Here is a 57,671-nt window from a genome sequence, read left to right as displayed (position 1 = left end):
TTTTAGAGAAGCATCAATGCTATCAACCGCTTCTTGGTAGGTCTTTAACTCAGCAGGTACTTTCGTGGTAACAAAAATTTCATCGCGGGCAACGCCTGAATCGCGCACAGCTTTCCCAACCGCTTCTTCGTTTTTGTAAGCTGCCGCTGTATCGACATGTCGATAACCATTTTGAATGGCAAATTTTGTTGCGTTGTAAGCATCTTCTGGAGAAGATTGCCAGGTTCCAAGGCCAATCTTAGGAATTGCCAGTTTGTTCTGCAAGGTAAATGTTTCTTGTAATATCACGTATCTCAACCTACTTTCATCGCTTTTTTTTGTTACATCTTCCATTATAAAACGTTTTCTTGTTTGAAACAAATCAGACGCTGAAACTTTTGAGGGAAATTGACTTTCAAAAGGATCTTTGATACATTATCAGCAACCTAAACACAGAAAGATGTGGAAAAAATGGATTTTGTTAAAGAAGATTTTGCCTATTATCGGCGCTCTTTTGAATTGATGTATCGCAGTTATTTCCGTAGAAGAATGATTGCCCTTGGTGTGGCGATTTTGATTATCTTAGGTTATTTACTTTTGTTACAAGAAAGTTTGCTTTTAAATATCATTTTGCTAGTTATATTGCTAGGCATAATGGCGTGGTTGGTTTCACTTTATCAGCGAGCGAGTGAGGTCGTACTTGCTTTCGAAGAAGAAAATCAGGTGCCGCAAATTCATCAACTGACAGAATTTGAGGATCATTATGCGTTCCAAATGAATGATGGAACAACGATGCGCGTGAAGAAAAACGGCAATCGCAACTTTCCTTCCAATAATAAGCAGTACACGTTGATGGCAGGCTATAAAAAAGTTTTCTTTGTGCAACAACCCTTGATGATTTTTTATTATGACCTCTTGGAGATGAAGTATGATGAAGCGTATCGTTTGAAACGAAACCGCCAAAACGGGTTCAATCGTTGGTCGCGTTATTTCAGTTTTCGCTCCTTTAAGGGATCGATTGGCAATGTCTTTCAATTCTTGCTGGGAAATATTTTCTTCTTATTTATTGCGTATCGGTTGATCCGCTATCTGATCGATATTTTGCTGCACATTTTATAACTGTTACCAAGGTGAAGATTCTCATCGTTTTCATAGACTGGTGAAAAAGATGATAGGACTTAATTTTTTTAAAAAGGTATACTTAAGTCAGATAAGACAAGCAATTGTCTTTCGTGAATAAGAGTCCTGCTCTTGTTAAGTAAGCCGTCAACAACAGCTTATCTATTGTGGCGCTAACAGTTTGGGGGAAGTGTTAGTTCTTGTAACAAACAGATTTTTTTCTGGGCGGGATAAGAACAAAAGCGGTATTTTACCGTACTTAATAAGAGTAGTGCTCTTTATTTTTTCTATGAATATTTAAAGACATCACTTCTTGGAAGTGGTGTTTTTTCTTGCTTAAAAATAGTCCAAGTGATAGGAGAATTCTAAGAACTATGCTACAATGAGTGCCGGTGCTCTCAGCGGTGGGAGCAAAAAAGAAGGTAGAGGAGAATTACTTAGGAATGCCTGAAGGTCAAACAATAAACGATCCATCTACAAAAAGCGCGCAAAATATTTCTGCGTATATACATATACCTTTCTGTGAACATATCTGCTACTACTGTGACTTCAACAAAGTGTTTTTAGAAGGGCAGCCAGTGGATGAGTACATCGAAGCGTTACTAAAAGAAATTGAGCTGACCCTCTTGCGTCAGCCTCTCAATGAGGCGAAAACGATTTATATCGGCGGCGGGACGCCAACGTCGCTTTCGGCGAACCAACTGGATCGATTGCTGTCAGGTGTGCATGAATTGCTGCCAACACACACAACCAAAGAGTTTACTGTGGAAGCAAATCCTGGTGATTTGAGTGAAGAAAAAATGCTGGTTTTGAAAAATCATCAAGTCAATCGCTTGTCGATGGGGGTCCAGACCTTTGATAATCGCTTGCTTAAAAAAATTGGCCGCAAGCATACCGCTGAAGATGTTTATTCAACTATTCAGCTGCTGGAAAAACATGATTTTCAGAATGTGACGATCGATTTGATTTATGCACTTCCGGGACAAAGCATAGAAAGCTTCCGTGATACACTGACGCGAGCGATTGATCTCGGGTTGCCTCACTATGCAATGTATTCTTTGATTTTAGAAAACAAAACCATGTTTATGAACTGGGTTCGCCAAGGGAGAATGGCACTGCCTTCTCAAGAAGCTGAAACGCAGATGTTTGATGAGGCGATCGCCGCGATGACAAAAGCTGGATTGAACCAATATGAAATCAGTAATTTTGCACGACCAGGGTATGAGTCCTTACATAATCTAGTGTATTGGAACAATGAACATTATTTTGGCTTTGGGGCAGGCGCCAGCGGGTATCTTGGACAGACTCGCTACAAGAACAAAGGTCCAATCCAGCATTATTTGAAACCATTACAGGAAAATCAGTTGCCAATCCACGAAATCGAAGAATTGACAACCAGCAATCAAATGGAAGAGGAACTGTTTTTAGGCCTTCGTAAAAAGGTCGGCATTTCAAAAATACAGTTTGCAGAAAAATTCGGGAAGTCTTTTCAGGAAATCTATGGTTCAACGAGCGAACAGTTGATTCAAAAAGGCTGGTTGGCTAGTCAAGGTGACCGTGTCTTTTTAACGAAAGCTGGGATGTTTATTGGCAACGAAGTGTTTGAAGCATTTCTCTTGGATGCAGAAAAATAAGAAAGAACGAGTAAGAGAAGTAGCCATTTCGTGCTGCTTCTTTTTTTGATTTCTTTTTTAGCACTCTCTTAGAAAGAGTGCTAAAAAAGTGATGCAAATACTTGACATTCCTAGCAAATATGGTATATTTATAATCGTGTTAGCACTTAATAGGAATGAGTGCTAACGGAGGAGTGGATAAAATGTTGACACCTAGACAACAAATGATTTTACACCTCATCATCCAAAATTATACGAATACTGGTCAGCCCACGGGCTCGAAGCGATTGATGGAAGATGGGGTTGAAGCTAGCTCTGCCACCATTCGTAATGAGATGAAGGCGCTGGAAGAAGCTGGACTTCTGTTAAAGACACATTCATCTTCAGGGCGTGTGCCGTCAATAAAAGGGTATCGCTATTACGTTGATCACTTATTGAAGCCATCGGAAGTTGACCAAAACGAAATTCAAACCATTCGTCATTCTTTTGGAAAAGATTTTCATGAAATCAATGAAATCATCCAGCAGTCTGCCACGATCTTGTCCAACTTGACTAGCTATACAGCGTTGTCTCTCGGGCCAGATATGAAGGAAAGGAAATTGACCGGTTTTCGAATCGTCCCATTGAATGCACGACAGATCATCGCGATCATCGTGACGGATAAAGGGAATGTCGAAAATCAAGTCTTTACTCTTCCTGAATCGATGAGCAGCGAAGATTTGGAAAAAATGGTAAGGATCATCAACGACAAATTGATCGGTGAGCCTCTAATGACGGTCTACCATCGTTTAAGAACAGAGATTCCTATGATTCTGCATAAGTATTTTCAAACGACTGACGGAATCGTTGATCTCTTTGATACGATGCTGAGCCACATTTTTGAAGAAAAAATCTTCGTCGGCGGGCGAATGAATCTTCTGGATTTTGAACCGACGCAAGATGTTAGTCAGTTCAAATCGATGTATTCATTTATGAAAAATGCAGATCAGCTGACACAGCTGCTGGCGCCAAGAGATTCTGCGATTCAAATCAGAATCGGCTCTGAGCTTGGCAATGACTTGTTACAAAATATGAGTCTGATCCAAGCTAGCTATGAAATCGAAGGTCATGGACAAGGAACGATCGCTTTATTAGGTCCATCAAGTATGCCGTATTCACGGATGTTTGGTTTGATGGAAGTTTTTCGAGGCGAGTTAGCAAAAAAATTGGCCGATTATTATCGCGCATTAGACGCTGCCAATGAATAAGCGGCAATGAAACAAATCGTAGAAGGGATGGTTGAAACGTGACGGAAAAAGAAGAGCGTTTAGATGAAGAATTAGATAAAACTGCTGAAGAAACCGCAGAAACAACTGAATCTTCAAATGAATCAACTGAAACTGAAGCACAGACTCCTCAACCAGAGGAAGAAACAGTGGAAAAAAGCGAATTGGAACTTTTGCAAGAAAAGAATAATGAATTGGAAGATCAATTCCTGCGTGCTCGTGCAGAGATCGCAAATATCACTTCACGTAACCGCAACGAGCGGGAACTTTTACAAAAATACCGCTCGCAAGATCTTGGCAAAAAACTGTTGCCAGCAATCGACAATTTGGAACGAGCGATGGCAGCAGATGTCGATCAAGACCAAGCGGCGAATTTGAAAAAAGGCGTTGAAATGGTTCTTGAAAGTCTGCGTCAAGCCTTAAAAGAAGAGGGAATCGAAGAGATTCCTGCTGAAGGTGCAATGTTCGATCCGAACTTGCATCAAGCGGTGCAGACTGTACCTGCCTCTGATGAAACACCGGCAGACACAATCGTTACTGTCTTGCAAAAAGGGTATAAATTGCATGATCGTGTCTTGCGTGCAAGCATGGTCATCGTTGCACAATAGTTCTTTCTATCTATAAGTAGATGTTTAAATTAAAAAAGGGAGTGTATTACTTATGAGTAAAATTATCGGTATCGACTTAGGAACAACAAACTCAGCTGTTGCTGTCCTTGAAGGCGGCGAAGCAAAAATCATTACGAATCCAGAAGGAAACCGTACCACACCTTCTGTTGTCTCATTCAAAAATGGTGAGATCCAAGTAGGGGAAGTTGCAAAACGCCAAGCAGTGACAAATCCTAATACGATTTCTTCTATTAAACGCCATATGGGTGAAGCTGGATACAAAGTAGAAGTTGAAGGAAAATCGTATACACCACAAGAAGTTTCCGCAATGGTTCTTCAATACATCAAAGGATTTGCTGAAGACTATTTAGGGGAAAAAGTTGAAAAAGCAGTCATCACTGTTCCTGCATACTTCAACGATGCACAACGTCAAGCAACCAAAGATGCTGGTAAAATTGCCGGTCTTGAAGTAGAACGGATCGTCAATGAACCAACTGCCGCAGCTTTAGCTTATGGGTTAGATAAAACAGATAAAGATGAAAAAATCTTGGTCTTTGACTTAGGTGGCGGTACTTTCGACGTATCGATCCTTGAATTAGGTGATGGCGTCTTTGACGTATTATCAACTGCTGGGGACAACAACCTAGGTGGGGATGACTTTGATAACAAAATCATCGATCACATGGTAGCAGAATTCAAAAAAGAAAACGGCATTGATCTTGGAAAAGACAAAATGGCTTTGCAACGTTTGAAAGATGCTGCTGAAAAAGCGAAAAAAGACTTGTCAGGTGTAACAAGTACACAAATCAGCTTACCGTTTATCACAGCTGGCGATGCTGGTCCATTGCACTTGGAAATGACCTTGACTCGTGCGAAATTTGATGAATTAACAGCAGACTTAGTAGAACGTACAAAAATTCCAGTACGTCAAGCTTTGAAAGATGCTGGTCTATCACAATCAGAAATCGACGAAGTGATCTTAGTTGGTGGTTCAACTCGTATTCCGGCAGTAGTTGATGCTGTACGTAAAGAAACCAATAAAGAACCAAACAAATCAGTAAACCCAGATGAAGTGGTAGCGATGGGGGCTGCGATCCAAGGTGGCGTGATCACTGGGGATGTGAAAGATGTTGTCTTACTAGACGTTACACCATTATCATTAGGTATCGAAACGATGGGTGCTGTCTTCACAAAACTGATCGATCGTAACACAACGATCCCTACAAGTAAATCACAAGTCTTCTCAACTGCAGCAGACAATCAACCAGCCGTTGATATCCATGTCTTGCAAGGGGAACGTCCAATGGCTGCTGATAACAAAACATTAGGAAGATTCCAATTGACGGATATTCCACCAGCACCTCGTGGCATCCCTCAAATCGAAGTAACATTTGATATCGATAAAAATGGGATCGTTAATGTTTCTGCAAAAGATTTAGGTACACAAAAAGAACAAAAAATCACGATCAAATCATCTTCAGGTTTATCAGATGAAGAAATCGAACGCATGGTAAAAGATGCTGAAGCAAATGCTGAAGCCGACAAACAGCGCAAAGAAGAAGTTGATCTACGCAATGACGTCGATGCATTGTTGTTCACTGTTGATAAAACATTGAAAGAGCTTGAAGGCAAAGTGGATGCAGACGAAGTCAAAAAAGCGGAAGAAGCTCGTGATGAGTTGAAAGCTGCGGTTGAAGCAAACAACTTAGAAGAAATGAAAACGAAACGTGATGCTTTGAATGAAATCGTACAAAACTTAACCGTTAAATTATACGAACAAGCAGCACAACAACAAGCACAAGAAAATCCAGAAGCTGCACAAGGCGGCGCAGACGATGTGGTTGACGCCGACTTTGAAGAAGTAGACGGTGACGATAAATAATCGCTGTTTGTGAAAAAGCCAAAGTCACCGCTTTGGCTTTTTCTTATGAATTTGCGAAACGTATTTTTCTAGAGCGAATTATATGCTAAAATACGAGAGACGCAAGAATAGAGTGGAGGGAAGCCAATGGCAGACAAAAGAGATTATTATGAGGTCTTAGGTCTACAAAAAGGGGCTTCGGATGACGAAATCAAAAAAGCTTATCGTAAGCTTTCAAAACAATATCATCCAGACATCAATAAAGAACCTGATGCAGAAGCAAAGTTTAAAGAGATTTCTGAGGCCTATGAAATATTAAGTGATTCCCAAAAAAGAGCTGCTTATGACCAGTATGGTCATGCTGGTACCGATCCGAACTACGGAGGCGGTTATGGCGGTGGATTCGGCGGCTTTAACAGTGGCGGATTCTCCGGTGGCGGTTTTGGTGGATTTGAAGACATTTTCGAATCGTTTTTTGGTGGTGGAGGCGGCAGAGCAGCCAATCCTAATGCACCTCGACAAGGAGCAGACTTGCAATATGCGGTTGATCTTTCCTTTGAAGAAGCGATTTTCGGAGTGGAAAAAACTGTTCAATACAATCGTGAAGAAACCTGTCATACCTGCGGCGGGAACGGGGCAAAACCAGGTACTTCACCAGAAACCTGTCATAAATGTCATGGTGCAGGTACTATCAATGTTGAACGTCAAACACCGCTTGGTCGTGTAATGAGCCGTCAAACCTGTGATGTTTGTCATGGAACTGGGAAAGAAATCAAAGAACCATGTACAACCTGTCATGGTACTGGCCATGAAAAGAAAAAACATAATGTAAAAGTCAACGTGCCTGCAGGTGTCGAAGATGGACAACAAATGCGTTTATCTGGCCAAGGGGAAGCTGGAACCAATGGTGGTCCTTATGGGGACCTATACGTTGTTTTTCGTGTGGAAGAAAGTGATATTTTTGATCGTGACGGTTCAGAGATTTATTACGAGTTGCCGTTGAACTTTGTCCAAGCAGCTTTAGGAGATGAGGTCAATGTGCCAACCGTTCACGGGAATGTGAAGTTAAAAATCCCAGCTGGGACCCAAACAGGTACGAACTTCCGCTTACGCGGTAAAGGAGCACCTCGCTTACGGGGAGGCGGCAATGGCGATCAACAAGTCAAAGTGAAGCTGATCACACCTAAGAACTTAAATGAGGAACAAAAAGAAGCATTGCGGGCTTATGCAAAAGCTAGTGGTCATGAAACCACCGAACAACAACCAGAAGGGTTTTTTGATAAAATGAAAGATGCTTTTGGTGGGAAAAAGAAATAACAAGTAAATAATCCAATTCATGCCCTTATAAAACCATCAGTTTTATAAGGGCATGAGTGTTTGTATGGCTATAAATGTGCAGTATGTGCGAGAATCGAATCTTCTTGGCCATCTTTTTTTCTTTTCCTTTGAAATCGCTTGCTTAGTGTGTCACAATAAAAGTAGACCAATTGAAGGAGGAGATACAATGGAAAGAATATTTGCGAGTCCGTCACGATACGTTCAAGGAAAAGGAGTATTGAAGGATGGTTTATCTCACATTAAAGATCTAGGAAAGAAAGTGCTGCTTTTAACCGATGAAACAGTTTGGAAAATTGCCGGGGAAGATTTATTTGAAAATCTCAAAGCGGCTGATTTAGGTCCGGTAAAGGAAATTTTTGGTGGAGAAGCTTCTGCAAATGAAATCGATCGTATCGTCTCTAAAGCCAAAAGCGAATCCATTGAAGTAATTGCTGCATTAGGTGGCGGGAAAGCCATCGATACTGGGAAAGCTGTTGCGGATGAATTAAACATACCGATTGCTGTTTTGCCAACGATCGCTTCTACTGATGCACCAACTTCGGCACTTTCTGTTATTTATACAGATGAAGGTCGCTTTGAAAAATATCGTTTTTACAACAAAAACCCTGAACTTGTCTTAGTGGATACAGCCGTTATTGCGAAAGCGCCTGCCAAATTACTTGCAGCGGGTATTGCGGATGCACTAGCAACCTATGTCGAAGCACGCGCCGTTGCCCGAAGCCATAGTAAGAATATGGTGGGTGGTATTCAACCAATTGCCGGCATGGCAATCGCTGAAAAATGCGAAGAGATTCTTTTTGAGAATGCACTGAAAGCCTATCAAGCAAATAAAAAACAAGTCGTTACCGAAGCTTTTGAACAAATCGTGGAAGCCAACACTCTGTTAAGTGGTTTAGGCTTTGAAAGTGCTGGTTTGGCAGCAGCTCATGCGATCCATAATGGCTTGACAGCCCTTGAAGGAGACGTCCATGATTTGACTCATGGGGAGAAAGTTGCTTACGGGACACTTACACAATTGATGCTGGAAAACGCGGATCCTGATGAAATTGACCAATATATTGAGTTGTATCAGGCGTTGGAATTACCAACGACATTAGCTGAAATGCATCTTTCTGATGTTAGCGATGCAGAGCTTATGAAAGTCGGTAAACAAGCAACCATCGAAGGGGAGACGATTCACAATATGCCGTTCACGGTATCCGCAGAAGATGTTGTAGCCGCGATCAAAGCCGTGGATGCCTATGTGACTGCTTATTATCCTCTTTAATGTTATTTTATAAACGTTCATTGATCGATACTTGTTGATTAAAAAAAATATTTGACAAAAAAAAAGAGTCGTGCTATTTTGATAACAAGCAAATTAAAGGAGGGAACAAGACATGACGAACTTCAACACACAAACTACCTGTTGTTGTTGTATGGTGCAAAAAGCAGCATACCCATTTGTCATGCCTATTATTAGTTCCTTTGTCGCAGCAGATCGCTGATTTTTTTAGTGATTCGCTTCTATCCGGATAAGACGACATTTTTTTGGGGTACTGATGTAATAGTCAGTACCCCTTTTTGTTTGCTTTTTTTTACCGCTTTCAATGGCGACGGCTGATGATTGCAAGCCAAAATATGTATATGAAGCTTACAAGTTTTGCCTAAAAATCTGAATAAGGAGTCAAACGATGATCGTTAAAAATGTAAAAGAATTGATAGGGCATACCCCGCTCTTTGAATTTGATGCCGCAGCTTTAGGCGGAAAAAAGGGAAGTAAAATCTATGCGAAACTTGAATATTTAAATCCTGGTGGCAGCATTAAGGACCGCTTAGGAAAGTACTTGATCGATGAGGCATTTCGAGAGCGTACAATCAATCATGAGACAACAGTAATTGAACCGACAGCCGGAAATACCGGGATTGGCTTAGCTATTGCCGGGATCGAGCATGGACTAAAAATGATTTTTGTTATTCCGGAGAAATTCAGCATTGAAAAGCAGCAATTGATTGAGGCATTAGGCGCAACTATCGTTCATACACCAACGGAAGCTGGCATTCAAGGGGCAATCGAAAAAGCAAAGGAATTAGCAAAAGGACAGCCGAATAGTTTTATGCCATTGCAGTTTCATAATCAGAACAATCCTGCAGCCTATCAAGCAACATTGGGGCCTGAGATCTATCAGGAATTACATGGAAAAATTGACAGCTTTGTTGCAGGCGCTGGCAGTGGTGGTACTTTTGCGGGTGTCGCGACGTACTTAAAGAAGCAAAAATCAAGCACTCGTCTTGCTGTTGTTGAACCGGAAGGATCAATCTTGAACGGCGGTCCTGCCCATGGCCATGAGATTGAAGGGATCGGTGTTGAGTTCATTCCACAATTTTTTGACGATTTGCTTATTGATCAAATTTATACGATCAGTGATGCGGAAGGCTTTGCTTTTACTCGTTACTTGGCAAGAAACTATGGTTTGCTTGTTGGAAGTTCAAGTGGAGCGGCGATGGCAGCAGCAGTAAAAGAAAGCCTCGAATTACCAACTGGAAGCTCGATCGTTACCGTCTTTCCAGATGGAGGCGATCGCTATCTATCAAAACAGATTTATGCGGGTGAATCAGCAATCACCCCATTCATAGGAGGAGTAAACCATGCATTTTAATACAAAAGTAATTCACGGCGGTATCAGCGAAGACGAACTCACCGGTGCAGTCAGTGTGCCAATCTACCAAACATCTACCTATCGGCAAAATGCTCTTGGTCAGCCAAAGCAATATGAATACAGTCGTTCAGGCAACCCAACTCGTTTTGCCTTAGAAGAATTGATTGCGGATCTTGAAGAAGGCGCTCAAGGGTTTGCTTTTGCCTCTGGATTAGCAGCCACCCATGCGATCTTCACGCTTTTTCAGACAGGAGATCATGTCATTTTAGGAGATGACGTTTATGGTGGGACATTTCGTTTGCTTCATCAAGTATTAGAAAAAAGCGGGTTGACTTATTCACTTGTCAAAACCGATGATTTAGTTGCTATTGAAACAGCAATTCTTCCGGAGACCAAAGCGATTTTTCTGGAAACACCGACGAATCCGCTGTTAAAAATCACGGATATCAAATCGGTTGCGAGACTAGCTGCCCAGCACGATCTCTTGACGATCGTGGATAATACCTTTGCGACGCCATATTTTCAAAAGCCGCTACAATTAGGCGCAGATATTGTGATTCACAGTGCTACCAAGTATCTCGGTGGACACAGTGATGTAGTAGCTGGATTAGCGGTTGCCAAAGAGCCGCTAATCGCCGAAAGAATTGCCTTTTTACAAAACGCTATTGGCGGTGTATTGGGGCCTCATGATAGCTGGTTGATCCAGCGAAGCATCAAAACACTTGCTTTGCGGATGAAAGCACATCAAAACAATGCGATGAAAATTGCCCACTACTTACAAGCACATCAAGCTGTCGCAAAGGTTTATTATCCAGGATTGATTGACCATGAAGGTTATGATATCGCCAAATCACAGATGTCTGGGTATAGCGGTATGATATCTTTTGAACTAAACGATGAAACGAAAACAGCCGGCTTTGTTGAATCATTAAAGATTTTTACTTTAGCAGAAAGTTTAGGTGGGGTGGAAAGTTTGGTTGAAGTGCCAGCCGTGATGACTCATGCCTCAATCCCTAAAGAAATCCGCCAGCAATCAGGGATCAAAGATGGCCTGATTCGGTTGTCGGTTGGCATTGAAGACAGTGAGGATCTTCTGGCGGATTTAGAACAAGCGTTTGAAAAGGCAGGTAGCTAGTGATGGGCAGAGAGTTTATTCCAATTTTTTCTGACTGGGCAGCTGAGTACGATGAAACAGTTGCAGGTAAGGATGAAGAATATCGAGCGGTTTTTTTCAAATATGAACAGTTACTAGCTGAAATTGCTGAAAAGGCAGGTCGGTCTGTGGTAGAATTTGGTAGTGGAACTGGAAATCTAACACAAGCTCTACTTGATCAAGGGAAAAACGTGCTGGCAATCGAGCCATCGCCAGAGATGCGGCGGATCGCCAAGTCAAAACCCAGTCTTTCTAAAGTGACTTTTGTAGATGGTGATATGGAGATTTTTCCTGAAATCACGGATGTAATCGATACGATCGTTTCTACCTATGTTTTTCATCATCTTACGGAGGACGAAAAACAACGGGCAATCGGCAAATATGCGGCGATGCTGCCAAAAGGCGGGAAAGTGCTTTTCGGGGATACGATGTTTCTTTCCCTAGCCCGAAAAATGGAGCTAATCGATGAAGCGCGGCAAGCTGGACACCAGCGACTAGCCGCTGATCTGCAACGGGAGTACTATCCAGTTACTGCGGATATCGAACGATATTTTCGCCAACATGGGTTTACCAGTCGTTTTAAGCAAATCAATGAGTATGTTTGGCTTGTGGAATCACAAAAAGAGTAGGAGAGAAGTACAATGAAAATGAATGTTGAAAGCTTTAATTTGGATCATACGAAAGTCAAAGCACCTTATGTACGGGTTGCCGATAAAAAACAAGGAACAAATGATACCATCATCAAATATGATGTTCGTTTGAAGCAGCCGAACCAAGCACATATGGATATGGCAAGTCTGCATTCTTTAGAACATTTGACGGCAGAGTTGATTCGTAATCATGCAGATTATATCGTGGATTGGTCACCCATGGGATGCCAAACCGGCTTCTATCTGACTGTCTTGAATCATGACGATTATGAAGAGATTTTGACAGTCCTAGAAAAAACCATGAAGGATGTTTTGCAAGCAACTGAAGTACCTGCCAGCAATGAAGTGCAATGCGGTTGGGCGGCGAACCATACCTTAGAAGGTGCGCAAAAATTAGCGCAAGAATTTCTTGATGAACGTGACAATTGGTCGACCGTTTTTGCCTAAACAAAATAGAAGTAGAAAAAAGGTGCCTGCGTTTGTATTCGCGGACGCTTTTTTTGTTAATCCCGCAAAGAGAGGGGGATTCACTATTTTTCGTTTATGGTTCTACCGCTTGGACGGTGATGCCGACTCCATTCGGATTGTAGGTATGACTAATGTAAAACTCAAATCCTTCATGAACAAAGAAAAGTCTCCGAATGGCGCTAACGTCCCTGATGTGAGCATCTAAACCATACTGTACGATCAATGTCTCTTTGATCTCCTCAACATCAGCCTCTTTCTCGAATTGTGAGAAATCAATACCGAAAAATTCTGGGACATCAACCAATGTGATTTTCGCTAATCTTTCATTACCAGAATCATCAAAGTCAAAATCAAAGCTGATTTTGGACAGTTTGTCCCGTGAACCTAAAGGCACTCTTTTTGTCTCGAGAGCGCTGCTATCAACCATCATTGATAACAAATCAATGGCTGAATCAGGTAAGCGAGTGGTTACTTTTCTTACTTCATCAACCATTGCTCCTTGATCGGGAGAAAAAACTTTTCTAGTCTCTTCTGTGACGATCACATTTTCGCGGCGCCGCTTTCGGTTGATGGCACTGCGCTCTTGGTTTACCCGATCACTACGTTTGATGAGATCGAGGCCAAGATCGCTGATGGACTCAGGGGAAGCTCTTTCTTCCAGTAAAGCAGTTAAGTAATCGATCTCTAAAAACTGCTCGTAGGCAGCTGCCGGCTGGTTTTCGCTGTAGAAGAGGGCAGCGCCAAGCAAAAAACAACTGATACCCAAAGAAAGCAAAAGGCTTCTTCTGCTATGCTCCCGGATTTTTTTTCTAAGTCGACTCAGTTTCATTTGATCCTTCAACTCCCAAATTTTTTAGATGACTTCTGATAAAAGTGGTGATTGAATTTCATCATGCGTTTTACCAATATCAGTCACGTGAGATCGCTTAATGGATTACTCAATTTCTGATTCAGAAAACTGATCATGCCAGGCCACATCAGAAACGGTTCGGTTAATAAGAGTGACAATGATTGCTTCACCATCGGAATTGATCCAGGCATTGGATTCCACACCTACGACTGCTAGTCGCCAAGAGGGAAGGCCACCCATGGTTTCAAGAACTTGTTCGCAAGACATTCCTATTTGCAGTTGATGGAGCAAGTCTTTGTTGACTGTTCGATTCCACCGTCGCGGCAGCCCGATCTGCAATTGTTCACAATACGAAAATTGAGGGGCAGCTGTTTCGGTACTGCTCTGAGCTTGTGCAACGTCATCAGGAGAATGAGTTGTTTCTGATGCGGGTTCTGATGCATGGTTCTTAGTTCTGGAAGAAGAAGCTCTGGTTTCTGAATCAGTTGACAAAGGTTGAGAAGACGACGTTGCTTCTGGTGAAAAACTGCTATTGGTGTTGTCATCCATGATTTCGTCAATCAAGGTACAGCCAGTGAGAAAGAGGGAGAGTATCACTAGTGGGAAAAATAAAATGATGGTTTTCATAAGATAGGTTCCTCCAAAATGATTTTCTTGGCCTTCCTTTGTTATTTTAATGTTGGTTTTTTATTAGGAAAACCCCGTCATTTGCTATAAAATAAAAAAGAAAAACGTTTGTATACCTATTTTGGTTTGGAGGGAGTGTTGTTTAATAAGTGTAACATGTTGCTTCTGATCTGGCTACTTGATTTCAAATGTCCTTTCATGGTTTTAGTAAAATTAGTATCTGCAGCTTACGATGGTGAAAAGGAAATGTTATAATAGATTTAACTACTCAATAAAAATTTGCTATTTTAAAGGTGAACCCTGTTTACTCTTACCAGGTCAACAGGAACCAGCATACCGTTTGCTAAGAATTTATGTAAGGATTCATAACAAGGAGAGGAGGGAATGAAGATGAGCATCTTAAAGCAGTGGCAAGCAAAACGTCAAGCGAAAAAAGAAGCAAAAAAACAAGCGTTACGTTTAAAAAATGCGCAACTTCGTGCAGCAGGGAAAGAGCCATTGAAGGGTTGGGGAAAGATGGTTGATACTGGCGTCGGAGGGGCGAACAAAGCCAACCCTATCGATACAAAAGTATTTTTAGGTGAAAATCAAAAGCGGATTTCAGAAGAAACCAAACGAAAAAATCAATAAAAAAAAGACCTCTGCAAAAGTCCGAGAAAAGAGCTGTTGCAGAGGATTTTTTTAGATATTCAATACTTTGTCTAAGAAATCTTTCGTACGATCGTGCTTAGGGTTGGAAAAGATTTGCTCAGGTGTACCGTCTTCCAAGAAATTACCGCCATCAATAAACATCACACGGTTTGCTACTTCTTTGGCAAAGCCCATCTCATGAGTAACGATTACCATGGTCATTCCTTGTTTTGCCAAATCCTTCATAACATTGAGTACATCCCCAACCATTTCGGGATCGAGTGCGGAGGTTGGTTCATCGAACAGCATCACATCGGGATTCATGGCTAAGGCTCTAGCAATCGCCACCCGTTGTTTTTGTCCTCCAGATAGATTGTCAGGGTACATGTCTTTTTTATCAGCCAGACCTACCGTCTCTAATAAACGAATCGCGTTTTGTTCCGCTTCTTGCCGAGAAGCATTTTTTAGATCCATCGGGGCTAGAATGATGTTTTCTAAAACTGACAAGTGAGGGAAGAGATTGAAATGCTGAAACACCATGCCGATATGTTGACGAACAGCATTGATATTGGTGTTTTTATCCATCAGATGTGCGCCGTCAACGATAATATCGCCGCTGGTTGGTTCTTCTAAGCGGTTCAAACAGCGTAAGAACGTCGATTTCCCAGATCCTGAAGGACCGATCACACAAACGACTTCTCCTTCAGCGATTGAAACATTGATATTGTTCAATACGGTATTGTCGCCGTATTTTTTTACAAGACTTTCAACTAAGATTTTTTCTTTCATGCTATTTCACCTTCTTTTCTAAAACTTTTGCAAGTTTCGTTAAAGCTGTGATCACGACTAAGTAAATAATCGCGATGATCAAGTAGACATAGGTACTTTGTGTGGTTCGTGCAACGATGATTTTCCCGGTTTGCAATAATTCCACGACTCCGATAACCGAGATGATCGTTGTATCTTTCAACGAGATAACGAATTGGTTAACGAAAGATGGAATCATGATTTTGATCGCTTGCGGTAAAATGATTTTCTGCATTGTCCGAGTGTAGGTCATCCCCAAACTACGAGAGGCTTCCATCTGACCTTTTGGCACCGCGTTGATCCCACCACGGACGATCTCAGCGATGTAGGCACTGGCATTTAAGGTCAATGTAATGACCCCAGCAGCAAAGTCCGGAATCGTGATACCAATCGCATCGGAGAGGCCGAAGAAGATGAAGAAAGCCAATACCATCATAGGAATACCACGAATGATGTCAACATAGATCCCTGCTAAAACCCGCAATGCTTTGATTGGAGCAACACTAAATAGTCCAAAAATGATTCCGATCACTAATGCTAAGGCAAAAGAAATCAATGCTAGTAAAAGGGTATTCCACAATCCTTTTAACAAGACGTTATAGTTGTTGCTGATCAAACCAGTGATCGTTGATTCATCCACTCGTTTTTCTGTGGCAGATCCATCTTCAATGTATTTATTGATGATTTGATCGTACTCCCCAGTCCGTTTCATTTCTTTCAATGCTTCATTGAACATTTGGATCAGTTCAGGATTTTGGTCTTTTTTCACCGCAAAACCGTACTGACCACCAGATTCTTTTTCAATCGGTGTCACTAGTTTTTGTCCTTGGCTGATGGCATAACCAATCACTGGATAATCATCCATCATGGCATCAATTTGTCCGCCGTTAACAGCCGCATATAATTGATCGGCAGCATCATAATATTTGATCGAATAGCCATATTTCTCTTCGTTGGCGATCAAGAAGTCTGCACTTTCTGTCCCAACTTTTGCACCGACGGTTTTTCCATCTAAATCTTCATAGGATTTGATGGAATCATTGCCTTCTTTTACAGCAATCTGAATACCACTTTCAAAGTAAGAATCAGAAAAGTCATAGGATTGACGACGCTCATCAGTGATTGTCATCCCAGCGATCATCCCATCTGCTTGGTTACCATCCAACGCTTGCAAAGCTCCGGAAAAACCGATGAAATTGAATTCGATGTTGAACCCTTGCAATTCTGCCGCCCGGTTCATTAAATCAACATCGATCCCTACATACTCATTGTCTTCATTTTGAAATTCAAATGGAGCGAAGGCTGAGTCACTGGCAATTCGGTAAACATCTTTCTTTGGTTCGACTTTCACCATTTCACTAGTGCCTGCATCTGTATCAGACGTTGTGATGTAAGTATTGACGATTTCGTCGTATTTGCCGGAAGCTTTCATATTGGCTAAACCAGCGTTGAATTTTTCAAGGAGTTCTTGATTTTGGCCTTTTCTGACGGCAAATCCGTAAGAAGCGCCTTTTTCAGGTTCGCCGACAAGTTTCATTGGTTCGCCATTGTTGATAGCATAGCCAAGCACTGGATAATCATCAAAAGCGGCTGCCACAGTACCATTGCGTACAGCGCCATATAGTCCAGTAGCGTCATCATATAATTTGATGTCGTAGCCATATTGGTCTTTATTGCTTTCTAGAAAGCGGGCACTTTCGGTACCAACCTTTGCACCGACCGTTTCGCCTTCAAGATCCTCGTAGCTAGTAATACTGTCATTGTCAGCAGCTACTGCCATTTGAATCCCACTATCGAAATAAGGATCAGAGAAATCAAAGGTTTCTTTACGTTCATCTGTGATACTCATCCCAGCGATCATGCCATCTAACTGATTTGATTGCACGCCTTGAATGGAGGCGTCAAAACCTAAAGGACGTAAATCAACTGCAAAACCTTGATCTTCTGCGATCGCATTTAATAAATCTATATCGATCCCAACGTATTCATTATTTTCATTTTGGAATTCGAAAGGAGCAAATGTTAAATCTGTTCCTATCTTATACGTAGTTTCCTCCGCACTTGCTGACTTTACTGATAGCGTAAAAATGCTGATAATCAGCGCGATTAAAGCGAAGGACATGTGTTTTCTTTTCAAGAAAATTCCCCCTTTAGATATAACGTATTTATAGATTATATGGATTTTTTCTTCAACACACAAGTCTTTCTCTTTAAAAATATGACAAAATCGTTTAAACCTCACATCAGATGTTAGAAAATCAAACATGTTAAGTTATGCTTAATCGCATGAAACTTTCATAGCAAATGATGGCGAAAGTATGTTCGCTATGATATACTTATTTATGGAAAAGCGGCAGCGAGTTTTTCTTTTTTTGTTGTCGTTTAGAATAATCGAGGGGGAATTAAGATGATCGAAAGAACAACTTCCCATGAATTTGACTTAGTATCAAAATATCAACCAGCTGGGGATCAACCAGAAGCGATCCATCAATTGGTTGACGGGGTGGTCGGTGGAAAAAAAGCACAGATTTTGTTGGGAGCCACTGGGACCGGTAAGACTTATACGATTTCTAATCTAATCAAAGAAGTCAATAAACCGACATTGATCATTGCCCATAATAAAACATTGGCTGGACAATTATATGGCGAGTTTAAGGATTTCTTTCCAAATAATGCAGTCGAGTATTTTGTCAGTTACTATGATTACTATCAACCAGAAGCGTATGTTCCTTCCAGTGATACATACATCGAAAAAGACTCCAGTGTCAACGATGAAATCGATAAGCTCCGTCACTCGGCGACAAGTTCTTTATTAGAGAGAAACGATGTGATTGTTGTAGCTTCTGTCTCTTGTATTTTCGGTTTAGGTTCGCCGATCGAGTATGCAAGACAAGTTGTTTCTTTACGAGTAGGGATGGAAAAGTCTCGGGATCAACTATTAAAAGAATTGATCGAGATCCAATTTGAACGAAACGACATCGATTTTCAACGGGGGCGTTTTCGCGTGCGCGGCGATGTTGTGGAGATTTTCCCAGCTTCTCGTGATGAGCGAGCGTTGCGCATTGAGTTTTTTGGCGATGAAATCGATCGGATTCGTGAAGTTGATGCCTTGACGGGCGAGATCATGAGTGACACCGAACATGTGTCGATCTTTCCGGCAACCCACTTTGTGACCAATGAAGACCATATGGAACATGCGATCGCTTCAATCCAAAGTGAACTCGATGAACGACTGAAAGTTTTGCGAGCAGAAAATAAGCTGCTGGAAGCACAGCGTTTAGAGCAGCGAACCAACTATGATATTGAAATGATGCGAGAAATGGGGTATACCTCAGGGATCGAAAACTACTCTCGCCACATGGATGGACGAAAAGAAGGGGAACCGCCTTATACGTTATTGGATTTCTTCCCAGATGATTTTCTATTAGTAATCGATGAATCACACGTAACGATGCCCCAAGTTCGTGGGATGTATAATGGTGACCGTGCTAGAAAACAAATGTTAGTGGATTATGGCTTCCGTTTGCCTTCTGCACTGGACAACCGTCCGTTACGCTTGGAAGAATTTGAGAAACATGTCAATCAAATCGTCTATGTGTCAGCAACACCTGGACCCTATGAATACGATCAAACCGATACCGTCGTTCAACAAATCATTCGACCAACTGGTCTGTTAGATCCGGTGATCGAAGTACGACCGATCATGGGTCAAATTGACGACCTCGTGGGAGAAATCAATGAGCGAGTCGAGCGAAATGAACGGGTCTTTGTGACGACCTTGACGAAAAAAATGTCTGAAGATTTGACGGATTACTTCAAAGAATTAGGGATCAAAGTCAAATACTTGCACAGTGACATCAAAACATTGGAACGAACAGAGATCATTCGAGACCTGCGCCTCGGTGAATTTGATGTACTGGTCGGAATCAACTTACTGCGAGAAGGGTTAGACGTGCCGGAAGTTTCTCTGGTTGCGATTCTTGATGCCGATAAGGAAGGCTTCCTGCGCAGCGAACGCTCATTAGTCCAAACCATTGGACGGGCAGCCCGAAACTCTGAAGGAAAAGTAATCATGTACGCTGATAAAATGACTGATTCGATGCAGCGAGCGATCGATGAAACGGCGCGACGCCGAAGTATCCAAGAAGCCTACAACGAAGAACATGGGATCGTACCGAAAACCATTATTAAAGAAATTCGCGATCTGATCGCGATCACAAAAGTGGCAGAAGAGACCGGTGAATACACCACGACTTCTTATGAAGAACTGAGTCGTGAGGAAAAAGCAACCTTGTTGTTGAAGCTAGAAAAAGAGATGAAAGATGCTGCGAAAGCATTGGATTTTGAAACGGCTGCTACCTTAAGAGATACTATTCTTGAGCTAAAAGCTGCTGATTAGAAGGAGAAACACTATGGCAAATGATAAAATCGTGATCCATGGGGCACGGGCCCATAATTTAAAAAATATCGATGTGACGATTCCCAGAGACCAACTCGTTGTTGTTACTGGTCTTTCGGGTTCAGGGAAAAGTTCCTTAGCTTTTGATACGTTGTATGCCGAAGGACAACGCCGATATGTAGAAAGTCTATCGGCGTATGCCCGTCAGTTTTTAGGTCAAATGGATAAACCAGACGTAGATAGCATTGATGGACTTAGTCCAGCGATTTCTATCGATCAAAAAACCACCAGCAAGAACCCGCGATCAACAGTAGGGACGGTTACTGAAATCAATGATTATCTGCGGCTTCTTTACGCTAGAATCGGTCACCCGATTTGTCCAAATGATCACATCGAGATCACTAGTCAGTCGGTTGAGCAAATGGTGGATGAAGTTTTGGTATTACCAGAACGTACCAAGATCCAATTGTTGGCACCGATCGTTTATCAAAAGAAAGGGCAGCACAAAAAAGTCTTCGAACGTATCCAAAGAGAAGGCTATGTAAGGATGCGCGTAGACGGTGAAGTCTATGATGTTTCTGAAGCGCCTGAATTAGAAAAAAATAAAAAGCACGATATTGCCATCATCATCGACCGGATTGTTGTGAAGGAAGGCATACGTTCACGCCTGTTTGATTCTTTTGAAGCGGCATTACGGTTAGCGGACGGCTATGCGGTAGTCGATGTGATCGGCCAAAAAGAAATGCTCTTCAGTGAACATTATTCTTGTCCTTATTGCGGTTTTACGGTTGGAGAATTAGAACCACGCCTCTTTTCATTCAACGCGCCTTTTGGTGCTTGTCCAGACTGTGATGGTCTTGGCGTGAAGCTAGAAGTCGATGTCGACTTAGTGATTCCCGATCAAAGCAAAACGTTGCGTGAAGGCGCACTATTGCCATGGAATCCAATCAGTTCACAATATTATCCGCAAATGCTGGAACAAGCCTGTCAAGAATTCAATATCGATATGGACACACCATTTGAAGAATTGCCAGAAGAACACAGAGATATTATCTTGAATGGTTCGAATGGGGAGATGTTCCATTTCCATTATGAGAATGATTTTGGTGGGGTGCGTGATGTTGAGGTCGCTTTTGAAGGGATCTTACCAAATATCAAACGCCGTTATCATGAAACCAACTCTGATTTTACCCGTGATCAAATGCGTTTGTATATGACAGAGTTGACTTGTAAAACCTGTCATGGCTATCGCTTGAACCCTCAAGCGCTGTGCGTGCAAGTCAATGGGAAGCATATTGGTGAAATGAGTGAGATGGCGATCAACAATGCCTTGAACTTTGTCGAAGAATTGAAACTAACGGAACAAGAGCAAATGATTGCACGTCCGATCGTGAAAGAAGTCGATGATCGTTTAAGCTTCTTAAAAAATGTCGGATTGGACTATTTGACCTTGAGTCGTGCGTCAGGCACACTCTCTGGTGGGGAAGCGCAACGAATTCGCTTGGCAACACAAATCGGCTCCAATTTGTCTGGGGTGCTTTACATTCTTGATGAGCCATCGATCGGTCTTCACCAACGAGACAATGATCGCTTGCTAGATTCATTGCGGAAAATGCGTGATCTCGGGAATACCCTGATTGTCGTTGAGCATGACGAAGACACGATGCGGGCAGCAGACTACTTGATCGATGTTGGTCCGGGTGCAGGACATGCAGGTGGCGAGATCGTCGCTGCAGGCACTCCCGATGAAGTCGCTGCCAATGAGTCTTCTTTAACAGGTCAATACTTATCTGGAAAACGAGAAATCCCAACACCGACGGAACGCCGCAAAGGCAATGGTGAAAAGATTCGTGTGACCGGTGCCTCTGAGAATAACTTGAAAAACATTTCGGTCGATTTTCCATTAGGAAAGTTCGTCGCAGTTACAGGGGTCTCTGGCTCTGGTAAATCAACATTAGTCAATGAAATTTTGAAAAAAGCCTTGGCGCAAAAAATCAATCGGAATTCGAACAAACCTGGCCGCTTTAAAACCATTACTGGTTATGAAGCTATTGAGAAATTGATCGATATCGATCAGAGCCCGATTGGTCGGACACCTCGAAGCAATCCGGCAACGTATACCAGTGTCTTTGATGACATTCGTGATTTATTTGCTAAAACCAATGAGGCGAAAGTCCGTGGTTATAAAAAAGGCCGCTTTAGTTTTAATGTAAAAGGTGGACGCTGTGAAGCATGTAAAGGGGACGGAATCATCAAGATCGAGATGCACTTCTTACCTGATGTCTACGTACCTTGTGAGGTTTGTCATGGCAAACGTTATAACTCAGAAACGTTAGAAGTTCATTACAAAGGAAAAAATATTTCGGAAATCTTAGATATGACCGTGGAAGATGCAGTGGAATTTTTCCAACATATTCCCAAAATCCATCGAAAATTGCAAACGATCGTCGATGTCGGTTTAGGTTATGTCACTATGGGACAACCAGCGACTACTTTGTCTGGTGGGGAAGCGCAACGGATGAAGCTTGCCAGTGAACTGCACAAAAATTCCAATGGCAAGAGTTTTTATATCTTAGATGAACCGACGACTGGTCTGCATACGGATGATATTGCCCGTTTGTTGAAAGTTTTGGAACGATTTGTCGACGCTGGCAACACCGTTTTAGTGATCGAACACAACTTGGATGTCATCAAATCAGCGGACCATGTGATTGACCTAGGTCCAGAAGGTGGCGAAGGCGGTGGCACGATCATTGCAACTGGTACACCAGAAGAAATTGCTGCGGTTTCAGACAGCTACACCGGTCATTATTTGAAAAAAGTCCTTTAAGCAGATGAAAAAGCACTCACTTTTTCACTTGTCTGTCAATAGGTTTCGCTAAAGTTTAAGGAAGCGTGAAATATCTGCAAATTTCATGATAAGGGCTTGAAATCAAAATTTTATTTGATAGAATAGCAATAGGTATACGTATATTCGCATTGAATAAACTGCCTATAAGTTCTATCCGTTCAAAGTGGGAGAAAGCAATCAAAGATAGATACTTTGATTGCTTTTTTCTTTGTGGTATTATAATGCTATTGTAATCAAACGAAACGAGAGCGGTCGTTTTTCGTATTCAAAAGAGAGAGTGATTTTTGATGAGTCAGGAAAATTTTCTTCCCATATTATTAGGAAGCGATATGAATGTTTATGGTATGGCCAGAGCGTTCCACGAAGCATATGGTATTCAATCAGTTGCCTATGCAGGCGCCGAACTTGCACCAACCCGCTTTAGTAAAATTGTAAAAATCAATCAAGTGGAAGGTTTTGACCATGATCCCGGATTCACTGAGACGTTGATCAAGTTAGGAAAAAATACTTACAATGATCCTGCAATGAAATATTTGTTGATTCCTTGCGGCGATGGTTATGCGGAACTGTTGGCGAAGCATAAAGAAGAATTGGCGCCCTATTATACCTTTATCGCTAACGATTATTCTTTACTAAAACGGTTGATCAACAAAGTCAGCTTTTACGAAGTCTGCGAGGAATATGGCTTGCCTTATCCTAAGACCTTCATTTTAACGCCTGAACTGTTGACGGAAGGAACGTTCAAAGGAGAGCTGCCTTTTGATTTTCCTGTGGCATTGAAACCGGCAAATAGTGTAGCATGGCTGTCAGTTGATTTTGAAGGACGCAAAAAAGCCTTTATTATTGATAATCGAATAGAATTTGAAGAAATCGTTTCTCGCATTTATCAAGCGGGTTATCAATATGAAATGATCGTCCAAGATTTTATTCCCGGTGATGACAGCAACATGCGGGTTTTAAATGCCTATGTTGATGAGAATCACGAAGTTCGCGTGATGGGCTTAGGTCATCCTTTACTGGAAGACCCAACCCCTGGCGCTGTTGGGAATTACGTAGTGATCATTCCAGACGAAAATGATCAAATTTATCAAATGATCCGTAAGTTTTTAAAAGAGATCGAGTATGTTGGATTTGCCAATTTTGACTTGAAATATGATGCGCGAGACGGGCAATATAAACTATTTGAAATCAACTTGCGTCAAGGAAGAAGCAGTTTCTTTATTACCTTAAGCGGATTGAATTTGGCAAAGTTTATCACTGAAGATTTAGTCTTCGAAAAACCTTACACAGAAACGGTTTATGGCAAAGCTGACGCGCCGGAGGCGAAATTATGGCTAGGTGTACCAAAAAACATCTTCTTGACTTACGCAAAAGAAAATCCTGCGAAAGAACGAGCAAAAAAATTATTAGCAGACAATCGCTGGGGAACGACCGTCTTTTATAAAGAAGACTTATCGCTGAAGCGTTGGATTCTATTAAAGAGAATGTTCCATCTATACAACAAACGATTCAAAACGTATTTCCATACGAAAGAAGGCTAGAAGATGGAGAATTTTTTTAGTATTTTAGGTGGCATGGGAACGTTAGCGACGGAAAGTTTTGTCCGTATTTTAAACCGACGGACACAGACCCATAAAGACCAAGATTACTTGAACTATGTTTTATTCAATCATGCGACAGTCCCGGATCGGACGGCATATATTTTAGACAATACGTTAGAAAACCCTGTTCCTTATTTAATGGACGACATCGAAAAACAAAATTTATTAAAGCCAAATTTTATTGTGTTGACTTGTAACACAGCGCATTATTTTTTTGATGAGTTGCAAGCGGCTACTGAGATTGAGATTTTGCATATGCCTCGTGAGGCAGCGAAAGTCGTTTTTGGAAAAGGCGTCACTGGAAAAGTGGCCTTTCTTGGGACAGAAGGCAGTGTCAAAGCCGGCATCTATGAGAAAGAATTGCGCCAGTTGGGACTTGATGTCTATCTCCCAGAGCCAGCGATCCAAAAAAAGGTCAATACATTGATCTATGATCGAATCAAAGAAAATGATCATCTGGATCAAGAACTTTACTTTGAGATACTGGAAGAAGTCACCGAACGCATCGGCTGTGAAAGCGTAGTACTTGGATGTACCGAGTTATCCTTGATGGATGAATTTGTGACTGACAATCCTTATCCAGTCGTGGATGCCCAATCCATTTTAGTTGATCGGACGATTGAAAAAGCATTGGCAAATCGCCAAGCAATCTAAAGCTGATAGCGACGTTAGCGGCATTTTTTGAGCTAACGTCTTTTTTTATGCCGGTGTTCCAATGATACGCCCGGCATGATATAATAGAGTTGTTTCAGAAAGGAGTTTTACCTATGACTGAAGTGGATCATTTAGAATTGGTCATTATTACTGGGATGAGCGGAGCCGGCAAAACGGTCGCGATCCAGAGTTTTGAAGATATGGGGTACTTTTGTATCGACAATATGCCCCCAAGCTTGATCCCTAAATTTTGGGAACTGATCAAAGAATCAGGAAAAGTGACAAAAATTGCCTTAGTTGTCGATCTGCGTTCAAGATCGTTTTTTGAAGAAATCCAAAGTATGCTGATCGATATTGAAAACACGAATTTTATCGACACACGGATGCTCTTTTTAGATGCATCGGACAATGAATTGGTGTCAAGATACAAGGAAACGAGAAGAGCACATCCATTAGCGATGGATGGCTTAGTTACGGAAGGCATTCGCAAAGAGCGAGCGATCTTAAACGATTTGAAGACGCGTGCCAGTATTGTTATCGACACAACGACGTTGACCCCACGGCAACTGAGAGAAAAAATCAATCAAGAATTTCGTGCTTCTCATGAGACAGGGTTTCGTATTGAAATACTTTCGTTTGGCTTCAAGTATGGCTTGCCGATCGATGCTGATATCGTGATGGATGTTCGTTTCTTACCGAATCCCCATTACATTCCAGAGTTGCGTCCTTTAACGGGTAAAGATGAACCCGTGTATGATTACGTCATGTCTTTTCCAGAAACGGAAGAATTCTATCAGCAATTTAGTACACTGTTGCAAACGATCATGCCAGGCTATGTCAAGGAAGGCAAAAGCAGCTTGACGGTGGCTATCGGCTGTACTGGGGGTCAACACCGTTCGGTTGCATTATCGGAGCGCATCGGGGCGGTTTTGGCAGAAGACTATCGCGTCAATATTACTCATCGCGACAAAGATAAGCGCAAAGAGACGGTGAATCGTTCATGAAAATGAAAACGTACCGGATCAGAAAGCCGAAGATCGTTGTGGTAGGTGGCGGAACTGGGTTACCAGTCATCCTGAAGAGCTTGCGGAATCAAGGTGTAGACATCACAGCGATCGTTACGGTCGCTGATGATGGCGGTAGCAGCGGCGAGATCCGCAATTTGGTTTCCTCTATTTCACCACCGGGGGATCTGCGCAATGTTCTGGCGGCTCTATCTGATATGCCGCAATTGTATAATGATATTTTTCAATACCGTTTTAAAGCGGAAGACAAATTTTTAGCCAATCATGCCCTTGGGAACTTGATTATTGCGGCGATTGCTGAAATGCGTAGCAGTACCTATGAAGCCATTCAAATTTTGTCGAAAATCATGCATATCGATGGACGAGTATATCCTTCCTCAGATCTGCCATTGGTGTTGCACGCTATTTTTAAAGACGGCACCGAAGCGGTAGGAGAGTCCAAAATCGCGGTTGATCGCAAAACGATCGAACGGGTCTTTGTTCGTAATCAAGAAAATAATGATGAGCCGAAAGCAGCTCGTAAAGTTGTTTCATCAATTATGGAGGCAGATATGATCGTCTTGGGTCCTGGTAGTCTCTTTACTAGTATTTTGCCCAATCTCATGATCAGCGAGATCGGCCAAGCAATGTTGGAAACACAAGCTGAAACGGTTTATATTTGTAATATCATGACCCAAAAAGGTGAAACCGAACACTTTAGTGATGCCGACCATGTGAGAGTCTTGCATAAGCATTTAGGCAAACCCTTTATTGATACGGTGTTAGTCAACACCGAGAAAGTTCCAGAAGGATATATGGACCCAGAGATTTATGATGAATATCTTGTACAAGTGAAACACGATTTCCAAGGACTGCGAGAAGAAGCCAGCCGTGTCATTTCAGCTGACTTTCTGGAGCTTAGAGATGGCGGAGTTTTTCATGACGGAGATAAAGTGATTGAAGAACTTCTACGTATCGTTTACGGGGCCAAAATCTAAGAAAGGAGGGATTTTTTAATGTCCTTTGCAGCAGAAGTAAAAAAAGAATTGACTGCATTAGAAGTTCATCGCGAACATGCCAAGGCAGAACTGGCAGCTTTGATTCGGATGAATGGGTCATTAAGTATCAACAACCAGCAATTTGTTTTAAACGTTCAAACAGAAAACGCGGCGATTGCCAGACGCATCTACTCTTTACTAAAAGATCATTACGACGTGCGCAGCGAGTTGCTGGTCCGTCGCAAAATGAAATTAAAAAAGAACAACGTCTACATCGTTCGTTTGAAGCAAGAGACAAAACGCGTGCTTTTGGACTTAGATATCATGGACGGGCTGATGTTTCAAAGCCATGTTTCTGATGAGATCATGGGCAATACTCAAAAAATGCGTTCCTATTTACGAGGGGCTTTCATGGCATCAGGATCGATCAACAATCCAGAAACTAGCCGCTATCACTTAGAGATTTATTCCATCTACGAGGAGCATAACCAAGATATTTGCGATATGCTAAACGCATATGGTTTGAATGCCCGTGCATTAGAACGTAGAAATGGGTATATTTCTTACTTGAAAGGCGCTGAGAAAATCGCTGATTTTTTGACACTGATCGGCGCCACCAATTCCATGTTGAAATTCGAGGACGTGCGGATCGTGCGAGACATGCGTAACTCAGTCAACCGTTTGGTGAATTGTGAAACCGCCAATATGAACAAAACGATCGATGCTGCTTCGAAGCAGATCGACAATATCGAGTTTATTCAAGATCGAGTTGGCTTGCAAGCTCTACCTGAAAAGCTGCAAGAAATCGCCGAATTACGTTTGGAACATCCCGAGGTCAGCTTGAAAGAGCTAGGAGAAATGATTCCATCAGGAGCGATCTCGAAATCAGGGATCAATCATCGCATTCGAAAAATCAACGAATTTGCCGATCATCTTCGTGAACAAGTCAGCTAGTCGAATGGAATAAAAATGAATCAAAAGAGCAGGAGCAGATTTGACGTGGATGTTCGCGTCAAATCTGCTCCTGCTCTTTTATTTGTGGTTACTCATTGATCAATGCAGTTAATTCCTCAGCAGTGATCGATTCATCAAAAATGTGCCCATCTAAGATAATCGTTGGCACAAATTGAATGTTGGCGTTTTTCGCTTCTTCCACAATTTCTCCGGCGATCGCAGGATGATTTTGTTCAGATAGCCCTAAGGTATTTTTCGCATATTCTGCCACTTCATTTAAAGATAAATGACCCCATTCGTCTTGTGTTTGATAAATTTTTGTAATCTCAGCGATCGTTGCCTGAGGATCTGTACTGGAAACAAACCGATGCATCACATTGCCTCGTTGCAATGATTCTTTTTCTTTGTCGAATAATTTGATGACACGGCGTAGTTTCCCAGCTGTGACAGCTTCACTTAAGGTCGGTAACGATTCCTCAAACCATTGCCGACAATAAGGACAACGCAAATTCATAAATTCGACGATCGGTTTAGCGGAAGGGTCTCCGATATGTATCCCTGTTACCGCATTTGTTTCTTGTGCTTTGATTATTGAAATATCCATTAAGATTCCTCCTTTTTCTTTTAGTTTACCGAAGTTTCTACTGAAAGAAAAGCCTCAGGTCTTTTGATCCGAGTCTGTGAAATGAGGAGGGAAATTAGCTAAATACTATGTATTTCGTTTCACGAAATAAAGAAAATTACCCAGCCGGTGCTTTTATATTCCTTGATTTTCAGCTATAATGAATTGTGTTTTATTGTGCAAAATGATGATTAAAGGAAGTTATATAGATGAGAAAAAGAAAAACAATGGATGGCAATACGGCAGCTGCCTATATTTCCTATGCCTTTACGGAACTTGCGGCGATCTATCCGATAACCCCTAGTTCAACCATGGCTGAATTAGTGGATCAGTGGTCTGCTCAGGGAAAGCATAATCTTTTTGGGCAGCCGGTGAAAGTGGTTGAAATGCAATCTGAAGCAGGGGCGGCGGGTGTGGTTCACGGCTCATTAAAAACCGGCGCCTTAACGACGACCTATACAGCATCTCAGGGACTTTTGTTAATGGTACCAAATATGTACAAGATTGCTGGGGAAATGCTGCCAGGCGTCTTTCATGTCGCCAGCCGAGCAGTAACAACCAATGCCTTGAATATTTTCGGAGATCATACCGACGTAATGGCCACTCGACAAACAGGCTTTGCTATGCTAGCGGAAAGCAGTGTTCAAGAAGTAATGGATTTAGCGCCAGTCGCTCATTTAGCAGCAATTGAAGCCAACATTCCATTTTTAAACTTTTTTGATGGTTTCCGAACCAGTCACGAGATTCAAAAAATCGAGGTGCTGGACTATGAAGAACTCGCACAACTGGTTAATCATGAAAAGTTGGCTGCTTTTCGTCAAAAAGCGATGAATCCGAATCACCCAACAACGAGTGGGACGAATCAAAATCCTGATATCCATTTTCAACAGCGGGAAACGATCAATCAGCACTATCAAACATTGCCTGAGATCGTTCGTTTTTACATGAAGAAAATCAATGCTTTAAGAGGAACCAACTATGATTTAGTGGATTATTATGGTGCTGCGGACGCCGAAGAAGTTATCGTTTCGATGGGGTCCTCGACGCAAACGATCCAGCAAACGGTGGATCATTTGTGCGCTTCTGGACGCAAGGTGGGAGTCTTGTCGATCCATCTGTATCGACCATTCCCATTAGAAGTCTTCTTAGAAAAAATGCCTGCTACCGTCAAAAGTATCGCTGTATTGGATCGCAGCAAAGAACCTGGTGCCAACGGAGAGTCTTTGCTTTTGGATGTGCAAAGTGCCATGTATGATGCAGCGATTCGGCCGACGATCATTGGTGGACGCTATGGTCTTGGGTCAAAAGATGTAACGCCTGATCAAATCGTTGCCGTTTATGACGAATTGATTAAGCCAAAAGCGAGCCAAAAGAAACGCTTCACCATTGGGATCACGGATGATGTGACGCAATTGTCGTTGCCCTCAAAAGGCACGCTAGATCTAACTGATCCATCCACCTTCCAAGCGAAATTCTGGGGATTCGGCTCTGATGGGACCGTTGGGGCGAATAAGTCAGCAATCAAAATCATCGGTGATCATACCGAAAAATATGTGCAAGGCTATTTCCACTATGATTCGAAAAAATCTGGTGGTCTAACGGTTTCCCATCTGCGATTTGGGGATACCCCCATTCGTTCTACCTATCTGATCGAACACGCGGATTTCGTTGCATGTCATACGCCTGCGTATTTGCATACGTATGATTTGCTGAAAGGACTCAAAAAAGGCGGAACCTTTTTATTAAATACGACCTGGTCACAAGAGCAAATTTTAAATAATCTACCGAAGAAGATGAAACGTTATCTTGCTGAAAACGAGATCCGTTTTTATACCATCAACGCCATGCAGTTGGCAATGGAAGTTGGCTTAGGTGGGCGGATCAATACCGCGATGGAAACAGCCTTCTTTTACTTGGCAAACATCATTCCGACCGAGGAAATCTTGCCGATTTTAAAAGAAGAGGCGCTGAAAAGTTATCGGCACAAATCGATGGCGATCGTTGAAAAGAACCAAGCAGCCATTGATCGCACCATCGAATTATTACAAGAAATCCCTGTTCCAAGCGAGTGGGCAACAATCGAAGTGCCGGAAAGGACATCCACTGCTATGACACAATTTGTGCGGGAAATCGTGGAACCCATCAACCGTCAAGAAGGCAATCAACTATCCGTCGGCACCCTCGTAAGGAACCAAATGACTGAAGGGGTGATCCCTGTCGGGACAACAGCGGTTGAGAAGCGGGGCATCGCTGTTGAAGTGCCTGAGTGGCTATCAGATCGCTGTACCATGTGCAATGAGTGTGCCTTCGTCTGTCCTCATGCGGCGATCCGCCCGTTTTTGGCAGATGAAGATGAATTAACCGAAGCACCGGAAGGCTTTATCGTCAGAGAGATGCGAGGAGCGAACGGCCAAAAATATCGAATTCAAGTTTCCGTTGAAGATTGTACAGGTTGCGGCCTTTGTGTGGAGGCATGTCCCGCCAAAGGGAAAGCCTTGACGATGCGTCCTTACGAAGAACAAAAAGAGCAAGCTTTAAATTGGGCTTTTGCGATGACTTTACGCCAAAAGGAAAATCCAGCAAAACCAGGAACTGTTTTGGGCTCCCAATTCAATAAGCCCTTATTGGAGTTCTCTGGTGCTTGTGCGGGCTGTGGGGAAACCCCTTATGTCAAACTTCTGACCCAAATGTTTGGTGATCGCATGATGATCGCCAATGCGACCGGCTGCTCTTCGATTTGGGGTGGAACCTCACCAGTATCCCCTTATACAACCAATCACTTAGGACAGGGTCCAGCTTGGTCAAACTCGCTGTTTGAAGACAATGCCGAATATGGCTATGGCATGTTCTTAGCCAACCAAACCCGACGGGAGAAATTAGCAGCCCAGTTGCAGTCATTGAAAGCCGCTGTATCAGAAGAATTGCAGGCTTTGATTGATGATTGGGACCTTCATCGAGAAGAAAGTGCTGGGACACAGCAGCGAGCAGCAAAATTGATCGCCGCCTTAGAAGCTGAGGCTTCCACGACACCTCAGCTGAACAAAATTCTGCAGGAAAAAGATTTGTTTGTTAAGCCAAGCCAATGGATGATAGGTGGCGATGGCTGGGCATATGATATTGGGTTTGGCGGTATCGATCATGTTCTCGCTTCTGGTGCAGATGTCAATATTCTTGTGTTAGATAATGAAGTTTATTCCAATACGGGGGGGCAAGTCTCCAAAGCGACACCAACTTCGGCTATTGCTAAATTCGCTGCTAGTGGCAAGTTTGTTTCCAAAAAAGATTTAGGAATGATGGCGATGACCTACGGACATGTCTACGTCGCACAAATCGCATCTGGTGCTAATCAAATGCAAACGATCAAAGCCTTTGAAGAAGCCGAGCGGTTCCCGGGACCGTCAATCATCATTGCCTATACGCCATGTATCACTCACGGTCTTGCTGGCGGAATGCGTCAATCCTTGAAAGAAGCGCAAGAAGCAGTTGCATCAGGGTATTGGAGTCTCTACCGCTATAACCCGCTGTTGGCAGAAAATGGGAAACAGCCAATGACGCTCGATTTCAAAAAGCCAGCATTTGATCAAATGCCTGCCTTTATGCAGACCCAAGTCCGATTTGCTTCCTTGCAGTCTGCCAATCCCAATGCGGCGCAAGCCTTGTTTGAAAAAACCGTTTCAGATGCGAAAACTCGTTTCTATAACTATGCCCGCTTAGCAGGTCAAGAAGAAAAAATTCGAGCAAAGCTTGAAAAAAATGTAAGTACTGATACAGAACAACCAATGGCAGTAAAAACGGAGCGTGTGCGAAGAGAAAAACAGCCGTTAAGCGAAGAACAGCTCGCTGAAAGAGCAGCACGGCGTGCAGCGCGCGCAAAACGTCGTCAGCAAGAATAATCGCTAGCTGAGGAACGACCCTGGAAAAACGCTTTATCACGTTTTTTCAGGGTCGTTTGTTGTTTTTCCTATGAAATGCGTGCAAGAAGCTCTTTTAGATGAAATCTTCTAAGACCTTTGACAAACAATGATTTCATGATAATGGTAAACTAAATAAAAGAGCTGTTTATTTTTTCAAAACTTTTTCATAAATTTGTTTTTTTTCAAATCTTTGAAGAGGTCCTATGTTATACTATTATCTGAAGTCTTAAGAATAAAGGAAGGCTGTTTATGTTGATAAATTTCAGGGATTTTTTTAATTTAGATTATTGGAGAGAATTGCTCTCATTTGATATATTTTCTTGGTCTTTTTTAGTAAATGTTTTAGATGTGATCGTTGTTTGGTACTTGGTTTATAAGCTTATCCAGCTTGTGCGAGGGACAAAAGCGATCCAGTTGTTCAAAGGAGTCGGACTGTTCATTGTTCTAAGGTTTTTGGCTGGTATCGTAGGATTAAAGACGCTATCTTGGTTGATGGATCAAGTCATTACTTATGGGGTGATCGCCGCAATTGTTATTTTCCAACCAGAAATTCGACGGGGGCTAGAGCATCTTGGACGCAGCTCTTTCTTCAAGACTTCTAAAAACGAAAAACGGCGGGATGAAGTTTTGGTCCAAGCACTGGACAAAGCTGTTCAATATATGGCAAAACGAAAGATCGGTGCATTGATCACGATCGAGCGGACGACTGGTTTAGAAGAATACATCGAAACTGGGATTCCCTTAGATGCGGATGTGACGGGCGAACTACTGATCAATATTTTTATTCCTAATACACCGCTGCATGATGGTGCAGTCATTTTAAGAGATGATAAGATCGCTGTTGCTAGTGCCTACTTGCCATTGTCAGAAAGTCCACTGATTCCGAAAGAATTCGGGACACGTCATAGAGCAGCTGTTGGGATATCAGAAGTCAGTGACGCATTGACCATTATCGTCTCAGAAGAAACCGGCGACGTTAGTATTACGCTAAATAATCGCATGTTGACTGAACTTTCTCGCCAAGAGTATCTCGACGTGTTGAATCGCGAATTAGTTCCGGAAGAAAAACCTGGCAAACGCAACTTGCTGCAATCTTTCTTTGAAGGGGTCAACAAAGGAGGAAGAAAATGATCAAGAAAGAGCGTCGTCAAAACGTATTTTATGGTATACTAGCGCTGTTCTTTAGTCTGGTTTTGTTTTTCATCGCCAGCGGATCAAGTCTGCAAGTCAATCTTGCGGGAACATCAAATCCTTATGAGGAAGAGATCGAAAATGTACCGATTCAGACCACCTACGACACGGATGAATACTTCATCCAAGGATTTGAAACAACAGTGGATGTGACTTTATCTAGTCGAAATCGTGTACAATTGAATGCAGAACGTAGTGAGGAAACACGGAGCTTTCGAGTCGTAGCTGATTTGACTGGGCTCGATGAAGGAACCCATGAGGTCCCTTTAGAAGTAAAAAATCTTAGTTCAAGCGTCACAGCTGAAATCGAACCAAAAACAGTCACTGTGACGATCGAGAAAAAAGTGACCCAAACGTTTACCGTTGAACCCGTCATCTCCACTGACGGAGCAACGAGTGGTTACGGCGTCGATTCAATGAGTGTCGATCCGCAGAAAGTAGAAATCACAACTGGCGATCAAACATTAGCTGAAATCGACCGAGTGGTAGCAATCGTAAATCCAGATGATATCACTGGGGATTCGATCACTGTCAATGGAACCATCGGAGCCTGGGATAGCGACAACAATCCATTAGCGATCATCGCGGATCCTGATTCGGTAGATGTTGCATTGGTGATGGAGGCTCCAAGCAAAGAAATTGAATTGTTTGTTACACAACAAGGGACAACTCCAGACGGGATCTCCCATTACATTTATCGCATGAGCAGTATCAGTGCCGTTCTGACAGGACCACAAAGTATCTTGGATGAAACCCAACAGATCGGTGTGCCGGTGGACGTTAGTGAGATCACGACAACGACGGAACGGACAGTAACCATTCCAGTGCCTGAGGGGACAACAATCAATCCAACGGTCGTGACGATCCAAATTACACCGGTTGCAGAAGCTACTACGGAGAATCAATCAAACAATGATAGCAATGAAGCAGTGAATAGTGAGAATTCTCAAGACAACTCTTCAACAGACGACACGACGAACGAACAAACAGAGAATTCCGCAAGCAGCACGACGACAAGTAGTTCTTAGTCGTTTGACTGTAGAGAATGAATAAGAGAGGTTATTAAAATGGGAAAATATTTTGGTACTGATGGTGTTAGAGGAGAAGCTAACAAGGAATTGACACCTGAGTTAGCATTTAAATTGGGGCGTTACGGCGGCTATGTACTAAGTCAACATGAAACCGGGGACCGTCGTCCTCGCGTATTGGTTGGGCGAGACACACGAATTTCTGGACAAATGCTAGAAAGCGCATTGATTGCTGGTTTGTTATCCGTTGGGATCGAGGTATTTCAATTAGGCGTTATTTCCACACCAGGAGTGGCATACTTGACGAAAGTACAAAAAGCAAGCGCAGGTGTGATGATCTCTGCCTCTCACAATCCTGCACAAGACAATGGGATCAAGTTCTTCGGAAATGATGGCTTTAAATTAGTCGATGAACAAGAAGCTGAAATTGAAGCATTGCTTGATGCGCCGGAAGATACACTTCCTCGACCTTCTGCCGATGGCTTAGGAACGGTGGATGAGTTCCCAGAAGGGTTATTGAAATACTCTCAATTTCTACGTCAAACGATTCCTGACGATTTAGAAGGGATCACGGTTTGTGTCGATGCAGCAAATGGCGCAACAGCTACAAGCGTTAATCGTTTGTTTGCCGATCTAGAAACAGAATTCTTCACAATGGGAACTTCCCCAGATGGGTTGAACATCAATGATGGTGTTGGTTCGACTCACCCCGAAACATTAGCCGAATTCGTCGTTGAAAAAGGGGCCGATGCTGGTCTTGCATTTGATGGAGATGGCGATCGGGTCATCGCAGTTGATGAACTAGGAAATATCGTTGATGGCGATAAGATCATGTATATCTGTGCAAAATATTTAGCAGAACAAAAACGCTTGAACCAAGGAACGATCGTTACAACAGTCATGAGCAATTTAGGGTTCCACAAAGCAGTGGAAGCAATTGGTCTGAAAGATGTGATCACACAAGTCGGTGACCGTTATGTCGTAGAAGAAATGCGTAAAAACGATTATAATTTCGGTGGCGAGCAATCAGGGCATATGATTTTCTTGGATTTCAATACGACAGGTGACGGTTTACTATCAGGAATTCAACTATTGAATATCATGAAACAAACGGGCAAGAAACTGTCGGAATTAGCAGGAGAGGTAACGATCTATCCACAAAAACTTGTCAACATTCGAGTGACAGATAAAAATGGTGCGATGGATGTTCCAGCTATCCGTAAAATCGTGGAAGAGACAGAAGCAGAAATGAACGGCGAAGGCCGTATCTTGGTTCGTCCTTCAGGAACAGAACCATTGCTTCGGGTGATGGCAGAAGCACCAACCATTGAAAAAGTCGATTACTATGTTGAAAAAATCGCAGCGGTCGTTCGAGAAGAAATCGGTGCGGAATAAATGAAGAAGTAAGACGATCAAAAATATTCTTTGGTCGTCTTTTTTGTCTACTTACCAGCAAGAAGCCAACTTGCGAACTAGAGAAACTTGTCAACGAATTTGTCGACAACGCTTAAAAGGGAACACGCCGTGGGCAAGCCTTGCGAAGTATAGTTGCTTTTAAAAGTCTTTTCGGATTTGTTGTGCAGAAAACAAGAAAAAAGAACCCCTATGAACGATCGAGTCATCGAACGAGGAGTTCTTTTTATTAAACAGAAGATAACCAATTCGGTTTCAGTTTTTTAAAAAACTATTCAACGGTAACGGATTTTGCTAAGTTTCTTGGTTTATCAACATCGAATCCGCGTTGTAAAGTGGCAAAGTAAGCCAGCAGCTGTGTTGGAACGACTGCCACTAAGCTGGTTACCAATGGATGAACATTTGGCAAAATGATTTGATCAGTCGCTTTTGCTAACTCTTGACTAACGATCACAAGGGTGTGAGCCCCACGAGATTCGACTTCTTTCAAATTGCCCCGCGTATGAGAGCCAGTCACTTCTTCCGTGATCACACCGATCACTGGTGTACCTTCTTCGATCAACGCGATGGTGCCGTGTTTTAATTCACCAGCCGCAAAGCCTTCCGCTTGGATATAAGAAATTTCTTTTAATTTCAATGCCGCTTCCATTGATACATAGTAATCATTCCCACGACCAATGTAAAATGCATTACGGGTTTCGGAAAGAAAATCTTCAGCAAATTGACTGATAACAGCTTTTTCATCCACTAAAGCCTCCATTGCAGAAGCAACGATGCTTAGTTCATGGAACACGTCAAAATCCAATGCTTCAGGGACAGCTTTTTCATCACCAATGGCTTTTGCTAATAAGGTCATGACAGCGATCTGTCCGGTATATGCTTTTGTAGAGGCAACGGCGATTTCTGGACCAGCATGAAGCAATAAGGTATGGTTCGCTTCTCGAGAAAGAGTAGAACCAGCAACATTGGTAATCGTGAGACTAGGAAGACCTAACTGATTGATCGTCACTAATACTTGACGGCTATCTGCCGTTTCACCACTTTGTGATAAGAACAAGAAGAAGGGTTTTGCTGACAACAATGGCATGTTGTAGCCAAACTCACTAGATAAGTGAACCTCAACAGGGATCTGTGTTAGCTTTTCTAAAATGGATTTTGCTGCCCAACCAGCATGATTACTGGTACCACATGCGATGATGTAGATTCGATCGCTAGCTAAAAGTTCGTTTTTTAACGCTGGATCGATTACTACTTCACCGGATTCTCCTTGATATTCTTGGATCAAGCGGCGCATCACGGTTGGTTGATCATCGATTTCTTTTAACATGTAGTAAGGGTACGTTCCTTTTTCGATGTCAGTCAGATCTAGTTGTGCTTCATAAGATTCACGGTACACAAGGTTTCCTTTTGGATCTTCGATTTCGATCGCATCGGCTGTTACGGTCACCATTTCGCCATCTTCGATCTCAACAAAATGAGTCGTTTGATCGAGCATTGCTAAGGCATCGCTGCAAATGACATTAAATCCATCTCCCAAACCGATCAATAAGGGACTTTTATTTTTAGCAACATAAATGGTTTCTGGATCTTTTTTTTCTACTAAAGCAAAGGCATAAGAGCCGCGAATCAAGGACAAAGCTTTTTTAAAGGCCGCTTTGGTCGTGCTGTTGTCTTGCTCTTTCAACACTTCAATCAAATGAACAACGATTTCGGTATCTGTTTGACCTTCAAACTGGTGGTTGCTTAAATATTCTTGATGAAGCTCTTCAAAGTTTTCGATCACACCATTATGAACCAAAACGAGTGCTTGGTTTGCCGAAGTGTGAGGATGAGCATTCATTTCTGATGGCTTGCCATGGGTCGCCCAACGGGTATGTCCGATACCGATCGTTCCTGTTACTTCAGAAGTCACTTTTTCTTCCAAGTTTTTGATTCTTCCTTGGGCTTTCACTAAATGATCCGAAGTCCGATCAGCGACATAAAGGCCTGCTGAGTCATAGCCCCGATACTCTAAGCGTTCCAATCCGTTTAAAATAATTCGTTCTGCATTTGATTTTCCTACGATTCCTACAATTCCACACATAATGATAATCCTACTTTCAAAAAATTTAGTTTGGCATTATGTATTTCTATCTGCGCAGCAAGTCTTTGTCATCATCTTACGATGAGATTTGTTCTTGCCTGTAGAGTGCAGTCCCTAGAGTCATCCGCCGAATGTTTCGATAAACTCTTTCCTCGTCATCTGTTTCCAGATCAGGCGCTATCCATATTGGTCTATCTATCCTCCTTGTGAGATATTTTATAGAAATACAAGCAATATCATAATATTTATTCCTGTTTCTGTCAACTGTAAGTTATATGAAAATAATTGGTATAGTTATTGGTAAGGTTGATTTGAACCAGTCTAAAGGGAATCAAAACAGCTGACATAGCTTTGTCGAATAAGATTCCCAAGAAATTTCCTCATAAAGCTATGCTTTTTTTTTTAAGTTCGCTACAATAAAAAAGTAAGAAAGTGAGGGAATGAAATGCCAGAATTTGTAAATTGTATGACTTTTTCAGAGCTAAAGAAAATAGTAGCTGCGATAGAAAAAGATCCTAATGTCACAGATGAAACAAAGGTCATGTTGGATACGGGCTGGGACAGCTTGCAAGAAATTTTACCCGGATCAGTCACCGTGGAAACCGCGCAAACATTCAAAGTCCAGGATGAACTAACAAAGGAATTTTTTGGCGGCTACGTCTTAGCTGAAAAAAGCGAGAAATTTGATGCGGTTGGAGACGAAGAAGCAGTGATCGTCATCAAAAATCTATACTAAATTATGGGAAAGGTGAAAAGTTAGGTGGGAAAATGAATAAAAGAAGATGGATCGCAGCGGCGATCGCAGCAGGGTTATTTATCTGCTCGGGGGTTTTTTCAGTAATCACAAATCGTCCAGAGCAAGAGGAAACTCAAACGCTGCAAGGGTTAAATGCTTTGTTCTACGGAAGTAATGCGATCGAGGAGACAACGTTAGTTGCCGGAGATCAAGACAATCGCATTGTTCGCTTATCTTTAGAAGGAACGATCGCCAGCAGCTCCAGTGGCGGCTTATTCACAACAGAATCTTATGATCATCAGCGATTTTTAGAAGAACTACGGATGATCCAAGACGATCCAACTATTGGGGGCATCTTGATGGAAGTCAATACCCCAGGAGGCGGCGTCTATGAAAGTGCCGAGATTGCTCGTGAATTAGCAAAAATCAAAGAGTTAGGGATTCCGATGTATGTCAGTATGAAAAACATGGCAGCCAGTGGCGGTTATTATATTTCGGCAGGTGCTGATAAAATTTTCGCAACGGATGAAACGATTACCGGTTCGATCGGAGTGATCATGTCGGGGCTCAACTATGCCGGCTTATTCGAAAAGCTAGGGATCGAAGACAATACGTATAAAAGTGGTGCACTAAAAGATGTAGGTTCAGCAACGAGAGAGCCAACAGAAGCCGATAAAGAAGTCTTGCAGACCTATGTCGACAATGCTTATGGTCGGTTCGTTAAAATTGTGGCTGAAGGACGCGGCATGACAGAAGAAGCCGTTAGAAAGATCGCTGATGGCCGCATCTATGATGGTCAGCAAGCGGTGTCTGTTGGCTTAGTGGATGAAATCGGTTTTCCTGAAGATACATTAGCAGCAATGCAAGCAGATCTAGGCTTGGAAGATGCAGAGATTTTCAGCTATGACGTTTCATCTACTGGATTTGCTTCTACTTGGTTAGGTTCAAGTTTAGCCGAACTGCAAGGACTAAAAGAATCAAATACAGAACGAGTGATCCAATTGATGGAAAGCTTAGGAACAAGCGATGCCCCTAAACCTCTTTATTATTATGGAGGTGAATAACTATGACAGATAAAAACAAGTATTCCACTGGCACATCGTCAACGGATGACAGTCACACAAGTACAACAATCGATCAAAGGGAACAGCGCGAAACCTCCACACCGTCAACCGGTCATACGGATGTGCGAACTGAAGCGCAGGTTTCAGAAACAGCCGAACCAGTAAACGCCAGCAAAGCGATGAAGAACGCACAAGTAAACCATCCCGATGATTTTTATCAACAAGTCTTGACGTCTTTTCAAGAAGAAGAGTATAACCAAAGTGAGATCGAAGAAAGACAAAAAGCGTGGCAGCATTTTGAAGAACCTGAAAAACAGACCGAAGACAAACGGTTCTTTAATGACTTTCCTAGCTACTTTTTTGCCGGTTTTTGGATTCGTTTGTTTGCTTTTTTAGTGGATCTTCTAGTGATCCGGGCAATCACGCAAATGACGATCGGCAGTATCTATAATCTAGCGAATCTAACGGCAACCAATCAGCGGTTTGGTCTTTACAACATCTGTGCCTTAGCGATCTATCTGGGCTATTTTGTTCTGATGACGAAGCTGAATCATGGCCAAACAATTGGGAAAATGCTCTTTGGCATCCGCGTTATTTCTTTTGTAGAAGAAGAACTCAGTTGGCAAACGGTCTTGATTCGCGAACTTTGCGGGCGCTATGTGCTGCAATTCAATGTTTTCTTTTATCTCGGTTATTTACCAATCGTCTTTAATAAAAATAAGCAGCAGGCTGCGGATTATTTTGCAGAAACAAGTGTGGTAACCATCAATTTGATCAAGGCCTTTAATAAACAGGTGGATGCCAATCACGTAATGATTGGTGCACAAAACTAACTAGCAGATCAAGCAATTAGTAAAGGAGGGGTCGTGAATGGGTGAGACGATTGATTTCCCGGGACCAAATGAGCGGCTTCGTCTGGCGGCAGAAAAAGCCTACCAGTCAAAAGAGTTTTTGCAGGCTTTTCGTTTGTACAATGAACTTTATCAAAAAAACGCCAGTTTTGAGATCAATCAATGGCTCGTGGAATGCTTGCAACAGCTGAATGATTTTGCCAAAGCGTTAGATCTTGCGGAAGACTATCTAGATGATTATTTGAAACAAACTGATGGTTTTTTACAAATTGGTCATCTGCTGATCTTGGATGGTCAATACTTAAAAACTCGGCGCTGGCTTACATTAGGTCAGAAAACAAAAATTCCAAAACGCTATCAGGAACAGTTGGCTAGTGAACTAGCTAAAGTAGAAGAAGTACAACAAATTTTAGGATTGGAAGATTTTCATGGGAAACGCAAGCATTTACGCGCATTAGATGAAGCCAATCAACCGGTGAGTGCAACAGAGTGGCACGTTTTTACCCAAGCAATTACCAAATCACAATTTATCTCGCTGATGCATGACACGTTGGCTTCCATCAAAAATCCGTATTTGCTACCTAAATTAGTGGATGAGCTCGTGCGTCTTGAAGTGGACGAACCTTTTGACCTAATCGATTACCTTGGGAATATGCAGCAAATCGTTCCGAAAGAATTGAAACTTTTACAGGAGGATGACGCTGTTAAAGCGATCCATAAAGCGATCGAAGAAACGATCGCCCAAGAGGACCCGATTTTAGCGGAAAGTGTCTCAGCAGAAATCGATGATCATTTAGCGATAAGTTACCCGTTTTTACCGGCAAAAGAAGAGGCAAACGCATGGGTGGCAAGCTACATTGAAGATTATCGCGGGTTATTTGAAGAAAAAGAACAGCCAAAAGCAGACAATGAAATAGAAGAACGCAAACGACACTTGCGCAATATCCTACGTTTGAGCATTCGCTGAAAGAAAAATTCGCAACTTTCATGGTAAAATGTTTACAATTAAACAACGTTAGTGTACTATTTAAAGGTATGCATGAAGCTATTTCATATGTAAATCAATTAATATTCGGAGGGAAATAAATGACTGCAAAATGGGAAAAAACAGGCACCAATGATGGTGTTTTGACATTTACGATCGCTCAAGCGGAAATCCAAAAAGGCTTGACGACTGCATTCAATAAAGTGAAAGGCAATCTTAACGTACCTGGCTTCCGTAAAGGGAAAGTTTCACGCCAAGTATTTAACCGTATGTACGGCGAAGAAGCGTTGTATGAAGATGCATTGAACGCTGTTCTTCCAGAAGCTTATGAAGCTGCTGTAAAAGAAGCAGGGATCGATCCTGTTTCGCAACCAAAAATCGACGTTGACAGCATGGAAAAAGGTCAAGACTGGGTAATCAAAGCAGAAGTTACTGTAAAACCTGAAGTAAAACTTGGTGATTACAAAGATTTAACTGTTGAAAAACAAGACCGTGAAGTAACAGAAGAAGACGTTGATGCACGCATCAAACGCGAACAAGAAGCACAAGCTGAATTAGTTATCAAAGAAGACGAAGCAGCTGAAAATGGCGACACAGTCGTTATCGACTTTGAAGGCTTCTTAGGAGAAGAAACATTTGAAGGCGGCAAAGGTGAAAACTACTCACTTGAACTTGGCTCAAACTCATTCATCCCTGGTTTTGAAGAACAATTAGTAGGAACAAAAGCTGGCGATAGCAAAGACGTTACCGTGACTTTCCCAGAAGATTATCAAGCAGAAGATTTAGCTGGTAAAGAAGCAGTCTTCAAAGTAACGGTTCACGAAGTAAAAGCAAAAGAACTTCCTGAATTAGATGATGAATTCGCAAAAGACGTTGATGACAGCGTTGAATCATTAGCGGAATTAAAAGAAAAATATCGTGCTGAATTGACTGAAACAAAAGAAAAAGCAGCAGAAGATGCAAAAGATGAAGCTGCGATCCGTCAAGCAGTTGAAAACGCAGAAATCGTTGAATTACCACATTCAATGGTACATGATGAAGTACACCGTTCAATGGATGAGTTCTTGAACAATATGCAACGTCAAGGAATCTCACCTGAAATGTATTATCAATTAACTGGTTCAACTGAAGCAGATCTTCACACACAATTTGAAGGCGAAGCAGAAACACGCGTGAAAACAAACCTTGTCATTGAAGCAATCGCTAAAGAAGAAGGTTTGGAAGCAACAGAAGAAGATATCGAAAAAGAAATCAAAGAACTTTCTGAAGCTTACAATATGCCAGTGGATCAAATCAAACGCGTCTTAACAGAAGACATGTTGAAACACGATATTACAATGAAAAAAGCAGTTGAACTTGTAACAGGCACTGCAAAAGAAGCGTAGTCAAAACTCTTAAAAACGGCGAACATCTAGTGGTGTTGGCCGTTTTTTCATGGGAGTAAATAGGGGATATTTCGGAATTACTAACAAATGATAAGAAAACGTTAGGCAAAGTAAAAATGACTTTTTCTTTCAAAAAAGTTATGATATGATTGTTTAAGACTGCAAAGTTAGTAAACCAAATTCCACTCCTTTAAATAGGTTGGAAAATTTTCAAGGGGTGAACAGTATGTACGATAATACAAACGGTAATGAAGCTGTTCGTTGTTCTTTTTGCGGAAAAACGCAAGAAGAGGTGAAAAAGATCGTTGCAGGGCCTGGGGTCTATATCTGTAATGAGTGCATTGATTTGTGCAAAGAAATCATTGATGAAGAGTTTTACGAAGAAGCAGTTCGGGAGTTTACCGAAGTGCCGAAACCGCAAGAACTATTGAATGTCCTCAATGAATATGTGATTGGACAAGATCGTGCCAAACGAACATTGGCTGTAGCGGTTTATAATCACTATAAACGCGTCAATGTAGAAACGACAGCTGAAGATGTGGAGTTACAGAAAAGCAATATTTGCTTGATCGGGCCAACAGGTTCAGGTAAAACATTTTTGGCACAAACGCTAGCACGTTCACTGAATGTGCCTTTTGCAATCGCTGATGCAACCAGTTTAACAGAAGCCGGCTATGTCGGTGAAGATGTGGAAAATATTCTTTTGAAGCTTTTACAAGCTGCTGATTATAATGTAGAAATGGCTGAAAAAGGGATTATCTATATTGATGAGATCGATAAAATCGCCCGTAAGAGTGAAAATGTATCGATTACTCGTGATGTCTCCGGTGAAGGTGTTCAGCAAGCTTTGCTGAAAATCCTAGAAGGAACCACTGCTAGTGTGCCGCCTCAAGGGGGACGGAAACATCCGCATCAAGAGATGATCCAAATCGATACGACCAATATTCTCTTTATCGTTGGTGGGGCGTTTGACGGGATCGAAACAATTGTTAAAAACCGCTTAGGTGAAAAAACCATTGGGTTTGGTACAAACAACAAACGTCTTGAAGAAGGCGAGAGCGTGATGCAACAGATCATTCCTGAAGATTTGCTTAAATTCGGTTTGATCCCTGAATTTATCGGCCGTTTGCCAGTGATGGCTGCTTTAGAGAAATTGACGGTAGATGATTTAGTGCATATTTTGACTGAACCAAAAAATGCCCTTGTCAAACAATATCAAAAATTGATGGCATTAGATGACACAGAACTCGAATTTGAGCCAGAGGCTTTACGTGCGATTGCTGCGCAAGCAATTGAGCGAAACACCGGTGCTCGTGGATTACGTTCGATCATCGAAAATATCATGATGGAAGTCATGTTCAATGTTCCTTCTGATGAGTCGATTCAAAAAGTCACTATTACGGAAGAAGCTGCGAAAGGACTTGGCGAACCAAAAATCATTTACAATGAAGAGACAAAAAAAGCAGTCTAATCGAGACCAAGTCGGATAGTTTCATTGCTATCCGGCTTTCTTTTTGAAAAAAATGAAAAGGAGCGATCCAATGAAAGTACATGAAGCTGAGATCGTCATTAGTGCTGTTTCACCAGCACAATACCCAGATACACCCTTACCGGAGATTGCCTTAGCAGGGCGCTCCAATGTCGGTAAATCTTCCTTTATCAATACATTGATTAACCGTAAAAACTTAGCCCGAACCTCGTCAAAACCGGGGAAAACCCAAACATTGAATTTTTATTTGATTGAAAATACGCTGCATTTTGTCGATGTCCCTGGCTATGGCTATGCAAAAGTATCAAAAACCGAGCGAGCAAAATGGGGAAAAATGATTGAAACGTACCTCGAACAAAGAGAGCAGCTGCGAGCAGTAGTATCTTTGGTAGATTTGCGCCATGCACCTTCCCAAGAAGATGTTCAAATGTATGAATTTTTAAAGTATTATGAGATCCCTGTGATCGTTGTTGCCACCAAAGCAGACAAAATCCCTCGTGGGAAATGGAATAAGCATGAAAGTATGATCAAAAAAGCGTTGTCCTTTGATCCAGCTGATACGTTCATTCTTTTTTCTTCCATTACCAAACAAGGAAAAGAAGAAGCATGGAAAGCCATCGAAGCAGCAATCAAATAATTTTGAATAAAGAAACGAAGCGAGCAAGTCGCTCCCTTCGTTTTTTTGCTTTTTAAAAGTAAAAATTGGGGATTTAGGCTATTCTACGGAGCGTAGAGTGCCAAATTTGCCCAATTTCAGCGAAAATCTCCTTAATATTTGTTAAACTTGTAACAAGGAGGTGTGGTCGAATGCATGAAACATTAAGTAAAAAATTAAAAGACTATCGATCAAGACATAACTTAACCCAGAAGGAATTAGCTGCGAGGTTATTTGTTTCTGATAAGGCCATTTCAAAATGGGAACGAGGAAATGGGTTGCCAGACATCGAGACATTGGTTCGTCTCGCCGATTTATTAGGCACTCCAGTGGAAGAGCTATTAAAAGAAAAGAAAGAAACCTACTATTATGAATACAAAAGTGAACGGAGGGTTCTACGGCTTCCGTTAATGCACATTTTGATTCCCAATTTATTCTTATTACTGAATCAAGTGACGAGCGTTCGAGAGTTTTTTGTTCTGATGAAAGAGGTACCAACTGCCAGCGGCTGGTTTAGTCTTGGTGTCAAAGCCAAAGGGGTTATTGCTTTGGGAATTGTCAGTTTAGGTTTTTTATCGATTGGCTTATTGTCCTTCGGAATGCTGGGGATTGGGACAGTCAGCACCGGTGTTATTGCAATAGGGAACCTCTGTTTTGGCTTTTTAGTTGGGATTGGCAATCTTGCTGTCGGCTCGATTGTTGTCGGTAATCTTGGCATTGGCTGGCTCGCTTTAGCAAATGTCGCAATTGCGTGGATTGGGGTTGCCAATTACGGCGTGGGGAGTTTTATGGCTGTTTTGCCATCAAATTCAACCACAGAGGATTTTAACCAAGCCATTCAACAACTCTTAGCTTCGGAGATCCCTGACTTGATCAAGACCACTATCTTTGAACCAATGATTCATTTTACAAATTCACCGATTTTTGTGGTGATCTTCGTGATGACGATCTTAGCAGCCGTCTTCCTTATTCTCTGCTTGTTGACCATTGGCTTGGTGCGCTTACGTCAAAGCATGATGTATGAAGAGCTATAAGGAAACCATTAGATGCCAATTCTGATTGCTGCATTTAAGTAGACTCAGTGGCTCATTTTCTATTCGCATAAGTAAAAAGGCAAGGGACGGAAGCGTCCTTTGCCTTTTTTATTAGTCTGCTTTCTTACTATCTTTTGGTTGTTTTTTATTCTCATCATCAGGTTCGTTTTTTAAGAAACGTTCAATATCGTTTTGTTGCTTTTTATTGTCCTTATCGTTATCGGGAAGAAAGGCAAAATCATCAAACATTTTATCTAGCGAGTCTTCTCGTTGGAATTTTAAGCCCATAAGGTTCACCTCCAAGCGCCTTTAGTTTACCACGAACGGTCGTAGATTTCACCAAAAAAAAGCGAAATAGTGTTCAATCGTTTCTCCCTTTACTATAATTAAAGAAAGGGGATAGAAAAGAGGGATAGCGATGATCAAAACTGAAAAAATTTACGGCTTTCTACAATCGACACAAATGGAAGCATCACAGTTGCGTTTGTTGATTGAAAATTGGTTCGCTTTGGTTCGTCTTAGCTATCAGCCGACGGAATACTATTACAATCAGCAAGAAAAGAAACCTTATGATTTTGATGAGGTCAGTCAACTGCTGCATAGCGCCCCTGAAGAAATCAATACTGAATTGATTGTGACGGACGGCCAAAATGAGTCCAGTATCCATATCATTCAAGAGGCTGTTTTACAACGGCACCTGTTTACGAAAGACGTATTTTCCACACAGAAAACAGTGATTTTAAGTTACTTCGATGAAACGATGCAAAGAGATGGAATGTTTGGCTATTTGCGTTCATATGATGAGTACCTGATGCATAACGTCGAGCGAATCGAGAAAAGACAAAATTTTCAATCGATTGCTGAAATCAACGCGTTACCGAAGCGGAAAAATTTTGAACAAGAGATCGTTATTGATTGCAATCAATTTGCTGGGTACGATGTTTTTTACAATGGCTACACACTGACCTCTTGTTGGCGAATGTACTTTTCGGTATTCTATGCTCGTATTATTCCTCAGGTGATCATTACGGATGCGCAACAAGTCGAGCAGGTCCAAGTTAGAGATCAGGGAATCGTGATGGTGGAATTGTATCGCGATCCGTTTCAGTGGGATCACGAGTTGAATCTTTCATACCAGCGTTTGTTTCGCGATCAAACCGGGATCGATCAATTGACATGGGATAATGGCGTCGGTATTTTGAGGGAACCATATATTGAGTACGCCTTTGGCGACCAATTGATCCAAACCATCCAGTACCAAAATGATCGGCTGCAGCCGACGACTAAGCGTAACGCGACACATTTCGTCACTCGAAGCTTCGATTTGGTGAACGAAGAGTACCAGGAGCGACGGGTGAAAGGTTACTTGAATGCACAAGCGTATTTTCCTTGGATCGACCAAGATCGGTTGCGCATGATGGATTATATTGTATTAAAACCGGAATTGACTGTAGATGATGGGGTCGAGGCATATGCCTTTTATATTCGGAATCACCTCGAAATTGATTACTCAGAGGATCGCTTTAAAGACTACACAGCTTGCTTACAATTTTATTTACCAGAAACAGCCTTGAAGGAGCTGCCGATAGACGGATTGAAAGCAGCGATGCCGGATGTTCATTTTGGCTATTTGCACCGCACGCGCAAATATACGTGGGTTAACCTAAAGAAGGATGGGAAAAAACTACGAGTGTATTTTATGAATACCCAAAAGCTATTCGAACAGCAGCTCTTTACCAATCAAGAATGAAAAAGACCCGCAAGATCACGAGGATCTTGCGGGTCTTTTCAATTAGGCAGCTTGTTCAGGCGCTTTTTTCAACAAACCGAATACAACGCCAGAAACGATCGCACCGATTAAGATGAATAGCAAGAACAAAATTGGTTTAGATAATAATAGAACAACGAAGATCCCACCATGTGGTGCCATTAATTGGATATCAAAGGCACCGACAAGCGCACCAGTCAGTGCAGAACCAACGATAAAGCTTGGGATCGCCCGCAATGGATCTGCTGCTGCAAATGGGATCGCACCTTCTGTGACGAAGGATAGCCCCATGACGATGTTTGTTAAACCAGCTTCTTTTTGGTCTTTGGTGAATTTATTTTTAAACAATAACGTTGCGACAAAGATTGCCAATGGAGGAACCATTCCGCCCGCCATTACAGATGCCATCACGACGCTACCACCTTCAGCAACGGTCGTTGCCAATGTTGCAGTACCGAAAACATAAGCGGCTTTGTTGATTGGACCACCTAGATCGGCTGCCATCATTGCTGCTAACAAAGCACCAAGTAAAGCGGCGTTGGTACCACTTAAGCCAGTCAAGAAGCTATTCAAACCGTCATTGATGGCTTTCATTGGCACGTTGATCAGTAACATCAAGAAGCCAGTGATCAATAGGCCGAAAACAGGGTAGAAGAGGATCGTTTTGATTCCTTCTAATGATTTTGGTAAACCTTTGAATAATGAACGCAAGAACTTGATGACATAACCAGCTAAGAAACCGCCAATCAATGCTCCTAAGAATCCAGCACCACCCGTATTTGCTAGGGCACCTGCTGCGAAACCGACGATCAATCCAGGTCGGTCACTGATACTTGAAGCGATGAAACCAGCTAAGACAGGTAGCATAAAACCAAATGCCGCGCTACCGATTTGATTGAACCAAGAAGCTGCTTGGTTGTAGTTTCCTAATTGACTCAAGGCATCTTGAGGGACACCCATGAACTGGTCCACCATGAAGGAAATAGCGATCATGATTCCACCGGCAATAACAAATGGTAACATGTGAGAAACACCATTCATCAAATCTTTATAGATTCGTTGACCGACTGAACCATCAGCTGAAGCGTCCTCTTTATCAGAAGCTTGGCCGCTACCGTGAAAAACAGGAGCAGTTCCGCTCATTGCTTCATTGATTAATTGCTCGGTCTTACGGATACCATCGCTCACAGGACGGTTTACTAAATGTTTACCGTCAAAGCGATCCATTTCAACTTTTTTATCGGCAGCTACGATCACACCAGCAGCTCGGGCGATATCAGCTTCTGTTAAACGATTTTTGATTCCTTCTGAACCATTTGTTTCGACTTTGATGTCAACACCAAGCTCTTTGGCTTTCTTTTTCAAAGCATCTTCTGCCATGTAGGTGTGGGCGATCCCTGTCGGGCAAGCTGTAACTGCGACGATATAGGGACGTTCGCTAGCAGGTGCTGCTTCTTGGTTTGCCGCTTCTTCTGCTAAAGCATCGGCTTCTTGCTGTGCCTCAGCTTCTGAGAAAAGTTGTTGTACTTGATCAGCAGTTGTCGCTGTTTTTAGTTTAGCAACGAAATCTGGATCGATCAATAAGCGAGATAGAGCTGCTAACGCTTGTAAATGAGTATCATTTGCTCCTTCTGGTGCTGCGATCATAAAGAAGAGGTACGTTGGTTGTCCATCTAACGCCTCATAGTCGACACCCGTTTTACTCTTTGCGAATAAAACCGTCGCTTCTTTGACTGCACTGTTTTTGGCATGGGGCATTGCGATGCCGTCACCTAACCCTGTTGAGGTTTGGGCTTCTCGAGCAAGAATTCCTTCTTTGTAGATTTCGACATCTGAAATCCGTCCGACAGCATATAATTTTGCTACCATTTCATCAATGGCACCTTTTTTGTCTGTTGCTTGCAAGTCCATGATCATGGCATCTTTCAGCATCAACTCATTGATTTTCATTTTTTCCATCCTCCTATAGATTCACTTGTTCAATAATGACTTCCGGTAGTAATTCTTCGATAAATGACGCCTCAGCTAAATCATCTGAGAACGCAGTGGCACTGCCACAAGCGACCCCCCATTTGAATGCTTCAACCACATCTTTGGTCTTTGCGTAACGCCCAATGAATCCAGCAATCATGGAATCTCCAGCGCCAACTGAATTTTTCAAAGGTCGTTTCAACACATTGGAGCGATAGATCTCATTGCCAGTAAAGAGCAGGGCACCATCACCACCTAGAGAGACGATGACATTTTTAGCGCCATCCTTTAGCATTCTTTGGCCATAAGGCAAGATATCTTCGATCGTTGAAAAAGAAGTCTCATAAAGTTCCGCTAATTCATGATTATTTGGTTTGATCAGCAAAGGCTGATCGGATAAGGCATCAAATAGTTCCGCACCAGTCGTATCAATGACAAATTCTGCACCAGCTTCTTTAACGATTTTGATCAATTCTTTATAAAAGTCGGCTGGAAGACCAGCTGGTTTACTTCCTGATAGGATGACGATGTCTTCGGCAGAAAGAGCGGCTAATTGGTGTTTCAATTCAGCGATTTCTTGCTCTTGAATGACTGGACCAAGGCCGTTGATTTCTGTTTCTTCGCCGGATTTTAATTTGATATTGATCCGGGTATCGGCAGCGACTTGCGTAAAATTGCTGTTGATTTCCTCTTTGGTCAGCCACTCTTCAATAAAACGACCAGTAAATCCGCCAACAAAACCAAGGGCAGTCGAGGAGATGCCAATTCGCTTCAAAATACGTGAGACATTGATTCCTTTGCCACCAGGTAGTTTAAAGTCTTGTTTCATTCGATTAAGGGCACCGATCTCCAAATGATCGACGTGGACGATAAAGTCGATCGATGGATTGAGTGTTACTGTGTAAATCATTGTATTACCTCCATAATGGTTGTTTTTGCTCTGAATTTCGCTAAATAGTTTTTTGGGCAATAATCGGTGATGATCGTTGCACCTTCAATAAAAGCAACTTGAGCAAAAGTTGTTTGCTGAAACTTGGAATGGTCTAGCAAGACATAGGCTTGTTGACTGTGCTCTAGTGCAATCTGCTTGATCAGGGCTTCTTCAGGATCGGGTGTGGTGAAACCAGCTTCCGAATGAGCACCGTTCATGCCCATAAAACAGCGGTTAAAGCGCAATTTACGCAACTGTTCACCGGCATTGATTCCTAAAACAGCGTTCGTAGCTATCTTAATGGTTCCCCCTAAAATCATGGTGTCGATCCCGTGATCAATCAGTAGGGAAGCGTGCTTGACGGAGTTCGTGACAACTTTCAGCGCTGTGATGGACGATAAGAAAGGAATCATTTCAAGGGTCGTTGTTCCTGCGTCTAGATAAATGACTTCACCATTTTTGATCGTTTGTGCGGCTGCGCGAGCAATTTTTTGTTTTTCCGTTTGAAATTTCGCTTTTTTTTCAGACATGTTGGGTTCAAAACCTAATTGCTGGCTTTTTTTGGCCCCGCCGTGAATTCTAACTAGAAACCCTTTATCTTCCAGTTCTTGGAGATCTCTGCGGATCGTTGACTCTGAAGCATCCAGCAGTTGGATCAGTTCACTGACTTTGACGATCTCCTCTTGATCCAATCGTGCCAAAATCGCTTGATGCCGCTCCTCTGTAAGCATTTACATCACCTCTTCACCTGCCATAGTAACATATGATTCATTCAAAATCAATCATAAACAGTAAAAAACATTCAAAATGAAAGCGTGAATAATAGAAATCGGTCACAAACGGTCATGGTAACCTTCATTTTCCTGAGATTGCTGTCCTTATATTTGACAATTTTTACTATTATTTGGCTTAATTGAATTAAGGGGGGATAAATAAATGAATAACAAAGTCATTTTACAAGGGTTCGAATGGGACCTGCCGGCAGATAGCCAGCACTGGAACAAATTGAAAGAAATGAGTAAAGAAATCAAAGAGTATGGATTTACCGCAATTTGGCTGCCGCCTGCCTATAAAGGGACAGCTGGGTCCGAAGACGTTGGGTATGGTGTCTATGATTATTATGATCTAGGCGAATTCGATCAAAAGGGGTCGGTGCCAACAAAATATGGAACCAAGGATGAGTATTTGGAAGCCATCAAAGCACTACAAGAACAAGGAGTTGAGGTTTATGCCGATATCGTCTTTAATCACTTGATCGGCGCCGATGAAAAGGAGGTCGTTCCGGCGGTTAAATACAATACCGAAAACCGCAATGAACCGATCAGTGATGAAGAAGAGATCGAAGCTTGGACTAAATTCACTTTCCCAGGACGTAAAGGAACTTACAATGACTATGTCTGGACCTGGCATAATTTTTCTGGTGTCGATTATGATGATCGCAATAAAGACCACGGGATTTTTAACTTCGCTGATAAGGGCTGGGAAAACCAAGTGGATGATGAAATGGGTAATTACGACTATTTAATGGGTTGTGATCTGGACATGGAAAATCCTGAAACGGTGGAACAGCTCAATAAATGGGGGCAATGGTACCAAGAGTTGACCGGTGTTGATGGCTATCGCTTAGATGCGGTGAAACACATTGAGTTCAACTATTACGCAGATTGGATCTTGAATCGTCGGGAAGAAAAAGGCAAACCACTATTTGTTGTCGGAGAATATTGGTCAGGGGATCTGCCAAAATTAGAAGAGTATTTAGATTCTTCAGGAAATCTGATTTATTTATTCGATGTGCCTTTGCACTATAATTTATATGAAGCATCTCACTCGAATGGCGAATATGATATGAGTCAAATTTTTGCCGGTACACTGACTGCCGCGCGCGAAGATTATGCCGTGACTTTTGTAGACAATCATGATACGCAAGTCGGACAAAGTTTACAATCTTGGATAGACGGTTGGTTTAAAGTCCATGCTTATTCATTGATCCTTTTACGAAAAGCGGGTGTACCGGTTGTTTTCTGGGGTGACTTATTCGGAATCCCAGCGCAAGAAATCGCTCCTGTTGGTGATGCTTTGATCCATATGTTAAAACTTCGAGAGAAGCTTGCATTTGGTAATCAAGTGGACTATTTTGATGATTCTAATTGTATTGGTTGGGTATTAACGGGGGATTATGAACACGAACTTTCTGGATTGGCGGTCGTGATGACCAATGCTCAAGGTGCGGAAAAAGAAATGACCATCAGCGCGATCCATGGTGGAGAGACATTCGTAGATATATTGAGAAATAATGAAGCGAAAGTTGTTTTAGATGATACCGGAAAAGGACTTTTCCCGGTAAATGATGGCCAAGTGTCAATCTATGTGAATGAAAAGCTAGTAGAGAAATACTTTAGCTGATCTCTTTCAATAGTCATAATAAGAGGCTGGTAAGTTTACAGCCTTTTTATTATGTAAACAAACAACGGACTGACTTTTTTCTTTCAAAACTGATGGTATCGTGAGTACTAAAATCAAAGCGCTTTTAATTAAAAGTTTTCAAAGCGTTCGGTTTTCCCCATTCACGGATAATGCTATAATTGAGAAGATTGAGAAAGAAAGGATGTTTAAAAGCATGTCATCCAAAAGTGAATTACTTAAACGCATGAATCCACGGCAAAAAGAAGCCGTTATGCATACGGAAGGGCCGTTGCTGCTGATGGCAGGGGCAGGAAGCGGGAAGACCCGTGTCCTAACCCACCGAATCGCCTATTTAATAGAAGAAAAAAATGTAAATCCATGGAATATTTTAGCCATCACATTTACGAATAAAGCGGCACGTGAAATGAAAGAACGGGTCAGTCAACTATTAGGATCGGGTGGTGAAGACGTTTGGGTTTCAACCTTCCACTCGATGTGTGTCAGAATTTTGCGCAGGGATGTTGATCGAATCGGGTATTCGAAGAATTTTACTATCATTGATTCTTCTGAGCAAAATACGCTGATGAAACGAGTATTAAAAGAATTGAATATCGATCCCAAAAAATATGATCCTCGTTCTATTTTGGGAACGATCTCTCATGCAAAGAATGAGCTGTTGACACCTGAAGCTTACCAAGCCATGGAAGGTAGTCTCTTTGAGCAAATCGTAGGTCGTTGTTATGAAAAATATCAAAAAGAGCTGCGTAATAATCAATGCATGGACTTCGATGATTTAATCATGAATACGATCCGCCTCTTCCAAGACAATGAAGATGCGCTGCAATTTTATCAACGGAAATTCCACTATATCCATGTCGATGAATACCAAGATACCAACCATGCCCAATACACGCTAGTCAATTTATTGGCCGCTCGTTTTCGAAATCTTTGTGTCGTTGGGGATGCGGACCAAAGTATTTACGGTTGGCGTGGCGCCAACATGCAAAATATTTTAGACTTTGAAAAAGACTATCCGGATGCCGCAACGATATTGTTAGAGCAAAACTATCGTTCAACGCAAACGATTTTAAATGCGGCAAACCAAGTAATCAAAAATAACCGCAACCGCCCAGACAAAAATCTGTGGACAGAAAATCGTGATGGGGAAAAAATCACTTATTATCGCGGGGATAGTGAACGAGATGAGGCGCGATTTATCGTCAGTGAAATGCAGAAACAAATTGCAGAAAAGAACCGTAAATTCGGTGATTTTGCGATTTTGTATCGGACCAACGCCCAGTCACGGATCATTGAAGAAATGCTTTTAAAAGCCAACGTTCCTTATACGATGGTCGGCGGCAGAAAGTTCTATGACCGCAAAGAAATCCGTGATATTTTGGCTTATTTATCGGCGATCGCCAATCCTCGTGATTCCATCAGCTTGGAACGAATCATCAATGTACCAAAACGTGGGATCGGTGCGACATCCGTCGAAAAACTACGAGATTTTGCGAATCTTCATGAGTGGTCATTGCTAGAAGCAGCCATGAACGTCGAGTTGGCGAATATTTCTGGAAAGGCCGGCAAAGAATTAGGAAGCTTTGGGATGATGATGGATGGCTTCGCCCAAATGGTTCCTTACCTCTCAGTAACTGAACTGACGAAAGAAATATTAGAAAAGACGGGTTATCGTCAAGAGTTAGTCAACCAGAATAATTTAGAAGCACAAGCTAGACTTGAAAACCTGGAAGAATTTTTATCGGTTACCCAAGAATTCGATAAACGATTTGAGGCGCAAAACGAAGACGATGCAGATGCACCAGATGAGAAGTTGAGTGTTTTCTTAAATGACTTAGCTTTATTGTCAGACGTCGATAGTTATGAAGAAGAAAGTAGTCAAGTGACGTTGATGACCTTGCATGCTGCAAAAGGACTGGAGTTTCCAGTGGTATTCTTGATTGGTTTGGAAGAAAATATCTTCCCGCTTTCTCGGGCTTTAATGGAAGAAAGCGAACTCGAAGAAGAACGGCGCCTTGCTTATGTGGGAATCACTCGTGCTGAGGAAGAGCTCTTTATGACCAACGCTTTTTCCAGAACATTATACGGTCGTACCCAATACAATCGTCCGTCACGGTTTATCGAGGAGATTGAACAAGATCTGCTGCAATCATTAGGCGAGCGTTCACAACCGAAAGCTGCTGCACCGTTTCAACCAAAAGTCTTTAAACCGAGCTATACACAGCCGCGTCAAACGACCGTCGCTTCTAAGCAACAGACCTCTGCAGCTGGTAATACATGGCAAGTAGGCGAGAAAGTTCAACATAAAAAATGGGGAATCGGTACGGTCGTTCGGACGACTGGCAGCGCGCAAGACATCGAATTAGATGTGGCGTTCCCACAACAAGGCGTCAAACGATTGTTGGCGGCCTTTGCGCCGATTGAAAAAGTTGAAAAATAAGGAGGATATTAGGATGGATGTCCCTTCAAAAGAAATCCAATCACGAGCAGAAGAGCTGCGTACGCAATTAAATCAGTACGCGTACGAATACTATGTAAAAGATCAACCTTCTGTTGAAGATTATCTCTATGATCAGCTGTATGCAGAACTGGTTGAAATTGAAACCAATTATCCGCAGCTAATAACCGAAGACTCGCCCACCCAACGAGTAGGCGGCATCATTTTACCTGGCTTTGAAAAAGTCACCCATGATATCCCACTTTATAGCCTGAACGATGTCTTTGACAAAGAAGGAATCGTGGCTTTTGATGCTCGTGTTCAAAAAGCATTGGGGAAAGCGGTAGATTATGTCTGCGAGTTAAAGATCGATGGATTGTCAATTTCCTTGAAATATGAAGAAGGGCGCTTTGTTCGGGGAGCGACTCGAGGAGATGGTACGGTAGGTGAAAACATTACAGAAAACCTAAAGACTGTCAAATCGATCCCACTGAAATTAAAAGAACCGATCTCGTTGGAAGTTCGTGGCGAATGCTATATGCCAAAGGCTTCGTTTTTGAAATTGAATCAACAGCGAGAAGAAGAAGGGGTGGAGGTTTTTGCCAATCCGAGAAACGCAGCTGCTGGAAGCTTACGTCAATTAGACACTCGGATCGCAGCCCAAAGAAACTTGAGCACCTTTTTATACACACTTGCTGACTTTGGTCCAATTGAAGCTAATGATCAATTTTCAGCATTGAATGAACTGGATCAATTAGGCTTTCGTACAAATCACGAACGCAGAGTGTGTCACACCATCGATGAAGTGTGGGCATATATCGAAGAGTTTCATGACAAGCGCAGTGAGCTCCCGTATGAGATTGACGGCGTAGTCATCAAAGTCAATAATTTTAAAGATCAAGATGCGTTAGGCTTTACCGTAAAAGCACCCCGATGGGCGGCGGCATATAAGTTTCCACCGGAAGAAGCGGAAACAGTGATCGAAACGATCGAATGGACCGTGGGACGGACGGGTGTTGTGACACCGACCGCTGTTATGACTCCTGTTCGTGTTGCTGGAACGACGGTCAGCCGTGCTAGTCTCCATAATGTAGATTTCATTAAAATGAAAGACATTCGCATTGGCGATTCGGTCATCATCTATAAGGCGGGGGACATTATTCCAGAGGTTGCGAAAGTCTTGGAAGAAAAACGCACGGAAACAAGTGAACCCTTTGAAGCGCCTACACATTGTCCCGAATGTGGGAGTGAGCTGATCCATTTAGATGAAGAAGTTGCCTTGCGTTGTATCAATCCGAAGTGTCCAGCGCAGATTAAAGAGGGCTTAAGCCACTTTGTTTCCCGAAATGCTATGAATATTGATGGTTTAGGGCCACGTGTTTTAGAGCAAATGTTCGATAAATCCTTAGTCAAAGATGTGGCCGACTTGTACTTTTTAACAGAAGAACAATTGCTGACCCTCGATAAAATCAAAGAGAAATCAGCTAATAACCTTTTGCGTGCCATCCATCAAAGCAAAGAAAATTCAGTTGAGCGCTTGATTTTCGGGCTAGGCATCCGTCATGTTGGTGCCAAAGCGGCTCGGATTTTAGCGGAACATTTTGGTGACCTTCGGACCCTTAGCA

46 protein-coding genes (2 of these 46 only partly in view) are annotated in these 57,671 nt (G+C 42.2%); 35 read left to right on the top strand and 11 right to left on the bottom strand.

Features of this window, described 5'->3' with window-relative positions:
- Positions 1-333, bottom strand: the 5' portion of a protein-coding gene (locus CXM95_RS09805; RefSeq protein ID WP_086299384.1) for an aldo/keto reductase. It extends 534 nt beyond the left edge of the window; only the first 333 of its 867 coding nucleotides appear in the window; the start codon lies at positions 331-333; its stop codon lies off the left edge, out of view.
- A gap of 117 nt (positions 334-450) precedes the next feature.
- Between CXM95_RS09805 and CXM95_RS09800 the strand changes: the two genes are divergently transcribed.
- The 11 genes from CXM95_RS09800 to CXM95_RS09750 all read left to right on the top strand — a co-directional run bounded on the left by CXM95_RS09800 (position 451) and on the right by CXM95_RS09750 (position 12,672).
- Positions 451-1,098 (top strand): hypothetical protein, encoded by a 648-nt coding sequence (locus CXM95_RS09800; protein WP_005235640.1) that lies wholly within the window; start codon positions 451-453, stop codon positions 1,096-1,098.
- A 443-nt stretch (positions 1,099-1,541) separates the two neighbouring features.
- The gene (gene hemW, locus CXM95_RS09795) at positions 1,542-2,732 is read left to right on the top strand and encodes a radical SAM family heme chaperone HemW (RefSeq protein WP_051154609.1); all 1,191 of its coding nucleotides are present in this window, start codon (positions 1,542-1,544) and stop codon (positions 2,730-2,732) included.
- A 182-nt stretch (positions 2,733-2,914) separates the two neighbouring features.
- Entirely contained in the window at positions 2,915-3,958 is a 1,044-nt protein-coding gene (gene hrcA / locus CXM95_RS09790) for a heat-inducible transcriptional repressor HrcA (RefSeq protein WP_005225934.1), read from the top strand.
- A gap of 38 nt (positions 3,959-3,996) precedes the next feature.
- Positions 3,997-4,584: a nucleotide exchange factor GrpE gene (grpE, locus tag CXM95_RS09785; protein ID WP_005235647.1), complete on the top strand. Its 588-nt coding sequence runs from the start codon at positions 3,997-3,999 to the stop codon at positions 4,582-4,584.
- 52 nt (positions 4,585-4,636) lie between these two features.
- Entirely contained in the window at positions 4,637-6,466 is a 1,830-nt protein-coding gene (dnaK, locus tag CXM95_RS09780; protein WP_005235649.1) for a molecular chaperone DnaK, read from the top strand.
- Between the two features lie 126 nt (positions 6,467-6,592).
- Entirely contained in the window at positions 6,593-7,762 is a 1,170-nt protein-coding gene (gene dnaJ / locus CXM95_RS09775; protein ID WP_005235650.1) for a molecular chaperone DnaJ, read from the top strand.
- 187 nt (positions 7,763-7,949) lie between these two features.
- Positions 7,950-9,050, top strand: a complete 1,101-nt coding sequence (locus CXM95_RS09770; RefSeq protein ID WP_008382170.1) for a glycerol dehydrogenase — start codon at positions 7,950-7,952, stop codon at positions 9,048-9,050.
- A gap of 406 nt (positions 9,051-9,456) precedes the next feature.
- Positions 9,457-10,422 carry a PLP-dependent cysteine synthase family protein gene (locus CXM95_RS09765; RefSeq protein ID WP_101699075.1) on the top strand — a complete coding sequence of 322 codons (966 nt, stop codon included), beginning with the start codon at positions 9,457-9,459 and terminating at the stop codon, positions 10,420-10,422.
- Positions 10,412-11,557 carry a cystathionine gamma-synthase gene (locus tag CXM95_RS09760; protein ID WP_101699074.1) on the top strand — a complete coding sequence of 382 codons (1,146 nt, stop codon included), beginning with the start codon at positions 10,412-10,414 and terminating at the stop codon, positions 11,555-11,557. The genes CXM95_RS09765 and CXM95_RS09760 overlap by 11 nt, the downstream gene beginning before the upstream one ends.
- 2 nt (positions 11,558-11,559) lie before the next feature.
- Positions 11,560-12,204 (top strand): class I SAM-dependent methyltransferase, encoded by a 645-nt coding sequence (locus tag CXM95_RS09755; RefSeq protein ID WP_101699073.1) that lies wholly within the window; start codon positions 11,560-11,562, stop codon positions 12,202-12,204.
- Between the two features lie 12 nt (positions 12,205-12,216).
- On the top strand, positions 12,217-12,672 hold the full coding sequence (locus tag CXM95_RS09750; protein WP_008382180.1) for an S-ribosylhomocysteine lyase: 456 nt from the start codon (positions 12,217-12,219) through the stop codon (positions 12,670-12,672).
- 94 nt (positions 12,673-12,766) lie between these two features.
- On the opposite strand, the gene CXM95_RS09745 is transcribed toward CXM95_RS09750, so the two are convergent.
- Positions 12,767-13,522: a Tat pathway signal sequence domain protein gene (locus CXM95_RS09745; RefSeq protein WP_101699072.1), complete on the bottom strand. Its 756-nt coding sequence runs from the start codon at positions 13,520-13,522 to the stop codon at positions 12,767-12,769.
- A 105-nt stretch (positions 13,523-13,627) separates the two neighbouring features.
- The gene (locus CXM95_RS09740) at positions 13,628-14,170 is read right to left on the bottom strand and encodes a hypothetical protein (RefSeq protein WP_101699071.1); all 543 of its coding nucleotides are present in this window, start codon (positions 14,168-14,170) and stop codon (positions 13,628-13,630) included.
- Between the two features lie 390 nt (positions 14,171-14,560).
- On the opposite strand from CXM95_RS09740, the gene CXM95_RS09735 reads away from it, so the two are divergent.
- Complete coding sequence (locus tag CXM95_RS09735; protein ID WP_034878529.1) at positions 14,561-14,800, top strand: hypothetical protein; 240 nt, start codon at positions 14,561-14,563, stop codon at positions 14,798-14,800.
- A 51-nt stretch (positions 14,801-14,851) separates the two neighbouring features.
- Here the strand turns inward: CXM95_RS09735 and CXM95_RS09730 are convergent, their stop codons facing one another.
- On the bottom strand, positions 14,852-15,589 hold the full coding sequence (locus CXM95_RS09730) for an amino acid ABC transporter ATP-binding protein (RefSeq protein ID WP_101699070.1): 738 nt from the start codon (positions 15,587-15,589) through the stop codon (positions 14,852-14,854).
- 1 nt (position 15,590) lies between these two features.
- Positions 15,591-17,744, bottom strand: coding sequence for an amino acid ABC transporter substrate-binding protein/permease (locus tag CXM95_RS09725; protein ID WP_101699069.1), 2,154 nt, complete (start codon positions 17,742-17,744; stop codon positions 15,591-15,593).
- Between the two features lie 270 nt (positions 17,745-18,014).
- Between CXM95_RS09725 and uvrB the strand changes: the two genes are divergently transcribed.
- From uvrB to whiA, 7 genes are all read left to right on the top strand, one after another.
- Positions 18,015-20,006, top strand: coding sequence for an excinuclease ABC subunit UvrB (uvrB, locus tag CXM95_RS09720; protein WP_008382187.1), 1,992 nt, complete (start codon positions 18,015-18,017; stop codon positions 20,004-20,006).
- A gap of 13 nt (positions 20,007-20,019) precedes the next feature.
- Positions 20,020-22,836 (top strand): excinuclease ABC subunit UvrA, encoded by a 2,817-nt coding sequence (gene uvrA / locus CXM95_RS09715; protein WP_086316183.1) that lies wholly within the window; start codon positions 20,020-20,022, stop codon positions 22,834-22,836.
- A gap of 308 nt (positions 22,837-23,144) precedes the next feature.
- Positions 23,145-24,398, top strand: coding sequence for a carboxylate--amine ligase (locus CXM95_RS09710; protein WP_086299389.1), 1,254 nt, complete (start codon positions 23,145-23,147; stop codon positions 24,396-24,398).
- A 3-nt stretch (positions 24,399-24,401) separates the two neighbouring features.
- Entirely contained in the window at positions 24,402-25,112 is a 711-nt protein-coding gene (locus CXM95_RS09705) for an amino acid racemase (protein WP_101699068.1), read from the top strand.
- Between the two features lie 113 nt (positions 25,113-25,225).
- A complete protein-coding gene (rapZ, locus tag CXM95_RS09700) occupies positions 25,226-26,116 on the top strand; it encodes an RNase adapter RapZ (protein WP_005235675.1) in 891 nt (296 codons plus the stop codon).
- The gene (locus CXM95_RS09695; RefSeq protein WP_005235677.1) at positions 26,113-27,114 is read left to right on the top strand and encodes a gluconeogenesis factor YvcK family protein; all 1,002 of its coding nucleotides are present in this window, start codon (positions 26,113-26,115) and stop codon (positions 27,112-27,114) included. Before rapZ ends, CXM95_RS09695 begins: the two co-directional genes overlap by 4 nt.
- Before the next feature lie 18 nt (positions 27,115-27,132).
- Positions 27,133-28,068: a DNA-binding protein WhiA gene (gene whiA, locus CXM95_RS09690; RefSeq protein WP_005235679.1), complete on the top strand. Its 936-nt coding sequence runs from the start codon at positions 27,133-27,135 to the stop codon at positions 28,066-28,068.
- A gap of 88 nt (positions 28,069-28,156) precedes the next feature.
- Here the strand turns inward: whiA and CXM95_RS09685 are convergent, their stop codons facing one another.
- Positions 28,157-28,672, bottom strand: coding sequence for a DsbA family protein (locus CXM95_RS09685; protein WP_005235682.1), 516 nt, complete (start codon positions 28,670-28,672; stop codon positions 28,157-28,159).
- Positions 28,673-28,899: 227 nt separating this feature from the next.
- Between CXM95_RS09685 and nifJ the strand changes: the two genes are divergently transcribed.
- The 4 genes from nifJ to glmM all read left to right on the top strand — a co-directional run bounded on the left by nifJ (position 28,900) and on the right by glmM (position 36,218).
- Positions 28,900-32,583: a pyruvate:ferredoxin (flavodoxin) oxidoreductase gene (gene nifJ / locus CXM95_RS09680; RefSeq protein ID WP_086299392.1), complete on the top strand. Its 3,684-nt coding sequence runs from the start codon at positions 28,900-28,902 to the stop codon at positions 32,581-32,583.
- Between the two features lie 270 nt (positions 32,584-32,853).
- Positions 32,854-33,735, top strand: coding sequence for a diadenylate cyclase CdaA (gene cdaA / locus CXM95_RS09675; RefSeq protein WP_005235688.1), 882 nt, complete (start codon positions 32,854-32,856; stop codon positions 33,733-33,735).
- Entirely contained in the window at positions 33,732-34,823 is a 1,092-nt protein-coding gene (locus CXM95_RS09670) for a CdaR family protein (RefSeq protein ID WP_101699067.1), read from the top strand. The genes cdaA and CXM95_RS09670 overlap by 4 nt, the downstream gene beginning before the upstream one ends.
- A gap of 39 nt (positions 34,824-34,862) precedes the next feature.
- The gene (gene glmM, locus CXM95_RS09665) at positions 34,863-36,218 is read left to right on the top strand and encodes a phosphoglucosamine mutase (protein WP_008382200.1); all 1,356 of its coding nucleotides are present in this window, start codon (positions 34,863-34,865) and stop codon (positions 36,216-36,218) included.
- A gap of 289 nt (positions 36,219-36,507) precedes the next feature.
- Here the strand turns inward: glmM and glmS are convergent, their stop codons facing one another.
- On the bottom strand, positions 36,508-38,319 hold the full coding sequence (gene glmS / locus CXM95_RS09660) for a glutamine--fructose-6-phosphate transaminase (isomerizing) (RefSeq protein WP_008382201.1): 1,812 nt from the start codon (positions 38,317-38,319) through the stop codon (positions 36,508-36,510).
- Positions 38,320-38,764: 445 nt separating this feature from the next.
- On the opposite strand from glmS, the gene CXM95_RS09655 reads away from it, so the two are divergent.
- The 8 genes from CXM95_RS09655 (at position 38,765) to CXM95_RS09620 (ending at position 46,518) form a co-directional block, all read left to right on the top strand.
- Complete coding sequence (locus tag CXM95_RS09655) at positions 38,765-39,055, top strand: hypothetical protein (protein ID WP_005235701.1); 291 nt, start codon at positions 38,765-38,767, stop codon at positions 39,053-39,055.
- A 32-nt stretch (positions 39,056-39,087) separates the two neighbouring features.
- A complete protein-coding gene (gene sppA / locus CXM95_RS09650; protein ID WP_061054226.1) occupies positions 39,088-40,119 on the top strand; it encodes a signal peptide peptidase SppA in 1,032 nt (343 codons plus the stop codon).
- Between the two features lie 2 nt (positions 40,120-40,121).
- On the top strand, positions 40,122-40,952 hold the full coding sequence (locus CXM95_RS09645) for an RDD family protein (protein WP_008382204.1): 831 nt from the start codon (positions 40,122-40,124) through the stop codon (positions 40,950-40,952).
- Between the two features lie 37 nt (positions 40,953-40,989).
- A complete protein-coding gene (locus CXM95_RS09640; protein WP_101699066.1) occupies positions 40,990-41,937 on the top strand; it encodes a hypothetical protein in 948 nt (315 codons plus the stop codon).
- A gap of 119 nt (positions 41,938-42,056) precedes the next feature.
- Complete coding sequence (gene tig, locus CXM95_RS09635; RefSeq protein WP_005235710.1) at positions 42,057-43,340, top strand: trigger factor; 1,284 nt, start codon at positions 42,057-42,059, stop codon at positions 43,338-43,340.
- Between the two features lie 226 nt (positions 43,341-43,566).
- Positions 43,567-44,811, top strand: a complete 1,245-nt coding sequence (clpX, locus tag CXM95_RS09630; RefSeq protein WP_005235713.1) for an ATP-dependent Clp protease ATP-binding subunit ClpX — start codon at positions 43,567-43,569, stop codon at positions 44,809-44,811.
- Positions 44,812-44,881: 70 nt separating this feature from the next.
- Positions 44,882-45,466 (top strand): ribosome biogenesis GTP-binding protein YihA/YsxC, encoded by a 585-nt coding sequence (gene yihA / locus CXM95_RS09625; protein WP_008382206.1) that lies wholly within the window; start codon positions 44,882-44,884, stop codon positions 45,464-45,466.
- A 170-nt stretch (positions 45,467-45,636) separates the two neighbouring features.
- Positions 45,637-46,518 (top strand): helix-turn-helix transcriptional regulator, encoded by an 882-nt coding sequence (locus CXM95_RS09620; protein ID WP_005235716.1) that lies wholly within the window; start codon positions 45,637-45,639, stop codon positions 46,516-46,518.
- Positions 46,519-46,629: 111 nt separating this feature from the next.
- Here the strand turns inward: CXM95_RS09620 and CXM95_RS18845 are convergent, their stop codons facing one another.
- Positions 46,630-46,806, bottom strand: a complete 177-nt coding sequence (locus CXM95_RS18845; RefSeq protein WP_005235717.1) for an SPJ_0845 family protein — start codon at positions 46,804-46,806, stop codon at positions 46,630-46,632.
- A gap of 130 nt (positions 46,807-46,936) precedes the next feature.
- Between CXM95_RS18845 and CXM95_RS09615 the strand changes: the two genes are divergently transcribed.
- On the top strand, positions 46,937-48,268 hold the full coding sequence (locus CXM95_RS09615) for a hypothetical protein (RefSeq protein ID WP_101699065.1): 1,332 nt from the start codon (positions 46,937-46,939) through the stop codon (positions 48,266-48,268).
- Between the two features lie 42 nt (positions 48,269-48,310).
- Here CXM95_RS09615 and CXM95_RS09610 read toward each other — a convergent pair whose 3' ends face one another.
- Genes CXM95_RS09610 through CXM95_RS09600 form a run of 3 tightly spaced genes read right to left on the bottom strand, consistent with a single transcriptional unit; the run spans position 48,311 to position 51,919 of the window.
- A complete protein-coding gene (locus tag CXM95_RS09610) occupies positions 48,311-50,236 on the bottom strand; it encodes a PTS fructose transporter subunit IIABC (RefSeq protein ID WP_101699064.1) in 1,926 nt (641 codons plus the stop codon).
- A gap of 13 nt (positions 50,237-50,249) precedes the next feature.
- Positions 50,250-51,167, bottom strand: a complete 918-nt coding sequence (pfkB, locus tag CXM95_RS09605) for a 1-phosphofructokinase (RefSeq protein ID WP_008380122.1) — start codon at positions 51,165-51,167, stop codon at positions 50,250-50,252.
- Positions 51,164-51,919, bottom strand: a complete 756-nt coding sequence (locus CXM95_RS09600; RefSeq protein WP_061054220.1) for a DeoR/GlpR family DNA-binding transcription regulator — start codon at positions 51,917-51,919, stop codon at positions 51,164-51,166. The genes pfkB and CXM95_RS09600 overlap by 4 nt, the downstream gene beginning before the upstream one ends.
- A 205-nt stretch (positions 51,920-52,124) precedes the next feature.
- On the opposite strand from CXM95_RS09600, the gene CXM95_RS09595 reads away from it, so the two are divergent.
- From CXM95_RS09595 to ligA, 3 genes are all read left to right on the top strand, one after another.
- Complete coding sequence (locus CXM95_RS09595; RefSeq protein ID WP_101699063.1) at positions 52,125-53,591, top strand: alpha-amylase; 1,467 nt, start codon at positions 52,125-52,127, stop codon at positions 53,589-53,591.
- A gap of 214 nt (positions 53,592-53,805) precedes the next feature.
- Entirely contained in the window at positions 53,806-56,049 is a 2,244-nt protein-coding gene (gene pcrA, locus CXM95_RS09590; RefSeq protein WP_101699062.1) for a DNA helicase PcrA, read from the top strand.
- Positions 56,050-56,062: 13 nt separating this feature from the next.
- Positions 56,063-57,671: the 5' portion of an NAD-dependent DNA ligase LigA gene (gene ligA / locus CXM95_RS09585; protein WP_034872674.1), read on the top strand. 422 nt of this gene lie beyond the right edge of the window; the window shows 1,609 of its 2,031 coding nt (coding positions 1-1,609); its start codon is at positions 56,063-56,065; the stop codon falls past the right edge of the window.

The sequence above is a fragment of the Enterococcus sp. CR-Ec1 genome (assembly GCF_002850555.1).
GTDB lineage: Bacteria > Bacillota > Bacilli > Lactobacillales > Enterococcaceae > Enterococcus_D > Enterococcus_D entomosocium.
This window is presented reverse-complemented; position numbering and strand designations above follow the sequence as displayed.

Excerpts from the sequence above, each read along its gene's own strand:
- CXM95_RS09730 (WP_101699070.1), bottom strand. The coding sequence starts at position 15,589 with ATGAAAGAAAAAATCTTAGTTGAAAGTCTTGTAAAAAAATACGGCGAC.
- sppA (WP_061054226.1), top strand. The coding sequence starts at position 39,088 with ATGAATAAAAGAAGATGGATCGCAGCGGCGATCGCAGCAGGGTTATTT.
- CXM95_RS09710 (WP_086299389.1), top strand. The coding sequence starts at position 23,145 with ATGAGTCAGGAAAATTTTCTTCCCATATTATTAGGAAGCGATATGAAT.
- uvrB (WP_008382187.1), top strand. The coding sequence starts at position 18,015 with ATGATCGAAAGAACAACTTCCCATGAATTTGACTTAGTATCAAAATAT.
- CXM95_RS09735 (WP_034878529.1), top strand. The coding sequence starts at position 14,561 with ATGAGCATCTTAAAGCAGTGGCAAGCAAAACGTCAAGCGAAAAAAGAA.
- CXM95_RS09765 (WP_101699075.1), top strand. The coding sequence starts at position 9,457 with ATGATCGTTAAAAATGTAAAAGAATTGATAGGGCATACCCCGCTCTTT.
- whiA (WP_005235679.1), top strand. The coding sequence starts at position 27,133 with ATGTCCTTTGCAGCAGAAGTAAAAAAAGAATTGACTGCATTAGAAGTT.
- CXM95_RS09600 (WP_061054220.1), bottom strand. The coding sequence starts at position 51,919 with ATGCTTACAGAGGAGCGGCATCAAGCGATTTTGGCACGATTGGATCAA.
- CXM95_RS09800 (WP_005235640.1), top strand. The coding sequence starts at position 451 with ATGGATTTTGTTAAAGAAGATTTTGCCTATTATCGGCGCTCTTTTGAA.
- CXM95_RS09615 (WP_101699065.1), top strand. The coding sequence starts at position 46,937 with ATGATCAAAACTGAAAAAATTTACGGCTTTCTACAATCGACACAAATG.
- hemW (WP_051154609.1), top strand. The coding sequence starts at position 1,542 with ATGCCTGAAGGTCAAACAATAAACGATCCATCTACAAAAAGCGCGCAA.
- CXM95_RS09760 (WP_101699074.1), top strand. The coding sequence starts at position 10,412 with ATGCATTTTAATACAAAAGTAATTCACGGCGGTATCAGCGAAGACGAA.
- glmM (WP_008382200.1), top strand. The coding sequence starts at position 34,863 with ATGGGAAAATATTTTGGTACTGATGGTGTTAGAGGAGAAGCTAACAAG.
- CXM95_RS09740 (WP_101699071.1), bottom strand. The coding sequence starts at position 14,170 with ATGAAAACCATCATTTTATTTTTCCCACTAGTGATACTCTCCCTCTTT.
- yihA (WP_008382206.1), top strand. The coding sequence starts at position 44,882 with ATGAAAGTACATGAAGCTGAGATCGTCATTAGTGCTGTTTCACCAGCA.
- dnaJ (WP_005235650.1), top strand. The coding sequence starts at position 6,593 with ATGGCAGACAAAAGAGATTATTATGAGGTCTTAGGTCTACAAAAAGGG.
- rapZ (WP_005235675.1), top strand. The coding sequence starts at position 25,226 with ATGACTGAAGTGGATCATTTAGAATTGGTCATTATTACTGGGATGAGC.
- CXM95_RS09645 (WP_008382204.1), top strand. The coding sequence starts at position 40,122 with ATGACAGATAAAAACAAGTATTCCACTGGCACATCGTCAACGGATGAC.
- CXM95_RS09620 (WP_005235716.1), top strand. The coding sequence starts at position 45,637 with ATGCATGAAACATTAAGTAAAAAATTAAAAGACTATCGATCAAGACAT.
- clpX (WP_005235713.1), top strand. The coding sequence starts at position 43,567 with ATGTACGATAATACAAACGGTAATGAAGCTGTTCGTTGTTCTTTTTGC.
- cdaA (WP_005235688.1), top strand. The coding sequence starts at position 32,854 with ATGTTGATAAATTTCAGGGATTTTTTTAATTTAGATTATTGGAGAGAA.
- CXM95_RS09695 (WP_005235677.1), top strand. The coding sequence starts at position 26,113 with ATGAAAATGAAAACGTACCGGATCAGAAAGCCGAAGATCGTTGTGGTA.
- CXM95_RS09685 (WP_005235682.1), bottom strand. The coding sequence starts at position 28,672 with ATGGATATTTCAATAATCAAAGCACAAGAAACAAATGCGGTAACAGGG.
- hrcA (WP_005225934.1), top strand. The coding sequence starts at position 2,915 with ATGTTGACACCTAGACAACAAATGATTTTACACCTCATCATCCAAAAT.
- CXM95_RS09595 (WP_101699063.1), top strand. The coding sequence starts at position 52,125 with ATGAATAACAAAGTCATTTTACAAGGGTTCGAATGGGACCTGCCGGCA.
- glmS (WP_008382201.1), bottom strand. The coding sequence starts at position 38,319 with ATGTGTGGAATTGTAGGAATCGTAGGAAAATCAAATGCAGAACGAATT.
- CXM95_RS09705 (WP_101699068.1), top strand. The coding sequence starts at position 24,402 with ATGGAGAATTTTTTTAGTATTTTAGGTGGCATGGGAACGTTAGCGACG.
- uvrA (WP_086316183.1), top strand. The coding sequence starts at position 20,020 with ATGGCAAATGATAAAATCGTGATCCATGGGGCACGGGCCCATAATTTA.
- CXM95_RS09610 (WP_101699064.1), bottom strand. The coding sequence starts at position 50,236 with ATGAAAATCAATGAGTTGATGCTGAAAGATGCCATGATCATGGACTTG.
- pcrA (WP_101699062.1), top strand. The coding sequence starts at position 53,806 with ATGTCATCCAAAAGTGAATTACTTAAACGCATGAATCCACGGCAAAAA.
- pfkB (WP_008380122.1), bottom strand. The coding sequence starts at position 51,167 with ATGATTTACACAGTAACACTCAATCCATCGATCGACTTTATCGTCCAC.
- CXM95_RS09655 (WP_005235701.1), top strand. The coding sequence starts at position 38,765 with ATGCCAGAATTTGTAAATTGTATGACTTTTTCAGAGCTAAAGAAAATA.
- CXM95_RS09745 (WP_101699072.1), bottom strand. The coding sequence starts at position 13,522 with ATGAAACTGAGTCGACTTAGAAAAAAAATCCGGGAGCATAGCAGAAGA.
- tig (WP_005235710.1), top strand. The coding sequence starts at position 42,057 with ATGACTGCAAAATGGGAAAAAACAGGCACCAATGATGGTGTTTTGACA.
- CXM95_RS09670 (WP_101699067.1), top strand. The coding sequence starts at position 33,732 with ATGATCAAGAAAGAGCGTCGTCAAAACGTATTTTATGGTATACTAGCG.
- dnaK (WP_005235649.1), top strand. The coding sequence starts at position 4,637 with ATGAGTAAAATTATCGGTATCGACTTAGGAACAACAAACTCAGCTGTT.
- CXM95_RS09770 (WP_008382170.1), top strand. The coding sequence starts at position 7,950 with ATGGAAAGAATATTTGCGAGTCCGTCACGATACGTTCAAGGAAAAGGA.
- nifJ (WP_086299392.1), top strand. The coding sequence starts at position 28,900 with ATGAGAAAAAGAAAAACAATGGATGGCAATACGGCAGCTGCCTATATT.
- CXM95_RS18845 (WP_005235717.1), bottom strand. The coding sequence starts at position 46,806 with ATGGGCTTAAAATTCCAACGAGAAGACTCGCTAGATAAAATGTTTGAT.
- CXM95_RS09640 (WP_101699066.1), top strand. The coding sequence starts at position 40,990 with ATGGGTGAGACGATTGATTTCCCGGGACCAAATGAGCGGCTTCGTCTG.
- CXM95_RS09755 (WP_101699073.1), top strand. The coding sequence starts at position 11,560 with ATGGGCAGAGAGTTTATTCCAATTTTTTCTGACTGGGCAGCTGAGTAC.
- CXM95_RS09750 (WP_008382180.1), top strand. The coding sequence starts at position 12,217 with ATGAAAATGAATGTTGAAAGCTTTAATTTGGATCATACGAAAGTCAAA.